General features: G+C 42.0%; 54 protein-coding genes (2 of these 54 running past the window's edge). 34 read left to right on the top strand and 20 right to left on the bottom strand.

All coding sequences use genetic code 11. The features are described 5' to 3' along the window. On the top strand, positions 1-162 hold the 3' portion of the coding sequence (locus BCU57_RS16665) for a hypothetical protein (RefSeq protein ID WP_102436962.1). 48 nt of this gene lie to the left of the window's left edge; only the last 162 of its 210 coding nucleotides appear in the window; its start codon lies off the left edge, out of view; its stop codon occupies positions 160-162. A 242-nt stretch (positions 163-404) separates the two neighbouring features. Here BCU57_RS16665 and BCU57_RS16660 read toward each other — a convergent pair whose 3' ends face one another. The 5 genes from BCU57_RS16660 to BCU57_RS16640 form a co-directional block, all read right to left on the bottom strand. Further along, the gene (locus tag BCU57_RS16660) at positions 405-1,121 is read right to left on the bottom strand and encodes a DUF6445 family protein (protein ID WP_102436960.1); all 717 of its coding nucleotides are present in this window, start codon (positions 1,119-1,121) and stop codon (positions 405-407) included. Between the two features lie 181 nt (positions 1,122-1,302). Further along, positions 1,303-2,763, bottom strand: coding sequence for a sensor histidine kinase (locus tag BCU57_RS16655; protein ID WP_102436958.1), 1,461 nt, complete (start codon positions 2,761-2,763; stop codon positions 1,303-1,305). A 49-nt stretch (positions 2,764-2,812) separates the two neighbouring features. Further along, positions 2,813-3,541 carry a response regulator transcription factor gene (locus BCU57_RS16650; RefSeq protein ID WP_102436956.1) on the bottom strand — a complete coding sequence of 243 codons (729 nt, stop codon included), beginning with the start codon at positions 3,539-3,541 and terminating at the stop codon, positions 2,813-2,815. 96 nt (positions 3,542-3,637) lie between these two features. Then, positions 3,638-4,375 (bottom strand): spondin domain-containing protein, encoded by a 738-nt coding sequence (locus tag BCU57_RS16645; protein WP_198589304.1) that lies wholly within the window; start codon positions 4,373-4,375, stop codon positions 3,638-3,640. A gap of 10 nt (positions 4,376-4,385) precedes the next feature. Continuing rightward, positions 4,386-5,036 (bottom strand): spondin domain-containing protein, encoded by a 651-nt coding sequence (locus tag BCU57_RS16640; RefSeq protein WP_241901028.1) that lies wholly within the window; start codon positions 5,034-5,036, stop codon positions 4,386-4,388. Between the two features lie 234 nt (positions 5,037-5,270). Between BCU57_RS16640 and BCU57_RS16635 the strand changes: the two genes are divergently transcribed. Continuing rightward, a complete protein-coding gene (locus tag BCU57_RS16635) occupies positions 5,271-5,861 on the top strand; it encodes a GNAT family N-acetyltransferase (RefSeq protein ID WP_102436952.1) in 591 nt (196 codons plus the stop codon). A gap of 92 nt (positions 5,862-5,953) precedes the next feature. Beyond that, complete coding sequence (locus BCU57_RS16630) at positions 5,954-7,345, top strand: NAD(P)/FAD-dependent oxidoreductase (RefSeq protein ID WP_102436950.1); 1,392 nt, start codon at positions 5,954-5,956, stop codon at positions 7,343-7,345. 64 nt (positions 7,346-7,409) lie between these two features. Here BCU57_RS16630 and nhaC read toward each other — a convergent pair whose 3' ends face one another. Next, positions 7,410-8,891: a Na+/H+ antiporter NhaC gene (gene nhaC / locus BCU57_RS16625; protein WP_102436948.1), complete on the bottom strand. Its 1,482-nt coding sequence runs from the start codon at positions 8,889-8,891 to the stop codon at positions 7,410-7,412. A 461-nt stretch (positions 8,892-9,352) separates the two neighbouring features. Between nhaC and BCU57_RS16620 the strand changes: the two genes are divergently transcribed. Together BCU57_RS16620 and BCU57_RS16615 are read left to right on the top strand one after the other, a co-directional pair. After that, the gene (locus BCU57_RS16620) at positions 9,353-10,417 is read left to right on the top strand and encodes an HlyD family secretion protein (RefSeq protein WP_102436946.1); all 1,065 of its coding nucleotides are present in this window, start codon (positions 9,353-9,355) and stop codon (positions 10,415-10,417) included. Further along, the gene (locus BCU57_RS16615; RefSeq protein WP_102436944.1) at positions 10,407-11,414 is read left to right on the top strand and encodes a DUF2955 domain-containing protein; all 1,008 of its coding nucleotides are present in this window, start codon (positions 10,407-10,409) and stop codon (positions 11,412-11,414) included. The genes BCU57_RS16620 and BCU57_RS16615 overlap by 11 nt, the downstream gene beginning before the upstream one ends. A 122-nt stretch (positions 11,415-11,536) precedes the next feature. On the opposite strand, the gene purD is transcribed toward BCU57_RS16615, so the two are convergent. Together purD and purH are read right to left on the bottom strand one after the other, a co-directional pair. Continuing rightward, positions 11,537-12,838 carry a phosphoribosylamine--glycine ligase gene (purD, locus tag BCU57_RS16610; protein ID WP_102436942.1) on the bottom strand — a complete coding sequence of 434 codons (1,302 nt, stop codon included), beginning with the start codon at positions 12,836-12,838 and terminating at the stop codon, positions 11,537-11,539. A 486-nt stretch (positions 12,839-13,324) separates the two neighbouring features. Further along, positions 13,325-14,914 carry a bifunctional phosphoribosylaminoimidazolecarboxamide formyltransferase/IMP cyclohydrolase gene (gene purH / locus BCU57_RS16605; protein ID WP_102436940.1) on the bottom strand — a complete coding sequence of 530 codons (1,590 nt, stop codon included), beginning with the start codon at positions 14,912-14,914 and terminating at the stop codon, positions 13,325-13,327. A gap of 333 nt (positions 14,915-15,247) precedes the next feature. On the opposite strand from purH, the gene zntR reads away from it, so the two are divergent. From zntR to BCU57_RS16590, 3 genes are all read left to right on the top strand, one after another. Continuing rightward, a complete protein-coding gene (gene zntR, locus BCU57_RS16600; protein ID WP_102436938.1) occupies positions 15,248-15,709 on the top strand; it encodes a Zn(2+)-responsive transcriptional regulator in 462 nt (153 codons plus the stop codon). A gap of 9 nt (positions 15,710-15,718) precedes the next feature. Then, positions 15,719-17,254 (top strand): SO_0444 family Cu/Zn efflux transporter, encoded by a 1,536-nt coding sequence (locus BCU57_RS16595; RefSeq protein ID WP_413211462.1) that lies wholly within the window; start codon positions 15,719-15,721, stop codon positions 17,252-17,254. Positions 17,255-17,577: 323 nt separating this feature from the next. Further along, positions 17,578-19,506: a multiheme c-type cytochrome gene (locus tag BCU57_RS16590; RefSeq protein ID WP_347231994.1), complete on the top strand. Its 1,929-nt coding sequence runs from the start codon at positions 17,578-17,580 to the stop codon at positions 19,504-19,506. Positions 19,507-19,677: 171 nt separating this feature from the next. On the opposite strand, the gene BCU57_RS16585 is transcribed toward BCU57_RS16590, so the two are convergent. Then, the gene (locus BCU57_RS16585) at positions 19,678-20,472 is read right to left on the bottom strand and encodes a S1/P1 nuclease (protein ID WP_102436936.1); all 795 of its coding nucleotides are present in this window, start codon (positions 20,470-20,472) and stop codon (positions 19,678-19,680) included. Between the two features lie 326 nt (positions 20,473-20,798). Between BCU57_RS16585 and BCU57_RS16580 the strand changes: the two genes are divergently transcribed. From BCU57_RS16580 to BCU57_RS16570, 3 genes are all read left to right on the top strand, one after another. Continuing rightward, the gene (locus BCU57_RS16580) at positions 20,799-24,011 is read left to right on the top strand and encodes a TonB-dependent receptor (protein ID WP_102436934.1); all 3,213 of its coding nucleotides are present in this window, start codon (positions 20,799-20,801) and stop codon (positions 24,009-24,011) included. A 129-nt stretch (positions 24,012-24,140) separates the two neighbouring features. Beyond that, positions 24,141-24,620: a GNAT family N-acetyltransferase gene (locus BCU57_RS16575; RefSeq protein ID WP_241903472.1), complete on the top strand. Its 480-nt coding sequence runs from the start codon at positions 24,141-24,143 to the stop codon at positions 24,618-24,620. Between the two features lie 76 nt (positions 24,621-24,696). After that, entirely contained in the window at positions 24,697-25,014 is a 318-nt protein-coding gene (locus BCU57_RS16570; RefSeq protein ID WP_102436932.1) for a putative quinol monooxygenase, read from the top strand. Positions 25,015-25,107: 93 nt separating this feature from the next. Here the strand turns inward: BCU57_RS16570 and BCU57_RS16565 are convergent, their stop codons facing one another. After that, positions 25,108-25,371, bottom strand: coding sequence for a hypothetical protein (locus BCU57_RS16565; RefSeq protein ID WP_102436930.1), 264 nt, complete (start codon positions 25,369-25,371; stop codon positions 25,108-25,110). A gap of 158 nt (positions 25,372-25,529) precedes the next feature. Between BCU57_RS16565 and BCU57_RS16560 the strand changes: the two genes are divergently transcribed. Continuing rightward, positions 25,530-26,408, top strand: coding sequence for a radical SAM protein (locus BCU57_RS16560; protein ID WP_102436928.1), 879 nt, complete (start codon positions 25,530-25,532; stop codon positions 26,406-26,408). Between the two features lie 76 nt (positions 26,409-26,484). On the opposite strand, the gene BCU57_RS16555 is transcribed toward BCU57_RS16560, so the two are convergent. Further along, complete coding sequence (locus BCU57_RS16555; RefSeq protein ID WP_102436927.1) at positions 26,485-27,192, bottom strand: DUF3313 family protein; 708 nt, start codon at positions 27,190-27,192, stop codon at positions 26,485-26,487. A gap of 140 nt (positions 27,193-27,332) precedes the next feature. Between BCU57_RS16555 and BCU57_RS16550 the strand changes: the two genes are divergently transcribed. After that, positions 27,333-27,806, top strand: a complete 474-nt coding sequence (locus tag BCU57_RS16550) for a GNAT family N-acetyltransferase (RefSeq protein WP_241901083.1) — start codon at positions 27,333-27,335, stop codon at positions 27,804-27,806. A 27-nt stretch (positions 27,807-27,833) separates the two neighbouring features. On the opposite strand, the gene BCU57_RS16545 is transcribed toward BCU57_RS16550, so the two are convergent. The 3 genes from BCU57_RS16545 to BCU57_RS16535 form a co-directional block, all read right to left on the bottom strand. Continuing rightward, positions 27,834-28,028, bottom strand: a complete 195-nt coding sequence (locus BCU57_RS16545; protein WP_102436925.1) for a helix-turn-helix transcriptional regulator — start codon at positions 28,026-28,028, stop codon at positions 27,834-27,836. Then, positions 28,025-28,447: a hypothetical protein gene (locus BCU57_RS16540; RefSeq protein ID WP_102436923.1), complete on the bottom strand. Its 423-nt coding sequence runs from the start codon at positions 28,445-28,447 to the stop codon at positions 28,025-28,027. The genes BCU57_RS16545 and BCU57_RS16540 overlap by 4 nt, the downstream gene beginning before the upstream one ends. A 263-nt stretch (positions 28,448-28,710) precedes the next feature. Beyond that, positions 28,711-29,544, bottom strand: coding sequence for a mechanosensitive ion channel family protein (locus BCU57_RS16535; RefSeq protein WP_102436921.1), 834 nt, complete (start codon positions 29,542-29,544; stop codon positions 28,711-28,713). Between the two features lie 311 nt (positions 29,545-29,855). Between BCU57_RS16535 and BCU57_RS16530 the strand changes: the two genes are divergently transcribed. After that, complete coding sequence (locus BCU57_RS16530; RefSeq protein WP_102436919.1) at positions 29,856-30,323, top strand: hypothetical protein; 468 nt, start codon at positions 29,856-29,858, stop codon at positions 30,321-30,323. Between the two features lie 99 nt (positions 30,324-30,422). Here the strand turns inward: BCU57_RS16530 and BCU57_RS16525 are convergent, their stop codons facing one another. Then, complete coding sequence (locus BCU57_RS16525) at positions 30,423-30,632, bottom strand: YdcH family protein (RefSeq protein WP_076539247.1); 210 nt, start codon at positions 30,630-30,632, stop codon at positions 30,423-30,425. Between the two features lie 304 nt (positions 30,633-30,936). Between BCU57_RS16525 and udp the strand changes: the two genes are divergently transcribed. From udp to BCU57_RS16500, 5 genes are all read left to right on the top strand, one after another. Continuing rightward, positions 30,937-31,695 carry a uridine phosphorylase gene (gene udp / locus BCU57_RS16520; RefSeq protein WP_102436917.1) on the top strand — a complete coding sequence of 253 codons (759 nt, stop codon included), beginning with the start codon at positions 30,937-30,939 and terminating at the stop codon, positions 31,693-31,695. Between the two features lie 333 nt (positions 31,696-32,028). Further along, positions 32,029-32,523: an NfeD family protein gene (locus BCU57_RS16515; RefSeq protein WP_102436916.1), complete on the top strand. Its 495-nt coding sequence runs from the start codon at positions 32,029-32,031 to the stop codon at positions 32,521-32,523. 126 nt (positions 32,524-32,649) lie between these two features. After that, a complete protein-coding gene (locus BCU57_RS16510) occupies positions 32,650-33,579 on the top strand; it encodes an SPFH domain-containing protein (RefSeq protein ID WP_102436914.1) in 930 nt (309 codons plus the stop codon). Beyond that, a complete protein-coding gene (locus BCU57_RS16505) occupies positions 33,579-34,520 on the top strand; it encodes an SPFH domain-containing protein (RefSeq protein WP_102436912.1) in 942 nt (313 codons plus the stop codon). The genes BCU57_RS16510 and BCU57_RS16505 overlap by 1 nt, the downstream gene beginning before the upstream one ends. A 201-nt stretch (positions 34,521-34,721) precedes the next feature. Further along, entirely contained in the window at positions 34,722-35,840 is a 1,119-nt protein-coding gene (locus BCU57_RS16500; RefSeq protein WP_102436910.1) for a glycosyltransferase family 4 protein, read from the top strand. 31 nt (positions 35,841-35,871) lie between these two features. Here BCU57_RS16500 and BCU57_RS16495 read toward each other — a convergent pair whose 3' ends face one another. Continuing rightward, positions 35,872-36,294 (bottom strand): GNAT family N-acetyltransferase, encoded by a 423-nt coding sequence (locus tag BCU57_RS16495; RefSeq protein ID WP_102436908.1) that lies wholly within the window; start codon positions 36,292-36,294, stop codon positions 35,872-35,874. 1,438 nt (positions 36,295-37,732) lie between these two features. Between BCU57_RS16495 and BCU57_RS16490 the strand changes: the two genes are divergently transcribed. The 7 genes from BCU57_RS16490 to BCU57_RS16460 all read left to right on the top strand — a co-directional run bounded on the left by BCU57_RS16490 (position 37,733) and on the right by BCU57_RS16460 (position 46,589). After that, the gene (locus tag BCU57_RS16490) at positions 37,733-39,937 is read left to right on the top strand and encodes an LruC domain-containing protein (RefSeq protein ID WP_198589905.1); all 2,205 of its coding nucleotides are present in this window, start codon (positions 37,733-37,735) and stop codon (positions 39,935-39,937) included. Positions 39,938-40,006: 69 nt separating this feature from the next. Beyond that, a complete protein-coding gene (locus tag BCU57_RS16485; protein WP_241903471.1) occupies positions 40,007-40,681 on the top strand; it encodes a hypothetical protein in 675 nt (224 codons plus the stop codon). Positions 40,682-40,867: 186 nt separating this feature from the next. After that, positions 40,868-41,221: a RidA family protein gene (locus BCU57_RS16480; RefSeq protein ID WP_102436903.1), complete on the top strand. Its 354-nt coding sequence runs from the start codon at positions 40,868-40,870 to the stop codon at positions 41,219-41,221. A 142-nt stretch (positions 41,222-41,363) separates the two neighbouring features. Then, positions 41,364-43,532 carry a DNA helicase II gene (gene uvrD, locus BCU57_RS16475; RefSeq protein WP_102436901.1) on the top strand — a complete coding sequence of 723 codons (2,169 nt, stop codon included), beginning with the start codon at positions 41,364-41,366 and terminating at the stop codon, positions 43,530-43,532. Positions 43,533-43,648: 116 nt separating this feature from the next. Continuing rightward, positions 43,649-44,539 carry a 4-hydroxybenzoate octaprenyltransferase gene (gene ubiA, locus BCU57_RS16470; RefSeq protein WP_102436899.1) on the top strand — a complete coding sequence of 297 codons (891 nt, stop codon included), beginning with the start codon at positions 43,649-43,651 and terminating at the stop codon, positions 44,537-44,539. A gap of 35 nt (positions 44,540-44,574) precedes the next feature. Further along, a complete protein-coding gene (locus BCU57_RS16465; protein ID WP_102436897.1) occupies positions 44,575-45,471 on the top strand; it encodes an alpha/beta hydrolase in 897 nt (298 codons plus the stop codon). A gap of 101 nt (positions 45,472-45,572) precedes the next feature. Further along, the gene (locus tag BCU57_RS16460) at positions 45,573-46,589 is read left to right on the top strand and encodes a hypothetical protein (RefSeq protein ID WP_102436895.1); all 1,017 of its coding nucleotides are present in this window, start codon (positions 45,573-45,575) and stop codon (positions 46,587-46,589) included. Positions 46,590-46,676: 87 nt separating this feature from the next. On the opposite strand, the gene BCU57_RS16455 is transcribed toward BCU57_RS16460, so the two are convergent. The 4 genes from BCU57_RS16455 to BCU57_RS16440 form a co-directional block, all read right to left on the bottom strand. Beyond that, a complete protein-coding gene (locus tag BCU57_RS16455) occupies positions 46,677-47,255 on the bottom strand; it encodes a nucleoside triphosphate pyrophosphohydrolase family protein (RefSeq protein WP_102436893.1) in 579 nt (192 codons plus the stop codon). Between the two features lie 190 nt (positions 47,256-47,445). Further along, positions 47,446-48,030 (bottom strand): TlpA family protein disulfide reductase, encoded by a 585-nt coding sequence (locus BCU57_RS16450; protein WP_102436891.1) that lies wholly within the window; start codon positions 48,028-48,030, stop codon positions 47,446-47,448. Beyond that, positions 48,023-48,499 (bottom strand): cytochrome c-type biogenesis protein CcmH, encoded by a 477-nt coding sequence (locus BCU57_RS16445; protein ID WP_241903470.1) that lies wholly within the window; start codon positions 48,497-48,499, stop codon positions 48,023-48,025. The genes BCU57_RS16450 and BCU57_RS16445 overlap by 8 nt, the downstream gene beginning before the upstream one ends. Beyond that, positions 48,496-50,475, bottom strand: a complete 1,980-nt coding sequence (locus BCU57_RS16440; RefSeq protein ID WP_102436889.1) for a heme lyase CcmF/NrfE family subunit — start codon at positions 50,473-50,475, stop codon at positions 48,496-48,498. Before BCU57_RS16440 ends, BCU57_RS16445 begins: the two co-directional genes overlap by 4 nt. A 517-nt stretch (positions 50,476-50,992) precedes the next feature. Between BCU57_RS16440 and BCU57_RS16435 the strand changes: the two genes are divergently transcribed. The 8 genes from BCU57_RS16435 to nosD all read left to right on the top strand — a co-directional run. Then, on the top strand, positions 50,993-53,020 hold the full coding sequence (locus tag BCU57_RS16435; protein WP_413211461.1) for a cytochrome C: 2,028 nt from the start codon (positions 50,993-50,995) through the stop codon (positions 53,018-53,020). Between the two features lie 85 nt (positions 53,021-53,105). Next, positions 53,106-53,537 carry a rhodanese-like domain-containing protein gene (locus tag BCU57_RS16430; RefSeq protein WP_102440243.1) on the top strand — a complete coding sequence of 144 codons (432 nt, stop codon included), beginning with the start codon at positions 53,106-53,108 and terminating at the stop codon, positions 53,535-53,537. A 74-nt stretch (positions 53,538-53,611) separates the two neighbouring features. After that, positions 53,612-54,385: an FKBP-type peptidyl-prolyl cis-trans isomerase gene (locus tag BCU57_RS16425; protein ID WP_102440244.1), complete on the top strand. Its 774-nt coding sequence runs from the start codon at positions 53,612-53,614 to the stop codon at positions 54,383-54,385. Positions 54,386-54,563: 178 nt separating this feature from the next. Beyond that, entirely contained in the window at positions 54,564-55,202 is a 639-nt protein-coding gene (locus BCU57_RS16420; protein WP_102440245.1) for a nitrite reductase, read from the top strand. 67 nt (positions 55,203-55,269) lie between these two features. Then, positions 55,270-55,977, top strand: a complete 708-nt coding sequence (locus BCU57_RS16415; protein WP_102440246.1) for a 4Fe-4S dicluster domain-containing protein — start codon at positions 55,270-55,272, stop codon at positions 55,975-55,977. Between the two features lies 1 nt (position 55,978). Continuing rightward, positions 55,979-56,926, top strand: coding sequence for an NrfD/PsrC family molybdoenzyme membrane anchor subunit (nrfD, locus tag BCU57_RS16410; protein WP_102440247.1), 948 nt, complete (start codon positions 55,979-55,981; stop codon positions 56,924-56,926). Between the two features lie 105 nt (positions 56,927-57,031). Further along, a complete protein-coding gene (locus BCU57_RS16405) occupies positions 57,032-57,532 on the top strand; it encodes a nitrous oxide reductase accessory protein NosL (RefSeq protein ID WP_102440251.1) in 501 nt (166 codons plus the stop codon). Between the two features lie 110 nt (positions 57,533-57,642). Next, a protein-coding gene (gene nosD / locus BCU57_RS16400; RefSeq protein ID WP_102440248.1) for a nitrous oxide reductase family maturation protein NosD crosses the window boundary here: on the top strand, positions 57,643-57,671 show its 5' end (the start). The gene runs 1,354 nt beyond the window's last position; only the first 29 of its 1,383 coding nucleotides appear in the window; its start codon is at positions 57,643-57,645; the stop codon falls past the right edge of the window.

Raw genomic sequence — 57,671 nt, 5'->3', positions numbered from 1 at the left:
GCGCTACTACCAGGTAACCATTACATTTATGTGGCTAATGCCGATTATTATATGGGGCAATTTGTGACTGTTGCGGCAGTATTATTAATGTGGGGAAGTCTATTTGCTGGTTTTGTGAGTCTTTTCTTCCACAAAATTAAAAAACTTTATCAATCTATCTAGAGTTAATAGCTAAAATTATTCCACTAAACATCTATGTTTAGTGGATAGCGGCTGGGCAAATAAAGCACTGAGCGTGGATACGTTCGGTGCTTTATTTTATTCGCTAGGATAAAGTGTTTTATATTGGCTTCAAGTTGATAGATGATTTCCATGTGGTGATAGCGCTAGCGACCAATAAAGCGAATACCAGTAGGAGAATTTTTTGTCTTTTTTACGATAGAAGCAACTGCAAAATTTATATTTTAAAATATGTCTTCAGCCATATAAAAGAAAGTGACGGCGAGGCGCTTTTCTCTTTTTTCTTTGCCAAAATAGCTACTTGCACTATGTACCATATTGCCTTTGAATAGGATTAAACGGTTGAATTTATTTTCTATACTTTCATCTTCATACCAAGCACTTGGTGGCAAGCTTTGTGTATTCAATGCATCAACTAAATTATGGTAAGGCTTTTCGACTAAGTTTCCGCCAGCAGCATCATTTGAATATTTTAGGCGATAAAAAGAAGTTCCTGAATGTGGTTTTGGGTCGCGACTTAAAAAAAGTACAGCACCAAAGCGACAAAGCTGACGATTATCGACATGTGGCCTTGCAGCACCTTCTTCGCTTCCGACTAAAATAGCGGTATTAGTATCAACGACAACATCATTTGACTCAGCCACCCAAATCTTATCTTTTCCTATTGTTTGTTTTATCCAATTCTCTACCAGTTCGAGCTCTTTTTTCTTCAATGCATTTTTCGAACGCATCCCAGGCCAAAGTTCATTGGTGTAGGGTTTGCCAAGCTTCCACTTACTTTTAATAAAACATCGGTTTGCTATATCAATTGCCTGTTTTTCAGGGAAGAAATCATCAATTATCCAATAGTTTACATTTTCTTCCGGCTTCTCATAGGGAAGCCTTGGAGAACCGAAAGGGATTTCTGGGAGGTTTAAGTCATCTGAATACTTCTGGTGCATATGGTGTATACCTTCCATTTAACTCAATATTGTTATTATTGTTTGTTTATATTTAATATTTTATTAACTTAATCGATGTTATCAATATTTACGAATTATGGGTAGGAAGGCGAAGCTATTTTATTGAGAAGAATTAGTCGCACATAAGTGAGAGTGTTAATGCAACTAATGCTAAAGCGAATTAATGATGACAGCTTTGTAGTTCGATATGAAAGCAACTCCCAGTGCCTGGTTCACTGTCAACATTAATACGGCACTTTAGGAGTCCAAGCAATTGGCGCACTATGGCTAAACCAACACCCAACTGTGGCAATGTTTGATTGGGCTCAAATGATAACTGCTGCATGGATAATTGTTTTAAGGCTTCGACTTCATGCTTATGCATGCCTGCGCCAGTATCTTTAACGGCTAACCAGCTTTGACCATTTAAGCTTTCGCTGTATACCTTGATGGTGCCACCTTTTGGGGTGTATCTCAGGGCATTATCTACAAGATTATTTAATATTCGACGCATTAATTGTGGGTCGGTATACACTTGCAGCTCATCGGCAATATTAAAGTCTAAGAGTATTCCAAGTTTTTGCGCTCTGGGTGCAAAAGTTTGTTTTAAATCCAGTAATACCTCTCGCAAATTAATTTGACTTATTTGGGCACTGATTTGACCATTTTCCAGTGCTGCTAATTCAAGTAATTGTGCCAGTAACTGCTGTAAGTTTTGCCCTGAATTAGCTGCGTACTCAATTAATTCTGGTTGGCGCTCTGCTGGCGGTAATAGTAGCCAGGTATCGATATATCCCAGCAAAGAGGTGAGTGGGGTTTTTAAGTCATGGGACAAATGCAGTAAGAAGTCATGTTTGGCTTGTTGTTGGCGTTTGACTTGTTGGTGTTGTTGGCTGATTTTATGCAGTAAATGATTAATATTGTCACTGAGGACTCTGATTTCTTCGCTGCCATTGTAACGGTTAGGCAAAGCCAGTGTGCCGCTTAATGGCGAATCTTTTAATTGGTTGAGATCGCTAGCTAATTTTTTAATTGGTTGGGTAAAAAAGCCCAGCAATAGCACAAATAACATCAGTGCAAAAATAATCCAAAAGCCAATGGTAGCGCCCCAAAGCTTGGGCTGATTTTCTGAGTTTATTAGTGCTTGCCAGCTATCATAATCTTCGCCGCCGATGATGACATATAAGTATCCACTGTGAAGCCCGTCAGTAGTGATGAGCGGGCTGACGGAAAAGATTTTTTCTGTTTTTTTTGAGCGGGGATCTGTGCCTAAAATCGGTAGGTCTCGACCTGCAATAAATTGCTTTATCTTGGCTAAATTTACTCGAGTGGTTTTGATTTTCTCTTCTTTGGCATCGTAAGCAATGACACGACCTTGTGGATCTAAGGTATAAATTTCAAAACTTGGGCCCAGCAGCATAAAGTCGTGAAATGCTTCTTTTAGCGCTGCATCTGAGGTAATCCCTTGTGACAATAACGGATTAATGTGCGCCATATGTTCAGCAAGTTGTAAGTGTAATGATTGCTGAATTTGATTACGGCTAAATTCATGGTTGAGTTGTAACCATTGCCACAGGGCTACAAAAAGTAGCAACACCATTAAAGTGGCAGATAAGAATAGTCGGTTAAATAAGCGGTTCATTAGAGACCCATATACACTTTAAAAATAACATGCTTAAAACGAATATCAGCTAAGTTGCTGATGGTGGAGAGAACTTATAGCCTACACCCCAAACGGTTTTGACTAATTCTGGATGCCCAGGGCTGTGGGCGAGTTTATTGCGTAAGCGATTAATGTGACTGTTAATCGTATGCTCATAACCGTCATAGTTGTAACCCCACACTGCCTCTAATAATTGCATTCGGCTAAATACTTGTAGTGGATGCTTGGCCATAAACAGCAACAGATCAAATTCTCTAGCGGTTAATTCCAGCGGGCAGTCATTGGTAATGACCTCACGGGTTGCTGCGTTAATGGTAACGCCATTAAACTGCAGTTGCTCAGAGCTGATTTGTTGAGTTTTACTACGCCTAAGCATGGCTTTTACTCGCGCTCGTAGCTCCAGCACACTAAAGGGTTTGACTAAGTAATCATCAGCACCGGCTTCAAGGCCCAATACAATATCGGCTTCTGAATCTTTGGCAGTTAGCATCATCACAGCAACCGAGTTGTCAGCTTCACGAAGTTGCTGGCACAACATAATGCCATCGCCATCAGGTAGCATACGGTCCATCAAAATCAAATCAATTACACTAGATTTAATGATGTTAAGCGCTTGGCTTAATGTGGTGGCATGAAACACCTCATAATTTAGTGCGGTTAGATTTAGCATGATGAGCCTTGCCAAATCTTGCTCATCTTCAACCAACAAAATATGTGGCTTGATTTGGTGCTGATGGTGCTTATTAGAATCATTCATCCAGAATTTCCCATTTCAGGTCCTTATCCAGCAGACCTGAGATGGGGGGATAAACTTTCAGCTTGTTTGGTTTTTAATCATAAAGGCTGATGCTTGCTATTGTGTGCGGCTGATTGATATGGCTATTGCCGGATTATCAAAACGGTGTGATGGCGTTAGGACTGAGTCCATTAAACCGTCATACATGGTGATCACGCCTGGATGAATATGAACAAAATCAACATCATCACGGGTTGCATTAAACCCCTCTCCGCCATCAGCAGGTCCGGGCATGGTACCTTTTTCTTCTGTATTAGCTTCAGTGCCAGCGTCGTAAACCATGCCTTTCATAGCGACCATAGTGTCGACTGCTAACATCGAAATGTCGTAACTGTTTAATCCAGTAAAGGCATCGTTGGTGTTTACCAGCATGGTTGCTACGGTAAGGTTGGCAACATCGGCTTCATCTAAAGTAATTGTGATGGTTTCTGACATGCCTGGCATCAATATACCAGCGCCACTGGCCGTAACCTCGATACCCTCAATAGCCGCTACATCACTTGAATCGCCGCCTTCAGCAATTTTCTCTAGGGCGACATTTGCGCTTTCGCCTGCTTGCCATAACATCACATCATTGCTATGAACGGCAATTGCAATCGGTGACATGGGTTGATTAGCCGTTAAGTTTGTCACTGTGACGCTATAGGTTTGCATTACCGTATCGGGCGTTGGGGTTGGAGTCGGCTCAGGAGACGGTGAGTTGTTATTGTCTGAACAGCCACTTAAGCCCAGCACAGCAATTAATGCTGCAGCACTCAGGCTATATTTATTGATATTTTTGATTGGATATTTCATCACATGCCCCTTATTTAACGGTAACAACAACTTTCGCAACAGGGTTTAACCAGCGATGAATTCGGCTGTCTAAATCACTGGCGCCGCCGGCTGGATCAGTATCACCAAGCACACCTGGGTGAGTGTGGACATAACCATTAGTAGCACCATCCATAACACCAGTACCATTCATACCTCCGTCACCACCTGGCGCTGCTGGAATACCTGCAACGCCGGACATTCCGCCGCCATTAACCACTTCATCATTGGCTTCAGTACCCGCATCATAGGCGTTTACATAAACTGCGTAAGTACCCGCCTCAGTCGGGATCTCCCAGCCATCTAACCCCATAAAGGCATCATTGGTTGGTAGTACCATAGCAACGATAGAAAGGTGCGTCATTTCCATTGAATCAAGCATGACATCACTGACATTAGCACCGGGGGCTAATAAACCCATGGCTGGGTTGGTAACAGTCACGCCACCTGCGCCCATAACTGCGGCATCTAAATCAGCAATATCCCCGCCCTCGGCCATTTTTTGTAATGCTGGTGTAGCCATTTCGCCTACTTGGAATAGGTGACTGTCAGCATCGTGTGCTGCAATAAACAATGGCGTGAAGTGATTACCGTGGGTTAGGTTAACAACACTGATTTCAACTTCAGCAGCATTAGCTGACATACTGAACAGGCCAGCGGCGATGAGTCCACAAGTCAGTAAGCTTGCTTTTTGTGCGATAGGTTTTAATACAGATGATTTCATAACGGAGCTCCTTTTGTTTAATTGCAATCGATTCTGCCAAAGGGATCTCACTGTGTTATCGCCAAATTATCACAAAAGTTTAACATCGTTATTTTTGCTAAATAATTGTGCTATCTTGGCGATATATTAAGACAACCTGGAGTCAATATAATAATGATAAGAAGCTTAACTCCTGATGATTTTCAACAAGTTATTGAACTCGGAAACTTGGTTCATGGTGAAGGGTATTTAAATCTATCTTCGCTTGAAAAAATTTATCGAATGGGTATAAAAAATAATATCAATGCTCACTTCATCGCAGAAAGTGAACAATTATCACCAACTAAAAATACCCATAATTCGACGGCTAATATTGTCGGTTTTAGGCTGACTTATGCCGCTGGGAAGTGGCCAGTTGATCAATGGTGTACTCCTGAAAAGTGGCCTGTTACTGCTGAAAACATGTGTTATTTCAAATGTAATACAGTAGCAGAAGCATATCGCGGTCAGGGGATTGGTTCTAAATTACTGCAAGCGTCTATTGCGGCTGTTAAGCAACAGGGCGCCAAAGCGGGTGTGAGTCACTTATGGCAACAAAGCCCAAATAACTCGGCGGTAGGTTACTTTACTCATGCTGGTGGGCAATTAATTAAACAACATCCGAGCCGTTGGAACCAAAAAGTAGACGGTAGCGATTATCTTTGTGTGCTTTGCGGCGATGATTGCCACTGCACAGCTTGTGAAATGGTGATTGAATTTAGCTAACCATTTATAGAGAGACGTTATCAAAAGGCTTTATTGCAGATTTTAGTGCCCGCATTTGCACTCATATAACCAAAATAAAAAGAGCCGCTGCTATGTATGATCCTTTAATAACCCCGAATGCTGCTTCACAACCACTGGCCAATAGCTATTGGGCAAGTACCCAAGCTTTGCCGCCACGCTTACCTCACCTAAGTGGTCATCAGCAAACGGATGTCGCGATAATTGGCGGCGGTTATACAGGATTACTGACGGCATATTATCTCGCCAGTAAATACCATATAGATTGCCATGTATTAGAGGCAAACCAAGTGGGTTTTGGTGCCAGCGCCCGTAATGCAGGTTTTGTATTAAAGGGCTCGGGCAGGTTGGGCTATGCCGCTATGGCAAAACGTTGGGATTTAGCCACCACTAAAGCCATTTATGGCGAGTTTAGCCAAGCTGTCGAGCGCGTTGAATCACTAATTCATAAATACAATATAGAGTGTGATCCGCAGGAGAAAGGCTACTTAAAGGTGGCGCATAACCCTAAGGCGTTGCAGCAGCTTAAAACAGCCGCTGACTTTATTCAGCAGCATTTAATACCTTCACCATTAGACAGTAAATCACCCTCGTCAGCAGGCTCTGCAAATATGGATCAGCATGCGCAATTTATTAATGCTGCAGACTTTCGCCGAGATTATTTAAATCATCACCAAGCCTATGGCGCACTGCGATTAAGTGATGGCTTTGGGGTAAACCCGCTAAAGTTATTGCTGGGCTATAAATCAATGGTTGAGCATCAAGATGTCACCCTATCTGAAAGCTCATGCGTGCTTGACTGGATCGAGGAAAATGGCAAGCACCGTCTGTTCACTGAGCATGGTGAGTTAAGCGCAAATAAAGTGATAGTGGCCGCCAATGGCTATACGCCCAAAGCGTTTAATCACCGCATTGATGAAAAGTTTTTGCCAATACTCAGTAATATTATCGTCACTGAGCCACTTAGTGCTGATGAGCTGCAAGCCGCTGGTCTATTTAGCCATCAAGTAACCATGGACACCCGCATTTTAAAATATTACTTCAGGTTACTGCCTGATAATCGATTACTGTTTGGCGGCCGCGGCGCTGTGTGGGGGAAAGACGCTGCAGATCCGATTTATGGTCAGCGACTCAAGCTGGCCATGAATAAATGCTTTCCTGCATTAGCGACTAAAAAAGTGGCCTATAACTGGACGGGCTGGATAGCGGCATCAATGGATGATATGCCCCATGTAGTTGAGAAAAACGGCGTGGGTTACAGCTTAGGTTATTGCGGCGCTGGGGTGTCTTTTAGTGCACAAGCGGCTTTTCGATTAGCCCAAAGTATTGCCGGTGAAACACCAACTGAAATTGCTAATTTACCACTTTATCAAAACCCATTACCCCGTTTGCCCTTTGCTAAAGCAAGGCGAATAGGGCAATGGGGTTACTATCATTATGGCTGGTTGAAAGACCGTTTTGGATAACAGCTTATATAGTCATTTATATAGTCACTTATATAGCAGCAGGCTAAGTCCGTATTTTTGAAATTTATAAACCTTCTGTGAGTTGCAGTGATTCATCTAGCGGTTGTATTTTGATATTGAAATACGCATAGGATGCACTGATGAATGGGCAAACTAGGTTAAAGATTGCATAAGGCAAATAAGCAATGGTTGCTACGCCTAAGGTACTGGCCATGAAAGCGCCGCAGGTATTCCACGGGATAAGTGGGCTAGTTACTGTAGCTGAATCTTCTAGAGTACGGCTTAGATTAACTGGCGCCAACTTGCGTTTTTGATATTCAATTTTTAGCATTCTACCGGGCAGTACAATGGCAATATATTGATCGGCAGTAATAATATTTGCGCCGATACAAACTCCCAAAGTGGTGATAATTAAGCTGCTAGTCCCCGTCACTAAACTTAAGATACTTTCCAGTAAGCGCGATAATGATCCTGTCACTTCCATCACGCCGCCAAATGTCATGGCGCAGAGGATTAACCAAACCGTGGTGACCATGCTGCTCATGCCGCCGCGGCTTAATAAGTTATCTAAAACCGTGTCACCTGTGGTGGCCACATAACCATCAAACATCGCAATCCAAATACCTTTAATGAGTGCTACTATCGGTAATAAGTTGTCCTCATTAACGTAGCTGACCACATTATCAAATTGGAAAATCGCCGCACAAATAGCCCCAGCAATTGTCCCTAGAATTACGGTAGGAAAGGCTGGCATTTTTTTGTTAGCAAAAAATAACACCACTAATAAAGGAATAAGCAGATGCAGGCCAGGTTGATAAGTTGCTTCGAGGAGCAACAGGGTGCTATCAAGATCTGAATTGAAGCTAGCAACATCGGCTGATAGCCCTAAAACAGTGAAGACAATTAGCGCAATGATAATGCTGGGGACGGTAGTCCAAGTCATGTATTTGATGTGGCTGAAAATATCAGAGCCTGCAACCGCTGGCGCTAGGTTGGTTGTGTCTGATAATGGTGACATTTTATCGCCAAAATAGGCGCCGCTAATAATCGCGCCAGCGGTGATATTAATATCTAATCCCATAGCGGAAGCTATACCAATTAAGGCAATACCTAGGGTACCCGCCACAGTCCAAGAGCTACCAATACTGATCGCGACCACGGCACATAAAATACAGCTAGCGGCATAAAAATATTGAGGGTGCAAAATCTGCATGCCGTAATAAATCATTGTCGGCACCGTGCCTGCCAAAATCCAAGTGCCAATCAGCGAGCCCACGGTAAATAGAATTAACAAGGCGCCAGTGGCAACACCAATACTTTTAATGATGCCGCGTTCCATTTCATTCCAGCTATAGCCATTTTTATAGCCAATTAAAATGGCGATACAGGCCGCGAGGATCAGCGCGATTTGGTTGGCACCAGATGAGCTATCGGAAGAAAAAAGATAAACCGCTGTGCCAAGCATTGCTATGAGGGCAAAGACGGGTGCAAGGGCATCGAGCAAACTGGGCTGTTTGTGTTTGTTTAGCTTTTGCTTATCAGACATTGAGTGATCTCTATTATTATTTTTTTGGGGTGTGATGAGATTTTTTATATTTATGCTGGCTGTTGCGCTGTCAGTATTATTTGTTATTAACTTGTGACAGGGTGACATCCTGCCATAGGTCTAAGGGGTAAGTCGATGTTTTATGGCAATGACCAGCAGTGATAAAAAATGTGGCTCTTTGGAGCTGATGAGGCGATTGTGACTATTAAGTTAACTCAGTAAAATAGCTATTCGCTTAGGCTAATAAAAGTGAATAACTATGTAAAATTTATAATGTAGTTATTATCGAAACCTTAGCCTTTGTTTGAATAAATAGTCTTTGTATGAATAAATTTTTATCATTCTTACAAATACTTGTATGTGTATTTTTGCTTATATCCTAGACTGTATTATTGAGAGCTTAGAGTTCAGTTTCAGCACTATTTCAGCACTATTTCATCATCAGTAAGAGAGTTAATGCCATGTCCGCAGCGGAAAAATCATCTCGTAAGTTAAGTTTTTATATTATCGGCGTGATCCTGTTTGTGTGGTTGTATAGCCTATGGGCCGATAGAGTCACCCCTATGACAGGCGATGCGAGAGTCCATTCCTATTTGGTGAGAGTTGCCAGCCAAGTGGCTGGTAATATCGTTGATGTTAATGTCAAAAATAACCAAGTGGTAGAAGCGGGTGAGGTGCTGTTTAAAATCGACCCACGCAACTATCAAATTGCCTTACAGTCAGCCCAAGCTAACCTTGCTATCACAGGGCAAAGTATTGGCGCCAATACTGCAGCAGTTGAAGTTGCTCAAGCGAATGTGATTGATGCGTTAGCAGCTCGCAATAACGCCAAAGAGCAAGCGGTAAGGATCACCGAGTTAGCAGCGCAGGGGGTATTAAGCCAATCTGATTTAGACAATGCAATTGAGTCTCGAGATCGAACCCAAGCCAGTTATAACGCCGCAGAAGCCTCATTAGTACAAGCCAAACAAAATTTAGGCCCACAGGGTGAAAATAACCCGCAGTTATTGGCGGCCATGGCCAACCTTGAGCAAGCGCAGCTAGACTTACAGCGCACCGAAGTGATTGCGCCTTCACAAGGTGTCGTGACCAATTTACAACTTACTCTAGGGCAAAGAGCCACGGTTGGCACGCCGATGCTGACCTTTATTGATCCCCGCGGTATTTGGATTTCAGCACTGGTTAGAGAAAACTCCCTAGAGCATATTCGTGAGGGGCAACGAGTTGAAATTGTGCTCGATGCACTGCCAGGGAGGGTGTTGAATGGCAAAGTCGATAGCATAGGTTGGGGGACTGGTGGCAGTAATAATATTGACCAAGCAACAGGCTTTTTAACCGCAGATACCACTTCGTTAAATGCCCAGCGTTATCCGGTTAACATTGTTTTTGAAAACGATGATATACCGCAAAACATTCGTTATGGCTCCCAAGCTACCGTTGCCTTTTTTACAGAGCAAAGCAGCTTTGGCGAATGGTTAGCTAAAATTTGGATCCGAGTTGTGAGCGTGTGGACCTATGTTTCGTAATGCGGTGAATCCGATCATCAGGCTGGTATTTTTCCCGGTCTTTTTGCTGTTTTATTTGCAATACTCTGGGGCGGCTATGCCTATTTTAGCGCCGATGTTTGTGGTGATATTTTTAACCATCATGCCATCAAAGCCGCCTATGAGTATGTTACTTAAACTGCTTATCATATTATTCTTTCTTAGCTTTATATTGGTGTTTCTTGCTGGGGTGTTAAAAGACACTCCCACAGGTTATGCGCTATTTTGCTGGGGATTATTTTTTTGGTGCTTTTACCGCAGTCATCACGATCCTAAAGATATGCTTGCCACCTTAGCCTTAATGGTGGTGATTATCATGACAGTGATGAATTTCCAAATGGGTGCGCCAGTGGACGTGTTACCTTGGTTGATGTTTGAAGCCTTTTTAATTGCCATCGTTATCACCTACATCAGTTTTTTATTATTCCCAGGTGATGAGCAAGATATTTTAATGGATGAAACCGTTAAAGAAGGGGCGCAAACTAACATTGGGCTTATCATGTTTAAAGCCACCGCCATGTGTATTACGCTGGTGGTACTTATCAGTATTGGCAGTACGCAAACCATGCTGATTGCCATCACCATTGGCAGTTTGATTAAAATTCCTATCTCGAATGATCATCGTATTTATAGCCAGAATAAAATTGTCACCACCGCCACTGGGATCTTATTTACCTTACCTGTGATGCTACTGTTTGCCTTTGGGGTTTCAACTTGGATGTTAATTGGGGTGACGTTATTTTGCGGGCTGCAGTTAGCTTGCTTTGGCATTCGTCGACAATGTCGCTTTAGTATTTACCAGTTATTGTTTACTAATTTTATCGTATTAACGTATCAAATCATTAAGCACCAAGCGGCAGATTCACTGTCGTCTGAATTTACCCGTTTAATCTCGATTGTTATCGCCATACTGGTTGGGGTGTTGATTTTGAATTTAAGCAAACACTCGGCGGTGCCTTTAGTAAAGGAAGATAAATAGTTTAATAAGCTCCTAATACTTTAATGGAATTGAATTTTGAACGCTAAAACAAAAATCCCTGTGACTTTTGGCATTAGTTGCCATCACAGGGATTTTTTTAATTCAGCATTAGGCTAAAAAAATTAACCTTTATCTTGCTCACGTGCGATAGCGCGGTAGGCAATATCAGTGCGGAAGTAGACGTCATCCCAGTGGATAGCATCGACTAGCTTGTATGCGCTAGCTTGTGCTTCTGTCACAGTGTTACCTAGTGCTGTGGCACATAAAACGCGGCCGCCTGCAGTGACAACATGGCCGTCTTTCATGGCGGTGCCAGCGTGGAATACTTTGGCGTTGTTATCACCTAATGATAAACCGTCAATCACGTCAGCTTTACGGTAAGCATCTGGGTATCCGCCTGCTGCAAGTACAACACCGACTGCTGCGCGTGAATCAAATTCAGCTGTCACTTTATCTAACTCACCCCGGGTAGCGGCTAGACAAAGCTCAACTAAGTCTGATTGCAGACGCATCATGATTGGCTGCGTTTCTGGGTCGCCAAAGCGGCAGTTGTACTCAAGTACTTTTGCGCTGCCATCTGGAGAAATCATTAAGCCTGCGTATAAGAAGCCGGTGTAAACATTGCCTTCTGCTGCCATGCCGTCGACCGTTGGGCGGATAACATTAGCAATGGTCCAGTCGTGAACAACTTGGGTCACTACTGGTGCAGGTGAATATGCACCCATGCCGCCAGTGTTAGGGCCGTTATCGCCGTTATCACGGGCTTTATGGTCCTGGCTGGTGGCCATTGCTAAAATGTTTTTACCATCTACCATTACGATAAAGCTGGCTTCTTCACCTTTTAAAAATTCTTCGATAACAACCCGTGAACCTGCTTCACCAAACTTGTTACCTGCTAGCATGTCTTCGATTGCGGCGTCAGCTTCAGTTTGGTCTGCCGCGATAATCACGCCTTTACCCGCTGCTAAGCCGTCAGCTTTAATCACCACAGGGAAACCTGTTTTGTTGGTTAACTCAACTGAGTAAGCTTTTGCTGCTTCAATTTCAGTGAAGTTTGAGTAGTCAGCTGTTGGGATGTTATGACGTGCTAAAAAGTCTTTAGTGAAGGCTTTTGAAGACTCAAGCTGTGCAGCGCCTTGAGTTGGACCAAAGATAGGCAAACCTGCTTCGTTAAAGGCATCCACTACGCCAAGTGCTAATGGTACTTCTGGGCCAACAATGGTGAGTTCAATTTTATTATCTTGAGCAAATTTAACCAGCTCTGAAATTGCTTCAACCTTAATGTCGATGTTTTCTAGTTTTGGCTCTAAGGCTGTACCAGCATTACCTGGTGCAACAAATACTGTGTCAACTTGTGGTGATTGTGCTGCTTTCCAAGCTAACGCATGTTCGCGTCCGCCGCCACCAATAACAAATACTTGCATCTTTTAATCCTCTTATAGCTGCGCCATGGTCTCAATTTCTGCTTCAAGCATGCTCACTTATGCTTATAAGCTCCGCGTGTTTTCATTGAACTTGAAACAATGGCTTGCTCTAATATGCTTAAAAAGTCCATTGTCTCAATTTCTGCTTCAAACATGCTCACTTATGCTTATAAGCTCCGCGTGTTTTCATTGAACTTGAAACAATGGCTTGCTCTAATATGCTTAAAAAGTCCATGGCCCCAATTTCTGCTTCAAACATGCTCACTTATGCTTATAAGCTCCGCGTGTTTTCATTGAACTTGAAACAATGGCTTGCTCTAATATGCTTAAAAAGTCCATGGTCTCAATTTCTGCTTCAAGCATGCTCACTTATGCTTATAAGCTGCGCTTACTTTCATTGAACTTGAAACAATGGCTGGCTCTAATATGATAAAAACTAAATTATAAAACACCAATGACTTAAGTTAAGTCATTGGTGTTGGCGTTTTAGTGACGGAAGTGACGCATGCCAGTAAATACCATGGCAATGCCGTGCTCATCTGCCGCTGCAATGATTTCTTCATCACGGATTGAACCGCCTGGCTGAATGATGCAGCTGATACCAGCCGCAGCTGCTGCATCGATACCGTCACGGAATGGGAAGAAGGCATCTGATGCCATCACTGACCCTTCAACCACTAAACCTTCGTCTGCCGCTTTAATGCCTGCAACTTTTGCTGAGTAAACGCGGCTCATTTGGCCTGCGCCGACGCCGATAGTCATGCCATCTTTTGCGTAAACAATTGCGTTAGATTTAACGAACTTAGCCACTTTCCAGCAGAACATTAAGTCAGTTAGCTGCTCGGCGGTTGGTTGCACTTTTGATACCACTTTAACGTCAGCCACATCAACCATGCCTTGGTCGCGGTCTTGAACTAATAAGCCGCCGTTAACACGTTTGAAATCTTGAGTAGTGGTTTTAGTATTCCACTGACCACATTCGAGTAATCGCACGTTGGCTTTAGCGGCAACGATGTCGCGTGCTGCCGCACTAACTTTAGGGGCAATGATCACTTCAACAAATTGACGATCAACAATGGCTTTCGCGGTGTCAGCATCTAATTCTTGGTTAAAGGCGATGATGCCACCAAAAGCTGATGTTGGGTCAGTTTTGAATGCGCGATCGTAAGCTTCAAGGATCGTGTTACCTAGGGCCACACCACAAGGGTTAGCATGTTTTACGATGACACAAGCTGGGCCTTCAAATTCTTTCACACACTCTAGCGCAGCATCAGTATCTGCAATGTTGTTGTATGACAGGGCTTTACCTTGCAATTGTGTTGCACTTGCAACCGATGCTTCATCAATGTTGCTATCAACATAGAAAGCCGCTTTTTGATGGCTGTTTTCGCCGTAGCGTAAATCTTGTTTTTTGATCAGCTGAGTATTGAACGTGCGTGGGAAGCTAGAATCTTCGTGGCACTCATCTTTACTGTGTGTAGGCACCATAGTGCCGAAGTAGTTAGCAATCATACCGTCGTAAGCGGCAGTGTGTTCGAATGCGGCAATGGCTAAATCAAAACGTGTTTCTAAGGTGGTGCTGCCGTTGTTTGCTTGCATCTCTGTAATCACGCGATCGTAGTCACTGGCGTTAACAACAATAGTGGTGTCTTTATGGTTTTTCGCAGTAGAACGTACCATGGTCGGGCCACCGATATCGATGTTCTCAACGGCGTCAGCTAACGTACAACCTTCTTTTGCCACAGTAGAAGCAAATGGGTAAAGGTTAACCGCAACTAAATCGATGGGTTTAATGGCATTTTGTTCCATTACGATTTCATCAATACCGCGACGGGCTAAGATGCCGCCGTGTACTTTTGGATGCAATGTTTTAACACGACCATCCATGATTTCAGGGTGACCGGTATAGTCAGATACTTCAGTGACAGGAATATTATTGTCAGCAAGTAATTTGGCTGTTCCGCCTGTAGAAAGTAGTTCTACGCCTTGCTCGTGAAGTGCTTTAGCAAACTCAAGCATTCCAGTTTTATCAGATACACTTAGCAGTGCGCGACGAATAGGTCTGACAGTATTCATGTAGGTACAGTGTCCACTATTTATTTTAAGGAAGTTTGGCAAAACAAAGCAGACATCGACATGGCTCTGCTTTGCAAAATTCCCTTAATGTTTTTACTTGTTAGGGGGTTGCTGCCTATAGACAGGGCGCGCGCATTTTATCGCAAAAGCACCATATAGGGTGTTTTTTCTGCGCGATTTCACAATATTGAAATAAGAACAAAGTTACTCACAAAATTTTATTCTATAAAAGCCTTGACCTTGGATTTAACTCTAAGGTTTATAGTAATACTTATACTCGTAATGATTATCTGTGTATTGCATCAGAATGTTTATCTTACTCATGGTGAATTTATGTATCGAATAGGTGAAGTCGCGGCGCTGTTTAATGTTAAAGCTGACACGCTGCGGTTTTATGAAAAACACGGTTTATTAGCGCCCTCTAGCCGCTCTGATGCGGGCTATCGACTTTATAATGAGGATGATACTGCCAAGTTAGGTTTTATTATTCGCGCCAAAGCGGTGGGCTTTAGTTTGAATGACATTGCCGAGTTGTTATCCATTGAGTTAGATAAATCCAACTGGGCATGTGCCGATGTAAAAGGGCTGGTGGACTCAAAGCTTAAACAAGTACAAGACAAGATGGCCGAGCTCGCCAATTTTGCTAACTCATTGGGCAAATTATCAGCGGCCTGTTGCGGCGGCCCTGAAAGCGCTGAACATTGCTCAATTTTAGAAGCATTAGAGTCAACAGATAAAGAATTAAATCCAAAAGCTGAACAGCAACGTCATACAGCAAAGCAGCCTCAAGGTTAGGAGCGCATTATGTTATTAAGCAATTTTTTAGAGTTATTTTTAGAGTCCGCTCCGTGGCTATTATTAGGCTTAGTGTTGGCCGGTTTGTTGAAAGTGTTTGTGCCCATGGCATGGATGCAAAAACAACTTGGTGGTCACGGCTTAAAAACAGTAGTTAAAGCAGCTGTGATTGGCGCGCCGTTACCTTTATGTTCTTGCGGGGTTATTCCTGCTGCAGTGGGTTTGCGTCGCTCTGGCGCATCAAAAGCGGCTACAACCTCATTTTTAGTATCAACGCCTGAAACTGGGGTGGATTCGGTTACGGTATCTTATGTGTTGTTAGGGCCATTTATGGCCATTGTGCGTCCGATAGCGGCGATCACCAGCGCCATTGTGGCGGGTTTATTAGTCGGTCGTGATGATGACGATGGTAAGGTCGTCAGCGAAGTTAAAGACGATGCTGCTACTAATACAGCAACTAATACCGCAACTACAACAGCGATGACGATGAAGCCTGCTGCTAATGCATCAGTGATGCAGCCAATGAGTGCCGCTGTTGTAAAATCAGTGCCAGTCGCTAAAGCCAGTAGTTATTGTGCGAGTAAATCTGAATCCGTTAAGGTTGAGGCAGCGAGTTGTTGCTCGAGCAAGTCTGAATCCGTTAAGGCTGAGGCTACAAGTTGCTGTTCAAGCAAGTCTGAATCCGTTAAGGCTGAGGTGTCGAGTTGTTGTGCGAGCAAGTCTGAATCGGTTAAGGCTGAGGCAGCGAGTTGTTGTGCGAGTAAATCTGAATCCGTTAAGGCTGAGGCGTCGAGTTGTTGTGCGAGCAAGTCTGAATCCGTTAAGGCTGAGGCTACAAGTTGCTGTTCAAGCAAGTCAGAGGCCGCTAAAGAAGAGAAAAGTGGATGTTGTTCAAGTGAGACAACGTCTGCTGCTACTGAAGAAAGCTGCTGTGCATCAACCCAAGACATGGCGACCGAGCTTAAACAAGAAACTATTCTGTCTCGTATCTTCACTGGACTTAAGTATGCCGCAACCGATTTAGTGCGAGATACGACGTTGTGGTTATTAGTCGGATTATTCTTTGCTGCGTTAGTACAAACCTATGTGCCGACTGACTTTTTAGCAAAATGGGGTGATGGCATTCTCGCTATGCTAGTCATGGTGTTAATTTCAGTGCCTATGTATATCTGCGCCACCGCATCAACACCGATAGCGGCAGGCTTGTTGTTAGCAGGGGTATCACCGGGGGCAGTTCTGGTATTCATGATGGCAGGGCCTGCGACTAATATCGCCACATTAGGTGTGGTTGCAAAAGAGTTAGGTAAACGCGCCTTGTTTGGTTACCTGGGCGGGGTATTAGGTGTGGCTTTGGTTGCAGGGATATTGGTTAACTATCTTGTGGCTGAGTTTGGCTTTGTAGTGATGCCGCAAATTGGTGAACACCATGAATTACTCCCTCACTGGTTAGTGCTAAGTTCTGGCATTGTGTTAGCGGTACTAATGGCAAAAGTCGTTTGGGATAAACTGCCTAAAATGAACATAAAACGAGATTGCTGTTCATAAGCTTTGATTGTCCCTTATAAACCACAAAGGCCCTTGAAGGGCCTTTTTTATGCTTCTGTGTCATTTAGTTATCAATAGTAGGCTTGTCTAAATTACTGATACACCCTGTAACCTAGTTTGTTGCTTTTAGTTTGTTAAGTTAGCGCTTAGGTTTTAATTGTTAATATAAGTAAATGCTTAATGAGATCGGGTTCAAACTTTAACTTTAAATAACATCGTTATTGTTAGGTTACTGTTTATTCGTGAACTTAATCACTCATTCCTGCATGCTACCTACTTAGTATGCGCTCCGTACCCATTAAGTGGTACTAACAATCGGAGTGATGATGATGAAACATTTAACGAAACGCAAATTAGCATTCGTTATCGCAGCAGCAATGGGGATTGCGGGTTGTGCTGACGATGGAAAAGATGGACAAGATGGCGCACCAGGTGAACCAGGTCCAGGTCCTAATCCACCAGTGACAGAAGTCAGTGAAGTAACCACTGTTACTATGATTGGTCATTCATTAGAAGAAGGTCAAATTCGCTATGAATTTGAAGTGACAAATGAAGACGGTGAATTAGTTAATGGTTTAGCGAAAGCTGAAGCTAAATTTGCTGAGAAAACTGAAAACGGCGTAGTAATGAACCGTGACGGTGCTATCGGCGGTTATACTGATACAACTAAAGAAGGTGCAGTATTAAACGCGCTTGGCGATGGTCATTATGAGTTCATTGCGCCTATGCCTGCAGTAACAACTGCTTCAGAAGGTATTGTTTGGCTACGTGTTGGCGGTGATAGTTCTACTCAAATCGCACGCTCACAACCTATGGTTGTTGCTAAAGCTGATATGGTTCATACAACAACGACTGAAGCTTGTCAGTCATGTCACGTTGACTATGCAGCATCACACCTTAAACACCCTAGCTACACAGCAATTAATGCTGATGGCGAAGTAGATTTAGTCGGTGGTTGTATGGTGTGTCATAACAACGTTTCTCGCGCTGAAGAAAACGGTGGTTATGCAACCAATACATTGCAAAAAATTGGTCATATCAATCATGTGACTCGAACTAAAGATGGCGAAGAAGTATTAGGTTTTGAAAAAGACTTCGCTGTAACTAATTGTTATACCTGTCACGCTGAGCCAGTGATGAACACTAGCATTGCTGGTAATGGTTGTAGCGATTGTCACTCGACTGATATGTCAGAGTCAGCGGCTTTATTATCAGCTAATAGTGATTTTGATGCCCGTGAACTACACGCTAAAGCTGCAGGTATTACTGAACGCGCAACTATTCGGGCAGAACATAGCACTTCACTTTCAGCTATCTACATGAATGATCTTGGTAATTACTGTACTGATTTGACTTTATTCAAAGGCGAAGAAATGCTAGATATCGAAGCATTATATGCTGAAGATGGAACTGGCACTTTAAGTTACGCAAGTACTTATCTTCATGGCTACAACAACAAGTCTATCGTTGGCCGTGAATCACGTAGTTATGAAACGTCTTATAAAGGCGACGGCAGCAAAACCTTCTGTCACGAAACCTTAGATCTACAAACGCCGCAAATCATGGCAAGCTCTCGTGTTACTTTCAATCTTGGTGAAGATGCTGGCTATGATGGCGTATCTTTCACTAGTTACTCGCCAGTTACTGAGCTTGCAGACCTTAATAACGTGACCGACTATGACCGTCGTCATGCTGTGACAACTGATAGCTGTACAACTTGTCATAACAACGAAACTAACTACCACAAAAATGGTAGTTATGTTGAAGGTGGCTTAGATTGTGTTGCTTGTCATAACAATGGTCAAGATCGTAGCTCTAAAAACTCTGCTCCAGGCTTTGGCCCTATGGTTCACAGCATGCACTGGGGTATCGGTAATGCGCTATCTGGTAGTAAAGTAGATGAAGACGGTAATAATGTTGAAAACTCTGCTGCTAGCTTGAACGCTGATAACTGTGTGTCTTGTCATGCTGAAGGTATTGATTTAGAAGCGGTACCTAATCGGTACATGCGTGCTAAAGCCTTCCATGGTGGCGATACGACTAAAATGGCCAGCCCAATCACGGCTAACTGTTTCTCTTGTCACGAACACAATACAGACTCTGCGCTGAACCACATGGAACAAAATGGTGGTACGATTGATGCTGAAGTCGTTGAAGACTGGTACACACAACCAACAGCTGAATCTTGTGCAACGTGTCATGCTGAAGGTAAATCATTCGGTATCGACAAGTTCCATAACTTCGAACGTTAATGATTCATTATCGACATAAATGCCCTGCAAGGTTATGTTGATAACAATGATTTAATCGTGAGAGATTAAAAACAAAAGAGCCACTATGACTAGTGGCTCTTTTTTACGTTTGTGTTGCAAAATTAATGCAATTTAGCGCAACAAATAAGTCATTTTAAAGACGCTTTAATATTATTGACTAAAAATAATATTCAACTTTTCGGCTAAGCGAATGCCTGCTTGCTGCATTCTTAGCTCCACAGTTGGGGTGTGATCAAAAATATATTGGAAGCGCAAATCAGGCTGATCATCACGATTTTTTTCTAACTCATACGCGGCATCACGCAAAGCTTTGGATTCATCCGCCCACACATAATAGTTTTGACCTTGCCAGTCGCTGATATCTTTTGCTGAAATACGACTAATAAATTTTGTGTATTCGGTATAGCTTAATTTTTGATGCTCAATAAGCTTGCTATCCCACACTGAATGCAAGTTAGTGTCGTCACCAAACCACTTCAATTTAACTGAATTACCGCCGCGATCATGGCTGTGACCTACGTGTAATGGCTGATGAATATCGCCGACAAAGTGCACATAAAAAGCCAATGCTTGCCATTTTTCTTGTTCAGAAGTCGTGGCATTTTTTAGCACTTGTTCATACTTTTCAAGACGTTCAATAATATCGCCTTTCGGGTTTCGGGTGACTGTGTCCCAGGTTTTGCCATCGTCAATTGACACATAATGCCAAGGCGATGAGTGATACCAATTTTTGTCTGAACGGATCTCATCTGCCCAAGTCGACATCTGCGCAAGAGATTCACCTTGAGTTAGTTGATTAATCTTTTCTTGAGCGGTTTTGGATAAATTATTTTGGGCAATTTCACCAATAATACGGTGACCTAATTGGCCAAATGCCTGTGCTTGTTGGCTGGCAAAAGCAGATAAAGCTAGTGTGGCACTGATTAACAATATAGCAGGTTTCATTATTATTATTCCATTGGCATTTAAGTAGCTTGGACCTAGTAAACCACTTAAATGAGGTTAGACAGCGAATGATGAAAGTCACTTTTCAGATTAATTTTTTGTAACTAAAGAGTCTACTTTGCGGCTGTTATTCATGCTTTGTTGTGGATGTTGCGCGAAGTTGACGGTCGCAGTTTAAGTTTTGTTGCTAAATAGTTCAACAATGACATGATTTTGAAACAAATTGGTTATAAACTAGCGCCTGAAGTTTTTACTCTACAAACTTCTTTATAAAGCTAGATTAACTAGTACATAAATAAATATAAAAATATTTCAGGGGTCTGAAAATGTTAAACAATAAAATCAGTCGCTTAGCGCTAGCGACATGCTTTGCTATGGGCGTTGCTCTACCAGCTATGGCAGCAGATACAGCATCAAACATCCGCGGTCAGATTGTTGGCCCACAAGGTAATGCAGTAACAGATGCAACAATTACCATCATCCATGAACCAACTGGGACAGTCACTGAAGTGTCAGTAGGCGCTGATGGTCAATTCCTTGCTCGTGGTCTTCGTGTTGGTGGTCCTTATCTGATCAAAGTTGATTCAGGTAAATTTGCTGATGATATAGAGCAAGATTTATATCTAAACGTAGGTGAAACATTACGTTTTAACCGTACTCTGCAATCTGCAGCTGATATGGAACGTATCGGTGTTGTCGGTAATGCTACTTACTACCGCAGTGCTGGGGCTAACAGCGAGTTTGGTGCAAAAGAAATTGCTAACGCACCAGGAATTAGTCGTGATCTTAAAGATGTATTGCGTCAAAACCCAATGGCTGTAGTGGGTACCGATGGTATTTCCATGAGCGTAGCGGGTATGAACCCTCGCTTTAACACCTTCGTTGTCGATGGTATTTCTCAAAATGATGATTTCGGCCTTAACTCAAATGGTTATCCGACTCAACGCTCACCCATCTCAATTGATGCAGTAGAAAGTGTTGCGTTAAATGTTTCTCCTTATACTGCACGATTAGGTGGCTTTACTGGCGCGCAGATTAATGCGGTAACTAAGTCTGGTACTAACGAAGTTTCTGGTACCGTTTTTTACGAAATGACCAATGACAGCATGGCTGGTGAAGGTCTTACTCGCGCAGATGAAGATGGTGTTCGTGAAAAGGTAGAACAAAAATTCGAAGAAAAAACCTTTGGAGGCACCATTGGCTTCCCAATCATCAAAGATAAACTGTTTTTCTTTGGTTCTTATGAAAGCTTTGATGCGCCAAAATCTGCTGAATGGGGACCTGAAGGAGCTGGTTTTGGCAACAACTCTGACATTACAGAAGCCGAATTGCAGCGTGTGAGAGATGCTGCAGCAAGCATTTACGGTCTAGAAAATATTGGTGCTTACGATAAAACCCCTCAAGAAGAAGATAAGAAAATTCTGGCTAAAATTGACTGGAATATTAACGACGATCACCGTGCCAGTTTTACTTATCAAAATACCAAAGGTAACTTAACTAACAACTTAGCAAGCAACTCAAGCAGCATTAAGTTATCAAGCACTTGGTATAACAAAGAAGAAATCTTAGAGACGTACGCTGCTAATTTATACAGCGACTGGACTGAAGATTTCAGTACTGAAATTAAAGTGGCATACAAAGATACCACTTCAAACTCAAACACCATTGATGACCTAGGTATTGGCCAAGTTGAAGTACAAACTTACTGGTTCCCAAATGCTGATGAACCATGGAAAAGCTTTGGTTCAGGCGACAAAGTTACCTTTGGTACTGATAAATCACGCCAAGCTAATGAGCTAAATAACCAAAATTTAGAAATGCGTTTTGTTGGTGATTACTACTTAGGTGATCATGAAATAGGCTTTGGTGTGCAATACAATAAAATTGAAGTATTCAATTTGTTCGCACAAAACGTATCGGGTAATTGGAGTTTCAAATCAATTGAAGACTTTGAGCAGGCCATTGTTGATGACTTCTTTTATTCAAATGCAAAGTCAGGCAATCCAACAGACGTAGGAGCAGAATTTAATATGAGTACTTTAGCGTTGTTTGCTGAGGATACTTGGAATATTAATGACGACTTAGAAATGACCTTTGGCTTACGCTACGAAACCATCAGCATGTCAGACTCACCTGCATTGAATGATAACTTTGTTGAACGCTATGGTTTTGCCAACAATGCTACTTTTGATGGCAAGGATATCTGGCTGCCACGTATCGGTTTAACTTATATCCTATCAGATGACGTGAAGTTGCGCGGTGGGGTGGGTCGTTATAGCGGTGGTTCACCAACGGTATGGATGTCTAACAGTTTCTCAAATGATGGTAATAGCTTACTAACATATGATGGTGGCTGGGATAACGCATGGGGCACGCCGGACTTTGGTGATGTACCAAGTGACGCACAAGATGGTTTAGTGGGCGGCGATGGTAACACTAACTCATTAGATCCTGATTTCGATTTACCTTCTGATTGGCGTGCAAGCATTGGCTTTGATAGCACCTGGGACTTCGGTGCTCTAGGTCAAGACTGGTTCTTCGGTGGTGAATTCTTATATATCCAAAAAGAAAATGATGTAGCTTGGGTTGACCTTGCTCGTCGTGAACTGAAAACAGATGATAGTGGTCGTGTCATTTATGAAACATGGGACCCATTAGCTAACAATGGTGTTGGTGGAAACACTGACCGTTATGACTTGATGCTGACCAATGCCGAAGAAGATGGCACCAGTAAAACGTTATCTTTTACCTTAGCTAAGAGTTGGGATATGGGCCTGAATATGCGTGCTAGTTATGCATATAACTCAGTAGATGAAGGTAACCAAGGCTCATCTTCAACAGCCACTTCTAACTACCAATACACACCTGTTCAATCTGATCGCAATGGTACCTCTATGGGTCCTGGTTACTATGAAACGCCACACCGTTTCACTGTTAGCCTAGGTTATGAAACTGAGTTTGTTGCTGGTTATGCATCTAGCTTCAATATGTTCTACGAAGCCCGTGAAGGTAACCCGTTAACTTGGGTGCTTGGTTCTTATAAAGACGGTGGTTTCGGGGATCAAAGTGCGTTTTATGGTTCTTCATACTATCTACCTTATATACCAACGGACGCGGATGATCCGTTAGTAGAATATAACGGTTTAACGTACGAAGAGTTCAAGAAGGCGATTGATGAAATCGGTCTGAGTAAGTACGCAGGTGGTATTGCAGGTAAGGGTACTAGTAACCAACCATGGGTACATCAATTAGATTTCCGTTTCACTCAGGAACTACCAGGATTTATGGATGGGCATAAAGGTATTTTATACTTTGACGTGAAAAACGTACTTAACCTGATGAATGATGATTGGGGCCGTGTAGAAACACAAAGCTATGGTAGTAAGAAGTTGGTAGACCATAATTATAACCCAGAAACGGGTGTTTACACTTACTCAGTGCCTTACGGGCAAGATGGGTTAGAGACTGACAATTACAATAGCTATGACGTAAACAAGTCTGCTTGGCAGTTAAAAGTTGGTGTTAAATACAAGTTCTAAATTGAGCTAATTTAACCTAAAAATACCGAGCTTATGCTCGGTATTTTTTTGTCTGAAATTCACTGGTTAATCAGCCTATTTAATCATGCTAGACTGCTCTAATAGCTATTAATTTTATGGTAATAATACATGTCGTTAAAAGAGTTAATGCATTGGAAACTACTGAGCTTTAATGAACTTAGCCTTGATCAGTTATACGAGTTATTAAAACTCAGAGTCGATGTGTTTGTGGTAGAGCAAAACTGCCCTTATCCCGAGCTTGATGATAAAGACCGATTACCGCAAACCAAGCATTTGTTAGGAATGAATCAGCAAGGTGAACTCATTGCGTATACGCGAATTTTAGCGGCAGGTGTGAGTTATGATGAAGCCAGTATTGGCCGAGTGATTGTGGCAGAAAAGGGCCGTGGGCATGGTATTGCACATGCGTTAATGCAGCGCTCAATTAATGTTGTTAAAACTCAGTGGCCGCAAACCAGCATCCAAATAGGCGCGCAACAACATCTCAGCGATTTTTATCAGCAGCAGGGCTTTATCTTAAATTCAGAAATGTATCTTGAAGACGGCATACCGCATATCGATATGCTACTTAATTTACAAAATAACTAGTCATTTAAGACTGCTATAGGAACAGTTTATTTAGTTTGTATTAGCGTATTTATATTATCAGTATTAAGGAAAAATAATGTCAGATTTTATCATCAATAATACCCGTATCGTCTGTGTTGCTCAGTTTGTTGCTAAAGAAGGTAAACGTGATTTACTGGTTGAAGCTCTTGCTAAGCTGATCCCAGCGACTCGCCGAGAATTAGGCTGTATTCGCTACGAGTTAAATATCAGTTTAGATGATGATAGCAAAGTGGCCTTTGTGGAAAAATTTGCCGACAGAGCAGTATTTGATAAACATAATGCGACTGATTATATTCAAAATTATTTCCATAATGTTATGCCTGAGCTTGTTGAGTCACATAAGGTTGAAGTGTTCAATGAAGTGATTGCTTAAGCATTAAACTGATTAGCAAAATGAAAAAAAGAGTGCGAGTGCACTCTTTAAATTATTTCGATTATACGATGATAGCTTTGTTAATCGCTAAGTTTAATGGGGCTTAGGTAATTCCCTTAAGGTTAAATTAGGGTGTAAATTTAACTCACCTTCATGGTCAATAATGGCGATGTCATCTTGCTGAGAAATTACAGCCAGAGGGCCTTCTGGCATGCTTCTCACAAAAAGCAATCTGTAACCAAAGCGGTTTAAATCGTATAGGGCAACTTTTTGATCTGCAGTCAGCAACTCCCAATGCTCTTCATGAGAACGAGGGTTTTCACGTCTTTCACTGAGCTGATATGCGACTTGATTCATAAATCAATTGGCCTGAATAATTATTTTTATTAATCGACTATAAACAAGCAAAATGATCAATTCAAACGTTTTATTGCAAAAAATAGAATAAAAAACAATCTTAACGAGTGTTTTTAATACAAAAAACTGTCATTGATAGGGATTTAGAGGTTATTTAGATGATTCACTATATTGAACCGGTTTATCGACCACCATCAGAGTGGAAGTCGCTGATATTGCAGGTGACCAATGGTTGTAGCTGGAACCAATGTTCCTTTTGCGATATGTATACCCAAGAGCAAAAAAAATTTCGCGCCCACAAAGTCGATGCTATTGAGCAAGATATTCTCAGCGCTGCCGCTTCAGGGGTACCAATCTCTAGAGTGTTTCTAGCTGATGGTGATGCAATGACGTTGCCGTTTAAGCGCTTAAAAGAAATCTGCCAGCTGATTAATAAACATTTACCCAGTGTCACTCGCATTAGTAGTTATTGCTTACCGCGTAATTTAACTAACAAAACCGTTGAACAGTTGGCGGAGCTTAAAGCCTTAGGCTTGTCTTTACTTTATATCGGCTGTGAAAGTGGTGACGATGAAGTGTTAACCCGTATCCAAAAAGGCGAAACCTTTGAATCCTCTTTAGCTGCTTTAAGCAAAATAAAGCAAGCCGGGATCAAGTCATCAGTGATGATTTTAATGGGGCTAGGGGGTAAGGCGCTTTCTATTCAGCACGCTAAGGCATCTGCAGAGTTGATGAATCAAGCTCAGCCTGAGTATTTATCTACCTTGGTGGTGACATTGCCATTGGGGACCGAGAGAATGGATCAGGCATTTGATGGTGATTTTGTGTTGCCCGATCAACTGGGGCTGTTGACCGAAATGCAAACTTTGTTATCGGGCCTTACACTGGAGAAAACTATTTTTCGTTCTGATCATGCCTCAAACTATTTAGTGCTGAAAGGCGTTTTAGGCAAAGATAAGCCGCAATTACTGGCTCAAGTAGAACAAGCGATTAAAGGCAGTATTCCGTTACGCCAAGAATGGCAGCGGGGCTTGTAATTAACAGTGCCAATTGTGGTATCACAATTGGCACAGAGCTTATCGAGTATGTTTTTAAGGCTTATTGCTATTGACTCTATTCTTCGGCTACCGCCGTCATTAAGGCATTTTTGAAATCATTGACCCAGTGACGATAAACCGTTTTAACATCACCCCAATTGAATACTTGGGTGTTTTGACGCCATTGATCAAAGCCCACACCGCGATCAGCCGCTTTGGCTAACACTTCACCGCTTTGTCCATCTTTAAGTACCGCCAATAACACCATTGAGCCTGAGTTCTGCGTATAAGTTTTTCCCATGGAATTATAGCTTCGGCGGGATTTTTCAATTGGCGCGCTTAAGCGGATATCGGTTACAGCGGTTTCAATCACTAAGGTGTTAGGACCTTTTTCTGTGACTAACTCAAAGGGCTGCTCACTATTGAACACATCGCTAACGGTTTTACTAAATTGCAGCGCCATTTTATCAAGGGACTCTTGGGGTAAGTCGTAGGTGGCATTAGGCCCTTCAGTTTGTTTATTAATTCGAGGCGCTCGATAACCTTCAGGATGATCATTGGTGACTTGGGTCGGTTCAAAGTACAGTTTGGTATATTGGCGCCAATTTACATCGGGTCTTGCGTACGATAAGGCCAGTCTGGAGTTATCGACTTTAACTAAACCTTCTTTGGTTATTTCAGCGTCCGGTCCTTGTTGCAGGCTGGCAGGCCCCGATGCACAGCCCATGAGAGTGAATGCTATCAAGCAAATTAAGGGGCTAGCAGTTAAATAAGTCTTGCGCATATAATCAATCCATTAATGTATATTGTGCTAATAAATATGGCAGCTATCACTGCAGAGTCAATAATAGATTTAGCGCTCAGAGTCAGTGTTTGAATTATGGCTTTTGGTTAAACAAGACTAAAAATAGAAGGTTTATGAGCATGAGTTCAAACATGGATATTCGAGTCGATGATTTGTCTGGCGTTGAGGTGGCGGCACTATTAAATGAACACTTGCAGGACATGTACGCCACGTCGCCAGCAGAAAGTGTCCATGCGCTAGATTTAACCAAACTGCGCCAAGATGATATTACCTTTTGGACTGTGTGGGAAAATCAGCAGCTACTTGGCTGCGGCGCAATTAAACAATTAACTGCCAGCCACGGTGAAATAAAGTCGATGCGGGTTGCTAATGCACATCGCGGTAAAGGTGTTGCTAAGCACTTACTGCAACATATGCTAGCGTTTGCTAAATGTCAGGGTTATGAGAAGTTAAGCCTAGAAACCGGCTCAATGGATTTTTTTAAACCCGCAAGGCAATTGTATCAAAGCTTTGGTTTTGACATTGGCGATAAGTTTGCTGATTATGATAATGACCCTAGCAGCCTATTTATGCATAAAACCTTAACGGCCTGAGTGGTATTGAGCTGACGAAGAGGCAGGTTATGCCTCATCTTGAAAGATATCTTCAATGGTTAAACCAAAAAGGCGCGCCGCTTTAAATGCCAATGGCAAACTTGGATCAAACTTTCCTTTCTCAATAGCATTAATAGTCTGTCTGGAAACGCTCAGTAACTCTGCCAGTTGTGCTTGGGTTAAGTCCCGTTCTGCGCGAAGTACTTTTAATCTGTTTTTCATCGGTACTTCCTATTGCCTAAAATTATCCCCACCATGTAGGTCAAACTCATGATGATGACTAAGTGAGATATCTCTGCATGAGCATTAATCAGCCCTGTGGTGTCGAGCGTTGAATAACTGATGCCCACAATTAATCCGACGCCTAAACTCAGCCCCATGGCGTTAAGCTGAATTTTTTGTTGTAGTTCATCAAGGGAAGCTAGGTGTTTTTTATTAGCGAAAATCATCCCGATACCGACCAAAAAATTAAATCCAATCGCAGCGGCGGTAATGATGTCATGTTGCGACCAAATAAACATTGGACCAAAAGTCGATATCGCGAGTGTGATGACCCATGCAGCGGTCCATTTGGCTAAACGATTGCTGTTAACGTTATTGCACTTTTTCCAATCATTTTCTGTTGAGTTAGGTGTATTCATAAATCATTCCTTTCAAGTTAGCTTGTCTTTAAGTAAGGTAAACTTGACCTAACTATGTAACTAAAAATTACTCATGTCAAGTTTTGATGACATTTAGTAAGCAAATGGTGACTTTTACTGATGACTATAACGGTGACAATATAAAGCTGAATTCAGCCAGTTATTATATAAACTGGCTGAGAATACTTAGATATTTTACGTTGAAATAACGATTGTTTACTTAGCTTTTAGCATTCGCCTGAAGACATATTTTACGGGCTAAGCTACTGCTGCAAATGTATTTCTCTTACAGGACATGGAATGGTTATATCAGCTGATTTAAGCGCTTTGATTATGGCTAAATTCGCTTGGTACTTGTCTTCAAAATAGCTATTGGTTGGCACCCAATAACGCACACCGATTTCCATCCCGATACTGTTGAAATCATTAATGCCCACTTGTGGAGTGCGCGTTTGGCTGACGCCTCCATGGCTCATGACAGCATCTGAAATCAATTTAATCACTTGCTGGGGATCGGTTTGATAATCAATATTAAATTGAGTGTCGACTAGCTTATATTCATGAGAGTTATGCAGTATTTCACCGACAATATGTTTATTAGGGATACTGATTAACTCGCCTTCTTCATTGGTTAATATGGTTAAGCCGAGCTGAATTTGTTTTACCACTCCAGCCACACCTTTAATTTCAATGGTGTTACCAATAACAAAAGGTCGGGTAACAATAATGGTGACCCCAGCAGCATAGTTGGCCAGCATCCCCTGAAGTGCTAAACCTGCACCTAATGATGCGGCACCAATTGCGGCCACCATTGGGGTGACGCTAATACCGAGTTTCCCTAGCGAAATGATCGCCACCATCGCAATGATGCAAATCCTCACCAGATTGGAGACAAAATTGCCCAAGGTGACATCAATATCGTGCTTTTCGAATTGGCTAACAACGAAGTTCGATACTTTATTCGCTATCCAGATACCGATAAGTAAGATGATGACAGCGCCAACAATTTGAAAGCTGTATTGCACAATAAATTCAGTAAGAAGGTCGTAGACATTCTGTATTTGCTGCAGTTCTTGATCTAAGCTTGTTTCATTCATGATGATGTTCTTATTTTTGACGAATTAACAGAGAAATAATGCGTGATATTCCAATGGTAATAAAGTCATTTTTGCAATTAATTAACACTTATTGCTGTCGCTACTTTATTGTTGAAGCCTCTGTTATTGCGAATAATTAAGTCTGTATTAATCCGTGAGGTGCATCATGATTCTAATCCAATGTAATAAAGTCGAATCACAGATTCGAGTATAGTGAGTTGGCTATTTTTAATTTAAGACCTTATTAGCAAAAATGCCCAAACAATTTGTCATTTCAAATAAGGGCTTATCACTTAATTCAGGAAAATAACATGAAAGCGCTTTTATTTGCAGTTAGTGTACTTTTTATGGCTTCAGCACAGGCGAATGTGTTTGTCGTGAATGATAAAATTGAGCCAATTACCTTAGAAGATCAATTTGAACAACCGCTAGTGGTTAATGAACAAACTCAAGTGGTTTTGTTTAGTCGCGGCATGAAAGGTGGCGAGTTCATTCAAGCGGCATTAGAAGCTACAACGACTGAGCAGCAACCTGCAAACTTGGTGTATATTGCTGATATCAGCGGTATGCCATCATTGATTGCTCGCTTTGTGGCTATCCCCCAAATGAAGGATTTACCGTTTGCTATGGGGTTAGATCGTGAAGGCGATGCAACTGCAAACTGGCCTACTGAAGAAGATATGGCCACTATGGTGACCCTAGATAAGTTAACCGTTGTTAGCATCGAGAACTTTGATTCAAACGAAACCTTAATCAAAGCACTTAGCGCCGTAAAATAACTGCTCTCGCTAAACAGATGGTTTACATGAGCCAACAAAAAGGACGCTTCAAGCGTCCTTTTTTGATCGCCAATATTGGCGATTAATACGCAATAGCCATTACTGCTTTTGCAGCATGGTAAAAATTTCTTCTTTTAAATGCAGCTTCTTTGATTTTAGTATTTTCAGCTCTGGGGTGCTATCGCTACTGTAATGCTGCTCATGATGTTTTATCTGCTCATCTAGCTGATTATGTTCATCAAAAATCTTTGAGAAATGGGCATTTGAGGTTTTAAGTTTACTGATTAGCTCACGGTACTCTGGAAACATCGACTTACTCCTTTTATCTAATGTTAACTACAAATTAGCGCTACTTGGCTGTAGGTAATGTGACCGGGATCAATAATTAATTGATTGCCCCAAAAACTTTTTAATCAACTAAAATTGGCTATTTAGCCTTTGCTGATTTATGGTGCTGTAAATTAGTGATGTTAGTTACATTTGTAATTTTTAATCATCACTCGAATGTTTAATAACAGAATTTATGTGACCCAGTTAACCTTCATAGCGTGGCTTGTGGGTTACAGTCGTCACAATTAGAATGATATCTTCAAATATGAAAGGGGTTTTCAATATGGCCGACGTATTTCACCTAGGATTAACCAAGCAAATGCTTGATGGCGCAACCTTAGCGATTGTTCCAGGGGATCCTGAGCGCGTTAAGCGCATCGCCGAATTAATGGAAAATGCGACTTTTTTAGCAAGTCACCGTGAATACACCAGCTATCTTGCTTATATTGATGGCAAAGCGGTTGTCGTATGTTCAACAGGTATTGGCGGACCATCAACATCTATCGCAGTAGAAGAGTTAGCACAACTAGGTGTGACGACTTTCTTACGCGTTGGTACCACTGGCGCGATTCAACCACATGTAAATGTCGGTGATGTTATTGTCACGCAAGCTTCAGTGCGCTTAGATGGCGCCAGTTTACACTTTGCCCCACTTGAGTTTCCAGCGGCTGCTAACTTTGACTGTACTACCGCTATGGTGGCAGCATGTCGTGACGCAGGCAAAGAGCCTCATGTGGGTATCACAGCATCATCTGATACATTCTACCCAGGCCAAGAACGTTACGATACGGTCTCAGGACGTGTAACCAGCCGCTTTGTGGGCTCAATGCAAGAGTGGCAAGCTATGGGCGTACTGAATTACGAAATGGAGTCAGCAACGCTATTTACTATGTGTGCAACACAAGGCTGGCGCGCAGCGTGTGTTGCTGGGGTTATCGTTAATCGTACCCAGCAAGAAATTCCTGATGAAGCCATGATGAAGAAAACCGAAGGCAGCGCGGTTGCAATTGTGGTTGCAGCTGCGAAAAAACTATTAGCTTAATATATTTAACTAATTGAATATAAAGGTGCTTAGGCACCTTTTTTATTGCCTTCTTTTTATTGATTTATCCGATTTTTATACAGTTACTGCTAAGCTTTAGCAATGAAATATGATTGCAATATCATCAATATCCTGTATTGTTGACATAATATGTCGTGATATTGACGACCAATATATGGGTTAAAGAGTGCCCACATCCTGTGCTTGAGATAGCACCACTATTACCACAGCGTAGTAGTTATCAATTGAAAGTTATCAGGTCTATAAAACCTTATCCAAGTTCGGGTTTTATAGCTTAAAGGAACATATGATAACGTTTTTACAGGGGGGTATATGGAATTTTCTAATCCAACCAGTATCTGGTTAATCGTCGGTATAGGGCTGATGTTGTCGGAAATTATTGTTCCCGGTGGCATCGTCATTTTATTAGGTGCAGCCTGTGTCATTGTGGCCGCAGCCTTATTTACCGGTATCGTCGATGGCACCGCGCAAAGCTTCACTTTATGGTTTATCACCTCAATGGTTCTATTGCTTAGTTTTCGCCATATCACCCAAAAAATGATTGGTGGTGACAAGCATGTGGATAATACCGATGAGGAAATGGATTTATATAATCAAGTTGTCACAGTTAAAGCTGATATTGGCCCGGGTGAAAAAACCGGTCGGGTGTTGTTTTCTGGTACTGAGTGGTCAGCACTAGGGGATGGCACTGAAATAAAAGCAGGCACTAAAGTGCGAATTATTTGCCGAGATAATATTGCCTTAGTGGTTGAGCCATATGCAGAAACTGAGTTAATGGGCGAAAGCTTCACTGATAAACAAGATTAGTCACAAAATAGCAGAATTAGGTTTTATTGATTTGGTCACCACACAGAGTGCCAACTGAGTAAAGGAATTAAGTCATGTATAGGGGGCTACGCTACCTGAACATGTTTTGCAAAAGGAAGGGGACATATGTTTGAACTAACCATAGCCATTTTATTTATATTTTTTATCTTATATAAATTGATGTTGATTGTACCGATGCGAGAGGTCAATGTGATTGAGCGCTTAGGTAAATTTAGAACCGTATTACAACCAGGGTTTCACTTTTTAGTGCCATTTGTTGATCGGGTAGCTTATCGCCACGATACTCGTGAAGAAGTACTAGATGTACCACCACAAAGTTGTATTTCAAAAGATAACACCCAGCTGGAAGTTGATGGTTTGGTCTACCTTAAAGTGATGGATGGCAAGTTAGCCAGTTACGGTATCGAAAATTACCGTAAAGCTGCGGTTAACCTCGCGCAAACCACCATGCGTTCAGAAATTGGTAAATTGACCCTATCGCAAACCTTTTCAGAGCGTGACAGTTTGAACGAGTCTATTGTTCGTGAAATTGACAAAGCGTCAGATCCTTGGGGCATTAAAGTGCTTCGCTATGAGATTAAAAATATCTCCCCATCAATACACGTGATCCACACCCTTGAAAAACAGATGGAAGCTGAGCGTAGAAAACGGGCTGAAATCACTTTAGCCAATGCTGAAAAAGACGCCATGATTAATATCTCTCAAGGTGAGCGCCAAGAGGCCATTAACCTCTCAGAAGGGCAAAAGCGAAAACGCATTAATGAAGCGATTGGCTCTGGCCAAGAAATTACCATTATTGCCAAAGCGAAAGCTGAAGGCATGGATATGATTTGCACCGCACTGGCTAACCAAGGTGGTAACGATGCGATGAATATGATGCTGAAAGAGCAGTTTATTAGCCAAGTGGGTGACATTTTAACTGAAACACAAGTCTCAGTGGTGCCTGCTGAAATGGCCAAGTTAGAAGGCTTCTTTGAAGGGATGGAGCAAGTGACCCATGCCGTAACTAACAGCCCAGTAAAAGGAGCACGCTAATGTTGAATGGAATTGATACCGATTTAATTGTTATGGGTATTTGGGGGGTGATTTTTGTTATTTTTGTGCTGAAATTATTCCAATCTATCCGCTTAGTACCCACTAAGTCAGCTTACATTGTTGAGCGACTAGGTAAATATCACAGCACCTTAGATGCCGGTTTTCATGCTTTAGTGCCTTTTGTTGATAAAGTGGCCTATATCCATGACCTAAAAGAAGAAACTATCGATGTGCCACCGCAAGAGTGTTTTTCTAGCGATGAAGTTAACGTTGAAGTAGACGGCGTCATTTATATCTCGATTACCGATCCCGTTAAAGCCAGTTACGGCATAACGGATTATCGTTATGCAGCGATCCAATTAGCGCAAACCACCACACGTTCAGTCATTGGTACCTTAGATTTAGACCGCACGTTTGAAGAGCGCGACATTATCTCGGCCAAGGTCGTACAAGTGCTGGACGAAGCTGGCGCGATTTGGGGGATTCGAGTGCATCGTTATGAAATTAAAAACATTACCCCACCAGAAACCGTTAAAAATGCCATGGAAATGCAGGTTAATGCTGAGCGTGAGCGCCGTGCATTATTAGCCCAAAGTGAAGGTGACAAGCAGAGTAAAATTAACCGCTCAGAAGGTGTGATGGCTGAAACCATTAACCGCTCAGAGGGTGAAATGCAGCGCCGTATCAATGAGGCTGAAGGTAAAGGCGAAGAGATTTTAACGCTTGCTAAAGCCACTGCAGAATCCATTGAGCGCTTGGCGGTAGTGATCTCTAAACCCGGCGGTCAGAGTGCCTTAAGACTGCAGTTAGGTGAACAATACCTCAAACAGCTTGATGGCTTAAAAGATAAAGATAACCGTGTGGTGTTACCCGGCAATATGATTAATTTTGATTATTGGATGGATAGCATGGGTCTGGAAGATAATAAGAAAGCCAAATAATTGTTAGTGGTAAAATTTAATTAAAAGAGGCTAAGTTTAGCCTCTTTTTTTATGTATTTAACATTATGTATTTAGCAAAAGTATTTAACGACGGACTGAAGCTGAACGCGTAGTAAACTTTGCGATTTAACTGAGACAAGTATATTGTTTTAACAGTGCTTTAATTTAATAAGCCGGTTATTGATAGCTCAAGGAGTCAGAGTGAAAGCGAGAATTTTGCATTGTGTCGATGACCCTAATATGGGCGGCGTTAATTTTGCGTTGCACAGTTTGTGTGGCTCTGACATCCTCACTTTGGCATTTGAATTTGACATTCGTCAGCTGGATTTTAGCCGTTGGCAGAATACGACATTGGACGCTGATATTGTCTGTTTTCATGGCGCCTCAAACTGGCGCAAACTGCTAAATATTGCATGGCTCAGATTGCGTCATCCTAAGATCATATTTATCCTGCAAGAACATCACTACAGCGAACAGTTTGTTAATCAGCAAATTGCACATCCGCAACGTTTCTATTTCATGCTGAAATTAAGCTATCGGTTAATGAATAAAGTGGTGTCCATTTCACCCTCACAGCAGCGATGGATGCTAGCTCATAAGCTATTACCTGCAGACAAAATCGCTCAGTTAGGGCAGGGCCGAGACTTAAGCTGTTTTATCGCCAACAAAAGCCACTCCCCAAAAAACGCTAATCATAGGGTTCCTGTGTTAGCCGCCTATGGCCGATTTCATCCACAAAAAGGCTTTGATTTATTACTCAAAGCCATGCATCAGGTTAAGTCACCGTGTCGATTATTGTTAGCCGGTGAAGGTGAGCAATTACCTTTGCTACAACAGTTAGTTTCTCAGCTTGATAATATAAAGCTGGTGGGCAAGGTTGACGATGTGCCTCGCTTTTTAGACCAATGTGACGGGGTAATTATTCCATCACGCTGGGAGCCTTTTGGTTTAGTATTTATTGAGTCTATGGCAATGAGTAAAGCCATTATCTCAACCGATGTGGATGGTTTGGGGGATCAAATTCGTCAGCATCAACTGCAAAACATGGGTAATATCGTTGAGGCTAAGGTTAGCGGCCAAGATGATAAGCAATTTGTTAACTCACTGGCCGATGCTATTGAGCGTTACTTATCGAGTATGCACTCATCAAGCGCTCTATTATCAAGCTATGAGCCTGCTTACGTTCATGAGCAAGTCGACAATCATGGTCAAAAACAGCAGCATGCCCAAATCGAGGATTGGCGTACTCAGCAATGGCTGCAGCTTCAACAAGCATGGAAAAGCTTATTTGTGCAGCTATTGGAAGATAAGCGTGGTTGAGTGTTAAATGGTTAATGTGATTAATTTCTTGTTAGGAGATTTTTCTCGACATATAAAAGAACCTATCTTCTTCTTTATCTACCTCAAAGCCATTCTTAATGTATAGATGATATGCAGGACTAATTTTGAGAACTCGTAGCCTAAGTTTATTTACACCAGCTTTAATTGCTAACCGTTCACACTCTGTTAGGGCTGCTGCACCAATACCATTATTTTGAAATTTTTCACTAACCTGTAAATCTCGGATATAACACCCATCATTATCAAAGGCTAAACGAATTGCACCCACGACCGAAGCGTTGTAAAGAATGTCCCAGTTTTCTAGGTCAACAATTTGCTCATGTATCTTAGACTGTTCCCAATTTACAGAATAGTGTTCATAATATGAGCGCATGTTTTTAAATGTAATATCTGCCGATGCATAAAGATCGGCTGTTGATTGATATGAAATCATCGCAAATCTCCTAAAGCCCTACTAATTGGCAAAAAATAGTTGGCTAAAATTTTGAGGGGTGAATAGTTAAATTTTCCTATTAATCAGCTTATTATGTGTGCTTTGTTCGTCGTTTTCTCTTTTGCAACTTTAACCTTTAAAGAATGAAAGAGAGAGGCAAAGATGAAAGTTGTGAATAATAAAAGTAAGCAAAGTAACTTTATTCCGATACTCTCATTTTCTATGAATGCATTTAAAATTGCGGATAAGAGCATGAACCCAACTAAATAGTAATTATGTATGCTACCCATGAAAACTCCTTAACTAGTGTGGTCAGAGTAAACTTTATAAGGGAGTTGATAGGCACATCATTATTTAATGGCTTTTTCTTCCCTAAATGGCGTGCTCGAAGATTGCGTTCGAGGTTAGCTAACTCTGTCCTTAAGTGGTTCTACCTTAATATAACTTATGAGCCTAGTTCAATGTTTTACTTAGTTTTTGTTGGCTAGCTTATCTAAGTCCATTACTTCAATCTAATCCATTGCCTGCCGCTGGGATGTTCAGGATGAACGGAATGTCGCGATCACATGGTCAATAATGTTCCCGACATTATCATGACATTTCCCAAATCCCTATGGGTCAGATGTGAAAGAGCGACCTTATGTGCAAGCACGACTGTGACACGCTGCAAGTTCGTCCCTGAAAGCTCGGCCATGACGTCCATGTCATGGACGGTCACAGCCGCGCTTACACCCGAATTGTCACCTCTTCGATTTGACTTCATTGGCAGCAATTAAAAGAGCTAAAGTTAGAAAACTTAAAAATTTAAGAGTCTAAAAGACTCAATTTGAATTGAGGACGTTGAAGAAAATAGCGTGATGCTCACATGGATGTGAGCATAGCTTTCGCGGAGCATGGATGCACCATCGGAAGCGTTAGCATTTTCACTCTTTATAATAAACAGGGTCCGAAGTTAGCAACAAACGAAGTTCAAAGCTGGATCAATCCCCATCGAAAATCATGCGCTTTTCAGCATTTTTCGTTAGGGGCGGCAGGGTGAGCCAAGAGGGTATTGCTGTTGATACCCTTTTGGTCGGGTGTGGGTGGAAAACCCACGACGTTAATCCAAACGTAGTTTGGAACAATAGTGTACATCAGCCACATGAATCTGCTGTTGACGAAAACCCATGATTTAAATCCAAATGCAGTTTGGGAACATAAGAAAACCAGCTAACACTTAATTATGTAAAAGTGACTCATCTCTAGCACCCTGACTTAATACCCCTTCTCACTCCAATAACCCATCTTCTTCAAATTCAGAATGCGTTGCAGAATGCATTTTAGCATTGAGATACAATCTTGCATTTAATGTAAGCCATTGTATTTAAAGGATAATAAAAGTTGGCATCCACTGTGCAATATCCCAGTACATCCAGATAACGAATAGCGAGATGCCAATATGCAAACATTAAACACAACAATAGTTAACGTGAAACCACTTCACTCTCAAATCATCAATATTCTTGGTTTAAGCAGTATTGCTATTGGTACTAGCATGGCTTTGTTCAGTGCTAATACCAATGCCGCTGAGCCATTCAATGCCTGTCCTACCGAAGCATTTATTATTCAAACGCCAGCAGGCATTCCAAAAACCTTTGGAGTTGAACTTGGTACCGGTAGTTATTCGGTATTGTCGCCTGATATGGGACTGACCAAAGGATTTAATGGTGTTGGTTTCAGCTACACAGATAATTACCTTTATGGCTGGGATTATCAGCATGGCACTGTCGGTAAGGTGGGTGAAGATTACCAAGTTGAGCCACTAACGATCGTAAAAGACAGCTCAGCTGCTGCAGCGGGTAACTTCTACGTAGGTGATGTCGCCATCAATGAAAACGTTTGGTACGGCTACCGTAAAAACCAAGGCTTATTTACTGTGCCGTTAGATGGCAATAATCACCCAATGAACATTGTCCCAGGCAGTAAAACCAATGCCACTTACAACGTAACAGATTTTGCCTTTCATCCAAGCAACGGCTTTTTATACGCAGTGACTAACGGCAGTACAGGTAACTTACTCAAGATTGACCCCACAACAGGTGCCGCTGAAACCTTAGCAACCGTTATTACTAAAAGCAGTGGTAGCTTTACCTTTGGGGCGCAGTTTTTTGACCCCGATGGCAACCTTTATTTAAGTAACAACGGCGATGGCAATGTGTATAAGGTCAACGTTGAAAGTGATAACCCTACCGCAGAGTTGTTTTCATACGGGCCGTCATCTTCTTCAAATGATGGTGCTCGTTGTGCATTAGCAGAAGTGCCAGTGGGAGACAATGTTGATTTTGGTGATGCGCCAGACAGTTACGGTACCCTAATTGATTCAAATGGTGCCCGCCATAATATGGTTGCCGGCATGTCATTAGGCAGTGTTATTGATAATGAGTCCGACGGTTATCCTGCGCCGTTATCAGATGATGAAAGTGATGGTATTGATGATGAAGATGGTATCAGCATGCCAACCGGTTTTGAAGTGGGTGAAGAGGCGGTGTTATTAATCACAGTAGAAGGGGATGGTGCTTATATTAACGGCTGGATTGATTGGGGCCAAGATGGTCAGTTTGATAGTGAAGACCAAGTGATTATTGCCCGCTCAGTGAGTAGCGGCACATCAACTGTGACGATTAACGTACCTAATTGGGCTAAAACTGGCGCAACCTGGTCACGTTTTCGTTTGAGCTCAGAGGCCAGCTTATTACCAACAGGTGGTGTCAGTGATGGTGAAGTGGAAGATTATCCTATCACTGTCACTGAAACCGGTATCACCATCAGCTATTACCCGTCTTCGTCTGAGTACACCACATTGGCCTATGAGGATTTATACCCTTTTCAAGGTGACTTTGATATGAACGATGTGGTGATGCAGTTACGTATTAGCCAATACAGTAAAAATGACATGGTTCGTCGCGTGGGCTTTGATGCGCAATTAGTGGCAATGGGCGCTTGGTATCACAATGGCTTTGCGGTGCAATTACATGATATTGGCCGCGGCAATGTGCAAGAGTCAGCCATTGAGTGGAGCGCCCAAGGGGTTAAGCAGACCAGCTCACCACTTGAAGACGGGCAAACCAATGCGGTGCTGTTATTTACTGAAGATTTATGGCAACACGTCACAGCGGGTAATGGTTGTGAATATTTCAGAACTGAACCGGGTTGCGGCACTCAGTACCGTGCCACATGGCAGATGACAGTACCGTTTGTTGATTCTGTACATGTTGATGATATGCCTGAGTTCCCCTATGACCCATTCATTTTTGCCACTCCAGGTACGGATCATAGCCTAGCGGCTAAGAATATTACTGATGGTAAAAACCCAGGACGTAAATTAGAGATCCATCTGAAAAACAAAGCACCAACCGATAAATTTGATACGCGATTTTTAGGGATGCATGACGATGCTTCAACGGCATCACAAGGGCACTATTTCCAAGACCAAAATGGTATGAGTTGGGCAATTGAGGTGCCTGATACATGGCAGCACCCTGCAGAGCTACAACGTGTTGATGCCGCTTATGTTGAGTTTATTGAGTTTGCTGCAGATGCCAGCGGTGAGACCAAACCTTATTGGTATTTGACCGCCACTGACTCGCTACTGTTTAAGGATTAACCCTGACAGTAATTAGTGTGAATTTAATCAATCAATTTAAGCAAGAAATGGAATTTTAAGGTGAATATTATGAATACATTAACTCAAACTCAAGTGGCAGCAAATACGTTATTAACAGCGAAGAATGCCATTAACACAGGCATGAAAACAGGCATTAACACGGCTTGTAACACAGGCACTAAAATAGGTACGAAAACAGCCACTAGCCTAGCCATGGCTCTATCATTAAGCTTTTTAACAGCCTGTGGCGGCGGTGGTGGCGATGATAGCTCGCCTGCACCAGCAACGACGCCTGCGGTGACAACACCTGCGACATTAACACCAGATACCACGACAGATACAACACCAGAGACAACGACACCTGAGACGCCAACGGAACCTGAAACACCTACAGAGCCAGAAACGCCGCCAGCAACCTCAATTGATGACTTGGTGGTTGATGCCGATTTTGATCTACAAGCGGCGTTTACTTTAAGCATTGATGTGCAGCTCGCATCAAGTAAGCGTGGTTACTTTTCATTGTGTGACGATTATCAGCAAAATGGCACCCAAGTGAGCGTGAACTTTGAATCTTGCTTATTACGTGGCGCCCTTGATGAAGGCGCATTGTCTGAAGAGTTATTGGTGGCCAACCATCAACGAGCATTAATGGCAGTGGTATGGTTTTATGATGGCAGTGAGCCTATCTATCAGCAGTGGAGTCATAGCTTAACCAATGACCCACAAGTCTTAGTGATTAACTAATATTCAAATAATCAATCGTATTTCAATCTTATGCCTTGTTAGCCAGATACTGCTGACAAGGCATTTTTATTTTTGATTAACAGCCTGCTTAAATGCGCGAGTTAGTGGATAGCGATATTTTCTCAGTTGTCATTGTGAGCTGACTTAACTGATAATAGCGACATTAACAGATTAAAAGAGCGCACCATGAGCATTGAAAGAATTGAAACTAAAACCCGTATGAGCCGGATTGTCAAACATAACGGCACCATCTATTTATGTGGCCAAGTTTGCCAAGATGCCACTAAAGACATCACCGAACAAACCCAAACCATGTTGGACAAAGTGGAAGCCTTATTACTGCAGGCGGGCAGTGATAAAAAGCATATGTTATCGGCAACCATTTACGTAAAAGATATGGCTTACTTTGCTGAAATGAACGCGGTATGGGATGCCTGGGTCATTGAAGGTTACGCCCCTGCTCGAGCTTGTGTTGCCGCTAAAATGGCCCGTGAGGCATTATTGGTTGAAATCTCGGTAGTGGCCGCTGAGATTGCTTAAATTGCTACGCAGTGGTTTTAGTTCAGCCCGCTACTTAGCTCACAAGTCATCACAATAAAATCCCCATAAAGAATCCGTTACAGTTCCTAGTCGCAGCCGCCTAGGAACTGGTATACTTCCAGCTTGATTTTTGGGAGGACCAATGGACGTATCATCATTATTAGACGGCCTAAACGCAAAGCAGCGTGAAGCAGTGGGCGCACCGCTTTCAAGCATGTTAGTTTTAGCTGGAGCAGGCAGTGGTAAAACTCGGGTATTAACCCATCGTATTGCTTGGCTTATGCAGGTCGAACAACAAAGTCCATACTCTATCCTTGCGGTAACCTTTACCAATAAAGCCGCGGCAGAAATGCGTGAGCGGGTTGAGAAAGTGGTTGGCAGTAACATGGGCCGTATGTGGATTGGTACTTTCCACGGTTTAGCCCATCGTTTGCTGCGCACTCACTTTAAAGATGCCAATTTACCCCAAAGCTTCCAAATTATTGATTCTGACGATCAGTTACGTTTATTAAAACGTATTCTTAAAAGTCTCAATTTAGATGACAAGCAATATCCGCCGCGTCAGTGCCAAGGTTACATTAATGGCAAAAAAGACCAAGGCTTACGCCCAAAGCATATCGATGCGGGTGGCTTTCCTATTGAGCAAAATTTATTAAACATCTATAAAATTTATCAAGAATCTTGCGACCGAGCTGGCCTTGTTGATTTTGCTGAAATTTTATTGCGCGCCCATGAATTATGGCTCAATAAACCCCATGTATTAGCCCATTATCAAGAACGCTTTAAGCATATCTTGGTGGACGAATTCCAAGATACCAACGCCATTCAATATGCGTGGATCCGAGTGCTGGCAGGCAAAGAAGCCAATGTGATGATTGTTGGCGATGACGATCAATCTATTTACGGCTGGCGCGGTGCCCAAGTTGAGAATCTACATAAATTCTTAACCGATTTCCCAGGTTCCACCACGGTTAAGCTGGAGCAAAACTATCGCTCCACAGCCAATATCCTTAATGCGTCCAATGATCTAATTGCCAACAACCCTGAGCGTTTAGGTAAAAAACTGTGGACTGAAGACGATGCGGGTGAGCTTATTGCGGTTTATTGCGCCTTTAATGAAATGGATGAAGCGCGCTTTATTGTTGGCAAAATGGCTGAGTGGCAAAATAACGGCGGCAAGTTAGAAGAGTGTGCCATTTTATACCGCTCCAATGCCCAGTCGCGAGTATTAGAAGAAGCCTTACTCCATAAAGGGCTAGCTTACCGAATTTACGGTGGCCTGCGTTTCTTCGAGCGCCAAGAGATTAAAGATGCCATGGGTTATATGCGTCTTATCAATAATCAAAATGATGATGCAGCTTTTGAACGGGTGGTTAACACCCCAACTCGTGGTATTGGTAACCGTACCCTTGATATCATTCGCTCAACCGCACGTCAGCAAGAAATGACTATGTGGCAGGCAAGCTTGCGCTTAATTGAAGAAAAAGTCCTTACTGGCCGCGCTGCCAATGCCGTGAATGGCTTTATGGATTTAGTGATTGGCATGCGCACTGATACTGCCGATATGAGTCTATATGGTATGGCCGACAAGGTCATTGACCGTTCAGGGCTACGGGCTATGTACGAAGCCGAAAAAGGCGAAAAAGCCCAATCACGAGTCGAAAACTTAAATGAGCTGGTCACCGCTGCCCGCAGTTTTGAAATGCCAGAAGAACTTGAAGATATGGGCGAGCTAAATGCCTTTTTATCTCACGCAGCATTAGAAGCGGGCGAAGGCCAAGCAGACAAGTTTACCGATGCCGTGCAGCTAATGACCTTGCATTCAGCTAAAGGCTTGGAGTTCCCAGTGGTGTTTATGGCTGGGGTTGAGGAAGGTATTTTTCCAAGTAAAATGGCATTAGATGAAGGTGATCGTTTAGATGAAGAACGCCGTCTTTGTTATGTAGGCATGACTCGTGCGATGCAAAAATTGTATATCAGTTATGCTGAGTCACGCCGCATTTATGGCCGTGAGGACTATGCCAGTCCATCGCGTTTTATTGGTGAAATCCCCAGCCAGTATGTTGAAGAAATTCGCATGAAAGCGTCAGTGTCAGCGCCTAAAATGAGCAGCCGTTTTAATGTGCCAAGACAATCTATTGCCAATGACAGTGGCTTTAAAGTGGGTCAAAAAGTAAAACACTTTAAATTTGGCCAAGGCATAGTGACAGATTTTGAAGGCACAGCAGATAAAGCGCGTGTTCAAGTCAGTTTTACAGACTTTGGTAGCAAATGGTTACTGGTTTCATTGGCAAAACTTGAAGCGTGTTAGGGTAATTTTTTACTAGAGCGGACATAATTCTAAGCGAAATAATAAAGTCACTCGTGGGTTATGCGAGATGACAAATAAGAAGTGATACAACTTCAATTGCAGGAGTGAAGTAAACCATGTCAGCAGTCTCATGGACGTTACAAAAAAAAATATCGGTTTATAAACGCTTAACGCGCCTTGATAGGCCCATTGGTACCTTGTTGCTAATGTGGCCGTGTTTAATGGCGTTATTGCTTGCAGCGGGTGGCATGCCTGATGTGAAGGTGTTGATCATCTTTATGCTAGGGGTGGTCGTTATGCGTGCTTGTGGTTGCGTGATTAACGACTTTGCAGATCGAAAACTTGATGCCCATGTTGAGCGCACTAAGATGCGGCCTTTAGCCTCAGGTGAAATCAGCAGTAAGGAAGCGCTGATATTATTTGTGGTGATGGCATTAATCGCGTTTAGCTTAGTATTATTTTTAAATCCGCTAGTGGTAAAACTATCGGTTGTCGGCATTATCTTGACCATCATGTACCCGTTTATGAAACGGGTAACCAATATGCCGCAAATGTTTTTAGGCATAGTGTGGAGCTGGTCAATTCCTATGGCCTACGCTGCGCAGCTAGGTTATGTGCCCATGGAAGCTTGGTGGTTATTTGTTGCCAATTGGTGTTGGACGGTAGCTTACGACACCATGTATGCCATGGTTGATAGAGATGATGACTTAAAAGTCGGCATTAAATCTACAGCCATTTTATTTGGCCGATACGACCGCCAATGGATTGCCGCGTTTCAGTTAGCGGCCCTAGGGTGTTTTATTATGGCCGGTTGGTCTGCTGAACGTGGGTTATTGTATGGCATTGGCATTAGCACCTTTATTGCCTTTAGCAGTTATCAGCAATGGCTTATTTATGGTCGCGAACGCGCGCCATGTTTTAAGGCTTTTCTAAATAATAACTGGGCCGGATTTGCTTTATTTATGGCATTGAGCGCAGATTATTTATTTTCTTCAATAAGTGCGTAGAATAGGGCGAAAAATTACATCAACAAGGATAGCTGATGACCATTTCTCGCTTTATGATACTTTTTCGCAGTATCGTATGCTGTAGCCTCTTTTTAAGCGCGGTGCCCGCCGCGTTTGCAAGCTTTACCATACCGAATACCACAGTGGTTGAGGTAGAGGATAGCGATCGCACCTATAATCTTTATATCAAACTGCCCAATAGCTATAACCAAATTGATAAGCTAAAAAGCTATCCGGTTATTTATATGACTGATGCTGTGTACAGCTTGCAAGTGGTCTCTGGTGTGACTCGTTTGTCTATGGACCGTACTGATATGCAGCAGGCTATTTTAGTGGCAGTATCAGGACAGCAAGGCCGCAGCCCCGCAGCAAGTCGTATGCGTGATTACACCCCGTCAGTTGATACTAACAGAACCCAAGCCACCGGTGAGGCCCAGCGCCACATGCAGTTGTTTGCCAATAAAATTATCCCTTATATGAATCAGCATTATCGCACTCAGCCATGGCAAAACACCTATGTTGGCCATGCGTTAGGGGGCTTGTTTGGCGCCTATATCTTACGTAATAAGCCCGCATTATTTAATAACTATGTACTGGCGAGTCCGCCATTTTGGTTTGATAACCAGCAGTTACTAAAGCAATTTCGCGAGCCGGAATTTATCACTAAATCAATAAATGCCAATGTATTTATTGGTGTCGGAGAGTTAGAAACGGCAGAAAACAGCGAGTTTGGGCAAGATATGGTGGCAGATGCCAAGTCATTTTATCAGCTGCTACAACAAAAAAATCGCTTAACTGCAGCTAATGGTTCAGGTATCAATGCCAAGTTAATGCTAATGCCTGTAGCCAATCACAGTATGGCGTTTCCGATGTCTGCGATCTATGGCTTAGACTGGCTGTTTGATGCTAAAACGGGGGTTAGTGGTCACTGATTAGGCGCAATAATAGTTCTATCAAAAAATAAGACATTTATGCCATAAACATAAGCCATAAACATAATTTTAAGTTATAGAACAATAACAAGGATTGTTATATGAGACCCATAGTTAAGTACCGACTGCTGTTTTTAGCCTTTGCGATAGTACTGTTTACTATTGGCGTGCAGTTAACCCCAGAATCCCTAGCGACTGCTAATGACGAGCTAAGACTAAGCCTTATCGCTATCGGCTACTTTGGCTTAATACCGTTGGCATATTGGTACTGCATTATCAAAAAAGGCAGCCAGAAATGGTGGAAGCTGATTATTATTTTAAGTACCAGCAGCTTGGTGGCGAGGCTGAGCTTTCCGGCAGATATCGCCGACTATTTTGAGTTTGTAGCTTGGTTAAAGTACCCCATTATTGGGGTGTTGTTGATCATTGAATCATTTCTGGTTTTCACTATCATTCGCGGTTTGTTGAAGGTCAGAAAGGTCAAGGGCGACCCCCGAGTGAGTGCGGTTGAGGTGTACGCAGATGAAGATGAAAAGGCTTTGTCTATCGCCTTCATCGTCGCTGGAGAGCCGACTAACTGGTATTACGCTATCCCATGGTTTTCACGCAATCATCCCACTGGCATTAGCCACATTAAGCTATTGAGTGCCAAGCCTTGGCATTTGTCATTAATGCTTAGCGGTTGTTTAACTAGCTGTGTTGCCAGCTATATGATTTTGGTTAACTGGAGTGAATTAGCCGCGATTATCGTCTCTTCAATCATCAGTTTAACCTTGGTGATGCTGGTGGCAAATTATCGTATATCACGCCGTTATTCCATGTATCGAATCCGCAACAGGTTAGTGGTTAATAATGCCATTTGGGGTTTTATGGCGATCGATATTAACGAGATTGAAACGGTTGCAGTGAATCAAGCAACCAAAAAGGTTGTCGATGACGAATTATCAATAGGGCGAGGTGAGCAGACTAATCTCACTATCCGTTTTAAAACGCCACAATGGTATTTTGGTGGATTAGGGCAGTTAGTTGAAAAGCTGACTGTGGTGCATATTAATGTGGCTGAACCAGAAAAGGTGGTCGCGGCACTAACTGATATTGAGCAGTCTGAAGCGGCTTAAAAATTCATATTTACACTAAACGTAACCCATAAAAAAATGCGTCCACTGTGGACGCATTTTTTGGTTAACAACTGATTTAGTGGTTGTTTAGTTTTTTACTAATTTTTCGAGATCAGCTGGGCGGTAATAAACGGATTTTAATACCTTACCTTGGCGAACCACTTTACCGGCCATTTCAACATCTTTAGCGCATTTAGCGATGATGAATTCACCCTTAGTGCTGCCCACGATTTCAACACCTTGTTTAGCATAGTGAGCAATGGTTTCATTCAGCTCTTGCTCATTGCGACACACTTTACTCATGTTGCTAGAGTGAACTTCATCCCAGCATTCAATGAAGTTAACTTCACGGTTTTTAGCAACAGACAGTAATAAATCAATTAAATAACTAATTTCTAGACGGTCGCTGACTTTTGCTGCGCCTAAGTGGACTAAACGCCCCATTAGTACATAAACAGAGTCAACGATGGCATCAGCTTGTTCAACGCGGCAATCCGCTTCAGCAAGCTCTGTGAGCTCTTCAATGATAAGTGAAGTGTGCAGGGTATCGGCTTTGTCATCTAGACTTGATGCATTTTCGATAGGTAAATCAAAGGTGCTGCGAAATTCTTTGATATCACGGTACAAGTGGTCAAAAATGGTTTGGTCTAAAACAGATAACTTCATTATTTATTAAGCCTAGAAAGTAGTAAATAGGTGAATATGGTAATGAATTGACAGGGCTTGTTCAAGATAAACGGCGGCCCAATTGCACAGGGACACCGTTTGTGAATAAAAAAAACCGCCTAGGATGAATCAGGGATGTTAGGCGGAGGTTAATAGACAACCTTTTGTGATGATGAAACTTTCAAATTAATTATCGATGGGCGTATTTTTCAATCAGACCATCTAAATAAGGTTGGATACCTTCATCTGTCCAATCAATGTATCCACGAACAAAGCCGACTAGGTTTCCTTTGCCGTCTAAAATAAAGCTAGCAGGCAGTAAATCTGCAGGCATGATGTAATCAACATTCTTGTCAGGATCAATCCAAGTCGCGTAATTATCAAAACCATGTTGTTCGAAAAAGGGTTTTATATCATCTGGATTTTCATCAATAGAAATTGGCACAAGTGCAAAGTCTTTATCTTGATTTCGCTCTTTAATTGCCTGCATCGCTGGGATTTCTTTGATACACGGTGCACACCAAGTTGCCCATAAGTTCACCATGACTAGCTTGCCGTGGTGTTGTGCTAGGTTGACCTTGTTTTGTTGCTGATCGCTAAAGTCAATGTCTTGAATTTTGCGCGCATTTCGCAGCTCAACAAAACGCGACATCACCATAGGTTTCTCTATTTGTTCACCCGTTTCATAGACTTTCACATCCACAGGCTTTGCAGCAGCATTAAAAGTAACGCAGCCAGTTAAAAGCAGTAACGTGATTGGCATTAATTTATTCATATTCATTCTCGTTTAAATGGAGTTTAATTGGCGTTTGGGGTTGTTTAATAATCCAAGCGATACCACCGATTATTGTGAAAAAAAACAACCCAATTGGGATGAGCCATAAAGCTAACGTGCCTGAGTGCAGGCTAGGTTGATAGCGGATTCGTTCGCCGAAACGGGCTACCATAAAATCAATGATTTCTTGTTTGGATTGACCCTGATCGAGTTTTTGAAATATGTGCCCTTTAAGCTCGTTTGCTATTTGGGTTTCCGAATCAAATAAACTGCGATTATCAGATGCTGGGCAGCGCAGTTCTTGGGCAATTTCAAAACCAAGTTGACGTTTTTCATCAGCAGAATAATTTCGGTGGGATAATGCCTCAGAAGCCGTGACATTTTGCACGCTAAATATCAATAACACGGTTAATATGGCCACTGAAATAGGGCTGAACATGCGGTGGAGCATTCGATAGAATGGGGTCATGAGGTTGCCTCCTCTAGTCGAGATGTTTTCTGATCATTAGTGCGACATGGTGAGTGTTTTGATGCAGTGCTGTCACGGCAAGCTATGACTACCCATACGCCTGCTAACATCATCAAGATTGCGCCAATCCATAACCAATTCACCATAGGTTTGTAACTGATACGCACTAAATACTCTGTGTCGTTGAGCTGGTTGCCCATTGAGACATATAAATCTTTACCTAAGGTTGAATAGACTCCTGCAGCAGACATCTGCATGCCGTTAGTTTTAAAGGTTTGACGTTGCGGGTAGGCATAACCTACCGTCGTTTCTTCCTCATCCATAATACGAATGTTGGCTTGTAGCGCATCGTAACTGTTGGTTGAAACTTGTTGGGTGTTTTCAAATACGAAGGTATAACCTGCTAGTGTTCGCCCTTGATTAGGGCCCATGCTCAACACTTCTTCTTGCTCAAGGTTTGATACAACAGAGCCTGCAAAAATAGCCACTGCGACGCCAAGATGAGCGACACACATAGCATAAAATCGACGAGTCTGTGTTATTGAACGGGTATGAAGTTGATGCTGGATCATGGCAATGATCAATGTGAGCACTAACCAAGTTACCGACATTAATCCAATGAAAAACCATGCATTGGCTTGTTCAAACGAGTTGTTGATGATTGCTGCTAATACGATTGAGATGCCTAGCAAAAAGGTCGGCACTTTCAGATTCTTAGCGCTATCTTGTTGCCAACGCAGTAGAGGGGCTAGCCCCATTAATAAGCTGAGTAGTACCAGGATAGGGACAAAAATACTGTTGAAATAAGGAGCGCCTACAGAGATGGTGACGCCAGTAATAACTCGGTAAATAATCGGATAGTAACTACCTAGTAGTACCGATAAAGCTGCAATCACCAGTAACAAGTTGCCGATTAATATCAAGCTATTGCGTGAAATTAAGGCAAACTTATCGGTAGATTGTATATATTGAGCCCGAGTGGCAAAAAGTGCTAAGGCGCTACCAGAAAACAGTACCAATAATAGCAGTATTGACATACCACGAGTTGGATCCGCAGCAAATGCATGAACAGATTGCACCACACCTGAGCGTACGATAAAAGTGCCCAGTAAGCTTAATGAGAATGCTAAAATAGCCAGAAACAAGGTGAGCTTTTTACATTGTCCGAAGCGTCCAGTCATCACCACTGAGTGGACTAATGCAGTGGCAACTAGCCAAGGAATGAAAGAGGCATTTTCAACCGGGTCCCAAAACCACCAACCACCCCAGCCTAGTTCGTTATATGCCCACCAAGAACCAAACGCATTACCCCCTGTTAAGAAAACCCACGCCAAAATAGCCCAAGGACGTAAATAGCGCGCATGCTGTTGTGTGAACTGTTTTCCCATGAGTGCAGCAACTGCCGCAGCGAAGCACACCGTGAGACCAACGTAACCTAGAAATAATAACGGTGGATGAATAATTAAGCCGATGTTTTGCAAGATAGGGTTGAGGTCTCGACCTTCGATAGGGAAGTTGGGTAATAACCTAACAAATGGGTTTGAGGTGAAAATGATGAATAAACTAAAGCCACAGATCACAGCTGCTAGCACTGAAATTGTTCGGATAAAGAAAGCATGATCAGCTTCATTGTTATGAGTATTGGCAATAATAACCGTCCATAACGCGATAGCACTCACCCAAAATAACATTGAGCCTTCGTGGCTGCCCCAGATAGCAGCGACTTTATAGAAAGTCGCTAACTGAGTATTAGAGTGATCAGCGACATAGGCTACTGAAAAATCATTGCTAATAAAGCTAATAGCTAAACAAATAATCGCACCTAAAAAAGCACTAATCATCATATTACTGATAGGGCGATAATAGCTAATTAAATAAGCATTACGCTTATATAAACCTACCATAGGAATAACGGCTAATAATAATGATAACGCAGCGGCTATTATTAACAGTAAATGTCCAATCTCTGGGATCATATTATTACCTATATATTGTGTGGAGGGGTTGATAATTAATATCAAATAAATCTATTTTGTTAATGAGAAAGTTATATCAATATTAATTAGACGTTTTGTTGTCTTTAAACGACTTGTTTCTAGCGACTTATATCATCAATTAAATAAGAAGCAACTGAAGGTTATCTATGTTGAGGATATTTTTCTGTGAGGTTGATCTTAATAATTTTGCTAATTTTAATATTGAGATATTTTTATTTTGTAAAAAACATATTTATGATTTTTCATAGAAAAAAAATGGCATTTTTATATAAAAAATAAAATAAAAATAAAATAAAAATACAATTATATTGTTGTTTTTATTGGTTAATATTGTTTTTAGGTTTTGTTAGGTCTGAGGCGTTTTATGATGTGATCTAGATCAACAAATCATTGGTTTTTATCTTTAAACTTAGTCTTGCTCAAATTAATTATATCGCTAGCTGAACTGCCAGGTTCGACTGCAACATATAAAATAATGATGATTAGGAGTGGGACAATGAAACAGGCTAAATACAAGATAGCAGCACTAAGTGTGCTAGTTTGTCTTGGCATTGTTGGCAATGCAACAGCTGCTGGTGGCAAGTATAATAGTTTGCCAGAAATGGGTAAGACAGCACAGAAAGTTATTTCAAATCCAAATGGAGATGAAGAATCAAAAGGCGTTAAAACGCTACAAGATTATATTGTTCAAGAAAAAGAACTTTTTGATTATTTATTCCAGAACCATCCAGTATTTAAATACCATGAAGAAGGTAACTTAGTGGGTGATTACCACATTAGTGATCGTGGTGAAGAGTATTTAGATACAGGTAATAGCCCTAAATATAGCAAACGTGTGGGTCGTCCAAGCGCTGTTCAATATCGTTTAGGTGCTAAATCAATTCTTGATTATCCAAACAAGTTTGTTGGACCTGAAAAATGTGGTGAATGTCATGCTGTTCAATACGAAGCATGGAATCGTTCTCGTCACTCTAAAACAATTCGTTTCCCTGGTGAACATCCAGAAGTGGATAACGATTTGAACAAGACCATGTACAACACCAAAGATACCTCTATTTTGGCTGATGGTATTACGCCTGACATGATCTACGCAACTGTGGGTACACCACGTACTAAATACGGCTTCATTGATGCATGGTTAGTCCGTGGTACTTACCATATTCGTGACGGCTTATTGAGAGATGGCAGCGGTAAAATGGTCGCTGGTGGTAACCAATTCTCACGTGGTTGGGCTGAATGGTTAACGCCTGAAATGGCTGCCAAAATTAACGCAGTTATCCCAGAATTTCCTGAAACTAACGATGGTAAAGCATTTGGTCCAAGTGGTTCTCACCAAGTGGGCATGAGCTCATACGGTGCGAAGTATGAAAAAGAAATGTTGTTCCAACCTGCAAGCTCTTACTGTGAAGTGTGTCATAGCTTCAAGTTCGACTTCGAAACTAAAGAGGAATACTTAGCTGCTTTAGGTGACCCTAAAAAACTACAAGAACATACCATTTCTAAAGGTATTGCTTGTGAAGAATGTCACGGAGCAGGTGGTCATCTCGATGGTGGTAATGGCGGCGGAATGCCTTCGAATTGTGAACGTTGTCACCAACGTTTTAACTTCGTTGATGAGCTAGCTGATACTGAAGAAGGCCAAGATAAACTTGAGTATGCTTTTGGTGTGAAAATGAAGTCTGCATGTCCATCATGTGGTACTGAAGGTTCGCAAATGTTCGCTTCTATGCATTATGAAAAAGGCATGCGTTGTGCGACTTGTCATGATCCACATGAAGTTACAAGCAACGATTGGAAGTCTGGTTATACCAAACCGAAAATGAAGAAAGAGTGTTCTGACTGTCACGCAGCGCAAGCTGAAATCGCAGCAAACACTAAGACTCATAGCGACCAAAGCTGTACAAGTTGTCACATGCCTAACATGGGCAGTTGTGAAAACTTCACCGCAATGCAGTTCCCTGATCAAGCTGGTTTCGACGCGGTTCGTAAGTCGCACATGTGGAAGATTGAAATCGACCCAACTCAGAAGACATTGAACCCACCAGAAGGCAAACCTCGTGAATCTACTGTGAAAGGTTGGACTGTTGCGAAGAATGCTAATGGTAATAACTACTTAGATTTAATGTGGTCTTGTGCTCGTACTGCTATCTCTGATGATAATGTTGTTAATGGTAAAGGTTGTCACAGTCAGTTCCAATCAGAACTTGATCCAAGCCTACACTACAAAGATCAACAAGAGATCTACGGCGAAGTGATGAAGTTCCAAACGCCTATCAAAGAAACTTACGCTCAAGTTGTCGGCGCTCTTGACACTATCGACCAATTATTAGAAGTGACTAAGTTATCTGTTGAAGATAAATCACAAGTTCTTCTATTGGCTGATAAAGCACAAGATGCAGTGACGCTGCTTGAAAAAGATGGTTCTTGGGGTGTCCATGGTGCGCGTTATACCCATAAACGTATTGATGCAGCACTCACTTACGTGACTCAAGCTCAAGCCATTATTAATGGTAAAAAAATGTAAAACCCTAATGGCTACTCACGTATGTGAGTAGCCATTTTTTAATAACTCGGCGTCAGCCGATGCCGAGATATTTTGAGAGAAAACCATGAAAAAACTACTTAGCAAGATTTTGATTTCAGTATCGTTGTTCGTCGCAGTGCAAGCACAAGTGTTTGCTGGTGCGGGTGGGGATCTCATTCCAATTCCTATTAATGACATTCAGCTTAATCCGATTTCAATGCGTGAAGCTGAGTCGTTAGTGGGCAATGAAGATGTTTATTTTTTTGATGTAAACACATTGGAGTTATGGGCTGAAGGGTTTATCCCTGGTGCGGTGTACTTCAACGTTAAGAACTGGAAAAAGTTACTTCCAAAAAATAAGGATGCCGTGATGGTGTTCTACTGTGCTAACACTTTATGTACTTCAAGTGCGATGGCTGCACGAGAAACAGTAAAACTAGGTTACACAGGGGTTAGACATATGGCCGATGGAATTTACGGCTGGCGATTGTCAGGAAGAGTAACAGAATTACCTTAACCATTTTATTACCTATTTAAGACCTGATGATGTGTTGTCGCTGGGTCAATCTATTTTCCAAGAGAGAGTGCCAAATGAAATTATTAAAGAAAAGTACCTTAGCCATTGCAACGTGTATGACATTGGTTTTATCAGCAGGCAGTTTTGCTGCTCAAAACGTAGAAAGCGATGTTGAAAAACAGTCTTACAGCATGGGCGCTTCTATTGGTAATTACCTATCAAGCCAAATTTATAACCAAACGGAGCTTGGCGCTCAAATTAATGTTCAATTGGTGATTGATGGTGTGATTGATGCGCTTAAGAATGAACAAAAAATGTCTGATGAAGATGTGCTGACTTACTTAAACGATCGAAGTGAACTACTTAATTTATTGAGTAGCCAAAAAATGCAACAAATTGCCCTTGAAAGTAAAAAAGCCAGTGATACTTTCTTAGTTGAAAACAAAGCGAAAGATGGCGTTAAGGTGACGGGTTCTGGCTTGCAGTATGAAGTGATAAAAATGGGTGAAGGCAGAAAACCTAACCCTGAAGATGTGGTCACTGTGAAGTACAAAGGCACATTAGTTGATGGGACTGTATTTGATGAAACGACAGATCCAGTTCGTTTTGCATTACTGACAGCCATTGCTGGTTGGGAAGAAGGTTTACGCTTGATGCCTGAAGGCTCAACCTTTCGTTTTGCCATTCCATCTGAGCTAGCGTATGGCAAAGACGGTGCTGGTGATATTCCTGGTGATACCGCATTAATTTTTGAAGTGGAATTAGTTAAGTCTGAAGCACCGAGTGAAAACGCAAAAGGTATGGGCCTAACAGGTATGGGCATGAACGGCATGATGGGCTCTCACTAAGCTTTTACTAACAACAAGTTGTCATTGAAATTTTGGTGATAACTCATTAATTAAATTCAAGAAAGAAGAGACACTTATGAATATTCTGGCCTTAGGTATAGCAGTATGTCTGAGTATATTTATCGGACTCTTCTGGTTTCATCACAGTGTATATAACCGTAATTTGAGCAGCACTGTGATGAAACAAGCCAATAAAGTGGCTGACGGTAACAATGGCGAGCATTGCCTTAAATATGATGAATTTAAGCTTGCTGGTTCTTATCAAAGTCCATTATGGATGTCAGTCGCTGTATTGATTTTTTCGTTATCTATATATGCCAGTGGAGGACATTTCCAAGGTTGGGATAAAGGTCAGGCAGATGAATCGGTGGATTACTTGATTGCAGCCAGTATTACTAAAGGGCGAGATCAAGTTCAGCAACAACCACAAAATGAATTAGCGCTTATTTCGTTAGCACAATCATATGCAGAAGGCGGTTTATATGCTGACTCTGTGACGACGCTAGATCAGTTAATTGAGCTAGTGGGTGCTGATGCTGAGTTATTAGGCATAAAAGCGACATCAATGTATTACCGAGATAGTCGTCAGTTTTTACCTGAGACCAAAATGGTCATTGATACAGCGTTGAGTTTTCAACGTGATGAGCTTAATACCAGATTGCTACTCGCAACAGATGCTTACCTTAAGGGTGAATATGTTGACGCGATAGATCACTGGCGCATCTTACTGACCAATCAAACTCAATCTTTTAATAGACAATCTATTAATAACGCAATTATGAAAGCCGAATTTAAATTAGATGAATTGAGTCGATGATTCGTCATTTGAATTTGCAGCGAACCAATAAATACCAGTCAGCGATAGCTGCACTAGGGAGGATGTTGTGAGTGAAAATATAGAAAGACGGAGGTTTCTAAAAGGTATTGGAGCTGCTTCTTTAATTCTGGGCCCTATGGGCTGTACTTCAGTTAAAGATGACAACGAAGATGCTAACAAACCTCATTACGTTATGGTGTTTGATCAAAATAAATGTGTCGGTTGTGGTGAGTGTAAAGAGGCATGTAATGTCGCAAATAACTTACCTGACGGCAAATCAAGAATGTTGATGGAACATCAATCTGGCGGTGTTGAAGGGCAAGCATGTCCACATTGTGGCAAAGAAGAGTGTAACTGCGAACGTAAGTTTGTTCGTGTTTCTTGTCAGCAATGTAAAAACGCGCCATGTGTCAGTGTATGTCCTACAGGTGCGGCACATAAAGATCCTAAAACAGGGGTCGTCACCATGGACGCAAGTAAATGTGCAGGTTGTAAATACTGTATTGGCGCCTGCCCATACAATGCACGTTTTATTAATGAAGAAACTGATGTGGCTGATAATTGCGATTTCTGTTTAAACAGCAAATTATCAAAAGGTGAGTTACCAGCTTGTGTACAACAGTGTAAATATGATGCGTTGATCTTTGGTGATGCTAACGATCCAACCTCATACGTTAATAAATTATTAGCGGTGAAAGACTCTGTGCGTATGAAGCCTCAATTTGGTACTGAACCAAGCCTTCGTTACATTCCAGTTGTTAAGTTGGGGGTATAAGATGGACGGTTCAATGGAGTTTACCATGGGGCTATCTGAAGGGGTTGCATGGCCTTGGCCAATTGCTGTTTACCTTTTCTTAGCCGGTATTTCAGGCGGTTCTTTAGTGGTTGCTTTAGCAATTCGCTTTTTTAAAGGCCAAACTGAAACTACCCCACTGTATAAAGCTGCCAGCTTAATCTCGTTTGTGACGATTGCACTGGGTATGTTATGTCTGGTTTTAGACTTAACCAACCCATTGTTCTTCTGGCGTATCTTGGTGTTCTACAACTTCACATCTGTGATGTCAGTAGGGGTTATCGCTTTATGTGTGTACATCCCACTTACGGCAGTGTTGTGTCTTTATGCCTTTGAAGATGAAATCAAATCGATTCCAGCATTAAGCTTCTTGCTACCTATTATTAATATGCTTAAACCAGTTCGCAAACCTTGTGAAGTGACAGCATTAATTTTAGCGGCATCTGTATGTGCTTATACCGGTTTCTTGATTTCAGCGTTAATCCGCTTCCCACTGATTAATACTGCAGTTTTACCAGCGCTATTTATAGCGTCAGGTGTCTCAGCAGGTGCGGCTGCATCAAAAATGTTGTCGGTATACTTGTTCAAAGAAGACATGCACAGCAGTGAACTTAAAATCCTTCATGGGGCTGAATGGCCAATCATGATTGCCGAAATTTTGTTTATTTGCATGATTGCGATGTCTTTAGCGACAGGTAATGCTGGTGCACAATTAGCCTTTGAAGCATTTACAGCTGGCGTATGGGCAAATCTATTCTGGATTGGTGTTGTAGGTATTGGGTTCTTAGGGCCTATTTTACTTAACTTTGCCACAGGTAAAACTTTTAGCCATTCCGCTAAAGCATTTTACTTATCAGGATTTTGTGCCATTAGCGGCATGATGTGCTTACGTTTGTTTATCCTATATGCAGGACAGACCTACGCTATTTAACGTTTGCCTGAATCACCCTCAAGCCACATGACTTCCCTTAGTTATTTTTGAGGGTGATTCTTTTTAATATGAATGATTTACCCAGTGTTTCAGTTGGAAATTGATATGAAAAAAATACTATCTTTATTATTGGTGCCATTTTTATTTGCTTGTACTCCCGAAAACATAGTGGCTGAAGTTGACCGTCATGCTCACCAAATTCATGAGCATGATCGCTGTCATATGTGCGGCATGATGATCACCAAATATCCTGGGCCTAAAGGCCAATTAAAGCTGAATAATGTCGCTAATGCCCCATCATTTTGCTCAACACGAGACATGTTCAGCTTTTTGTTACAGCCAGAAAATACCCGTCAGGTGAACCAAGTTTGGGTGCATGATATGGCCAAAACAGACTGGGATAATCCCAAAGATGAATTCTTTATTGACGGTAAAACAGCGACATATGTTTATGGCACCAGTCGACAAGCGGTGATGGGCCCAGCTGTAGCCTCATTTAGTACTGAACAAGCAGCGCAAGATTTTGCCCGTGAGTTTGGTGGGGCTGTATTGAAGTTTGACGACATTACCATTGAATTATTAGGCGAGAATATGAGCCATCATTAAGCCTATAAAAACAAAGGTGCTAGCTTGGTAAAGTATTAATGTTTTTAATTTACTAAAAGTCATTAGCTAAGCAAATTCAGATAATTGGTTAGATGAAAGTGAGAAACTCCATGGGTAAATTTGTATTGATTTGGTGGTG

It is taken from the genome of Shewanella sp. 10N.286.48.B5 (genome assembly GCF_002874355.2).
Classification (GTDB): Bacteria; Pseudomonadota; Gammaproteobacteria; order Enterobacterales; family Shewanellaceae; genus Shewanella.
This window is presented reverse-complemented; position numbering and strand designations above follow the sequence as displayed.

Coding starts and splice junctions, on each gene's coding strand:
- BCU57_RS16660 (WP_102436960.1), bottom strand. CDS start 1,121: ATGCACCAGAAGTATTCAGATGACTTAAACCTCCCAGAAATCCCTTTC.
- BCU57_RS16655 (WP_102436958.1), bottom strand. CDS start 2,763: ATGAACCGCTTATTTAACCGACTATTCTTATCTGCCACTTTAATGGTG.
- BCU57_RS16650 (WP_102436956.1), bottom strand. CDS start 3,541: ATGAATGATTCTAATAAGCACCATCAGCACCAAATCAAGCCACATATT.
- BCU57_RS16645 (WP_198589304.1), bottom strand. CDS start 4,375: ATGAAATATCCAATCAAAAATATCAATAAATATAGCCTGAGTGCTGCA.
- BCU57_RS16640 (WP_241901028.1), bottom strand. CDS start 5,036: ATGTCAGCTAATGCTGCTGAAGTTGAAATCAGTGTTGTTAACCTAACC.
- BCU57_RS16635 (WP_102436952.1), top strand. CDS start 5,271: ATGATAAGAAGCTTAACTCCTGATGATTTTCAACAAGTTATTGAACTC.
- BCU57_RS16630 (WP_102436950.1), top strand. CDS start 5,954: ATGTATGATCCTTTAATAACCCCGAATGCTGCTTCACAACCACTGGCC.
- nhaC (WP_102436948.1), bottom strand. CDS start 8,891: ATGTCTGATAAGCAAAAGCTAAACAAACACAAACAGCCCAGTTTGCTC.
- BCU57_RS16620 (WP_102436946.1), top strand. CDS start 9,353: ATGTCCGCAGCGGAAAAATCATCTCGTAAGTTAAGTTTTTATATTATC.
- BCU57_RS16615 (WP_102436944.1), top strand. CDS start 10,407: ATGTTTCGTAATGCGGTGAATCCGATCATCAGGCTGGTATTTTTCCCG.
- purD (WP_102436942.1), bottom strand. CDS start 12,838: ATGCAAGTATTTGTTATTGGTGGCGGCGGACGCGAACATGCGTTAGCT.
- purH (WP_102436940.1), bottom strand. CDS start 14,914: ATGAATACTGTCAGACCTATTCGTCGCGCACTGCTAAGTGTATCTGAT.
- zntR (WP_102436938.1), top strand. CDS start 15,248: ATGTATCGAATAGGTGAAGTCGCGGCGCTGTTTAATGTTAAAGCTGAC.
- BCU57_RS16595 (WP_413211462.1), top strand. CDS start 15,719: ATGTTATTAAGCAATTTTTTAGAGTTATTTTTAGAGTCCGCTCCGTGG.
- BCU57_RS16590 (WP_347231994.1), top strand. CDS start 17,578: ATGATGATGAAACATTTAACGAAACGCAAATTAGCATTCGTTATCGCA.
- BCU57_RS16585 (WP_102436936.1), bottom strand. CDS start 20,472: ATGAAACCTGCTATATTGTTAATCAGTGCCACACTAGCTTTATCTGCT.
- BCU57_RS16580 (WP_102436934.1), top strand. CDS start 20,799: ATGTTAAACAATAAAATCAGTCGCTTAGCGCTAGCGACATGCTTTGCT.
- BCU57_RS16575 (WP_241903472.1), top strand. CDS start 24,141: ATGTCGTTAAAAGAGTTAATGCATTGGAAACTACTGAGCTTTAATGAA.
- BCU57_RS16570 (WP_102436932.1), top strand. CDS start 24,697: ATGTCAGATTTTATCATCAATAATACCCGTATCGTCTGTGTTGCTCAG.
- BCU57_RS16565 (WP_102436930.1), bottom strand. CDS start 25,371: ATGAATCAAGTCGCATATCAGCTCAGTGAAAGACGTGAAAACCCTCGT.
- BCU57_RS16560 (WP_102436928.1), top strand. CDS start 25,530: ATGATTCACTATATTGAACCGGTTTATCGACCACCATCAGAGTGGAAG.
- BCU57_RS16555 (WP_102436927.1), bottom strand. CDS start 27,192: ATGCGCAAGACTTATTTAACTGCTAGCCCCTTAATTTGCTTGATAGCA.
- BCU57_RS16550 (WP_241901083.1), top strand. CDS start 27,333: ATGAGTTCAAACATGGATATTCGAGTCGATGATTTGTCTGGCGTTGAG.
- BCU57_RS16545 (WP_102436925.1), bottom strand. CDS start 28,028: ATGAAAAACAGATTAAAAGTACTTCGCGCAGAACGGGACTTAACCCAA.
- BCU57_RS16540 (WP_102436923.1), bottom strand. CDS start 28,447: ATGAATACACCTAACTCAACAGAAAATGATTGGAAAAAGTGCAATAAC.
- BCU57_RS16535 (WP_102436921.1), bottom strand. CDS start 29,544: ATGAATGAAACAAGCTTAGATCAAGAACTGCAGCAAATACAGAATGTC.
- BCU57_RS16530 (WP_102436919.1), top strand. CDS start 29,856: ATGAAAGCGCTTTTATTTGCAGTTAGTGTACTTTTTATGGCTTCAGCA.
- BCU57_RS16525 (WP_076539247.1), bottom strand. CDS start 30,632: ATGTTTCCAGAGTACCGTGAGCTAATCAGTAAACTTAAAACCTCAAAT.
- udp (WP_102436917.1), top strand. CDS start 30,937: ATGGCCGACGTATTTCACCTAGGATTAACCAAGCAAATGCTTGATGGC.
- BCU57_RS16515 (WP_102436916.1), top strand. CDS start 32,029: ATGGAATTTTCTAATCCAACCAGTATCTGGTTAATCGTCGGTATAGGG.
- BCU57_RS16510 (WP_102436914.1), top strand. CDS start 32,650: ATGTTTGAACTAACCATAGCCATTTTATTTATATTTTTTATCTTATAT.
- BCU57_RS16505 (WP_102436912.1), top strand. CDS start 33,579: ATGTTGAATGGAATTGATACCGATTTAATTGTTATGGGTATTTGGGGG.
- BCU57_RS16495 (WP_102436908.1), bottom strand. CDS start 36,294: ATGATTTCATATCAATCAACAGCCGATCTTTATGCATCGGCAGATATT.
- BCU57_RS16490 (WP_198589905.1), top strand. CDS start 37,733: ATGCAAACATTAAACACAACAATAGTTAACGTGAAACCACTTCACTCT.
- BCU57_RS16485 (WP_241903471.1), top strand. CDS start 40,007: ATGAATACATTAACTCAAACTCAAGTGGCAGCAAATACGTTATTAACA.
- BCU57_RS16480 (WP_102436903.1), top strand. CDS start 40,868: ATGAGCATTGAAAGAATTGAAACTAAAACCCGTATGAGCCGGATTGTC.
- uvrD (WP_102436901.1), top strand. CDS start 41,364: ATGGACGTATCATCATTATTAGACGGCCTAAACGCAAAGCAGCGTGAA.
- ubiA (WP_102436899.1), top strand. CDS start 43,649: ATGTCAGCAGTCTCATGGACGTTACAAAAAAAAATATCGGTTTATAAA.
- BCU57_RS16465 (WP_102436897.1), top strand. CDS start 44,575: ATGACCATTTCTCGCTTTATGATACTTTTTCGCAGTATCGTATGCTGT.
- BCU57_RS16460 (WP_102436895.1), top strand. CDS start 45,573: ATGAGACCCATAGTTAAGTACCGACTGCTGTTTTTAGCCTTTGCGATA.
- BCU57_RS16455 (WP_102436893.1), bottom strand. CDS start 47,255: ATGAAGTTATCTGTTTTAGACCAAACCATTTTTGACCACTTGTACCGT.
- BCU57_RS16450 (WP_102436891.1), bottom strand. CDS start 48,030: ATGAATAAATTAATGCCAATCACGTTACTGCTTTTAACTGGCTGCGTT.
- BCU57_RS16445 (WP_241903470.1), bottom strand. CDS start 48,499: ATGACCCCATTCTATCGAATGCTCCACCGCATGTTCAGCCCTATTTCA.
- BCU57_RS16440 (WP_102436889.1), bottom strand. CDS start 50,475: ATGATCCCAGAGATTGGACATTTACTGTTAATAATAGCCGCTGCGTTA.
- BCU57_RS16435 (WP_413211461.1), top strand. CDS start 50,993: ATGAAACAGGCTAAATACAAGATAGCAGCACTAAGTGTGCTAGTTTGT.
- BCU57_RS16430 (WP_102440243.1), top strand. CDS start 53,106: ATGAAAAAACTACTTAGCAAGATTTTGATTTCAGTATCGTTGTTCGTC.
- BCU57_RS16425 (WP_102440244.1), top strand. CDS start 53,612: ATGAAATTATTAAAGAAAAGTACCTTAGCCATTGCAACGTGTATGACA.
- BCU57_RS16420 (WP_102440245.1), top strand. CDS start 54,564: ATGAAACAAGCCAATAAAGTGGCTGACGGTAACAATGGCGAGCATTGC.
- nrfD (WP_102440247.1), top strand. CDS start 55,979: ATGGACGGTTCAATGGAGTTTACCATGGGGCTATCTGAAGGGGTTGCA.
- BCU57_RS16405 (WP_102440251.1), top strand. CDS start 57,032: ATGAAAAAAATACTATCTTTATTATTGGTGCCATTTTTATTTGCTTGT.